The sequence below is a fragment of the Dorea sp. AGR2135 genome (assembly GCF_000420885.1).
Taxonomy (GTDB): domain Bacteria; phylum Bacillota; class Clostridia; order Lachnospirales; family Lachnospiraceae; genus Dorea; species Dorea formicigenerans.
Genome location: NZ_ATVU01000021.1, coordinates 1 through 57671, shown reverse-complemented (window position 1 = coordinate 57671; position 57671 = coordinate 1). Strand labels below are relative to the sequence as shown.

General features: G+C 40.7%; 48 protein-coding genes and 3 pseudogenes (1 of these 51 running past the window's edge). 7 read left to right on the top strand and 44 right to left on the bottom strand.

Translation table 11 applies throughout. The annotated features are described in order from the left end of the window. Positions 1-250, bottom strand: the start of a protein-coding gene (locus G593_RS0112860; RefSeq protein WP_029731934.1) for an InlB B-repeat-containing protein. The gene continues 2120 nt to the left of window position 1, outside the view; only the first 250 of its 2370 coding nucleotides appear in the window; its start codon is at positions 248-250; its stop codon lies off the left edge, out of view. 184 nt (positions 251-434) lie between these two features. Here G593_RS0112860 and G593_RS0112855 point away from each other — a divergent pair, with 184 nt between their 5' ends. Continuing rightward, positions 435-770, top strand: coding sequence for a helix-turn-helix domain-containing protein (locus G593_RS0112855; RefSeq protein ID WP_005338688.1), 336 nt, complete (start codon positions 435-437; stop codon positions 768-770). Between the two features lie 43 nt (positions 771-813). Here the strand turns inward: G593_RS0112855 and G593_RS0112850 are convergent, their stop codons facing one another. From G593_RS0112850 to cysK, 17 genes and pseudogenes are all read right to left on the bottom strand, one after another. Next, positions 814-4425: an ABC transporter ATP-binding protein/permease gene (locus tag G593_RS0112850; protein WP_029731933.1), complete on the bottom strand. Its 3612-nt coding sequence runs from the start codon at positions 4423-4425 to the stop codon at positions 814-816. A 159-nt stretch (positions 4426-4584) separates the two neighbouring features. Further along, complete coding sequence (locus tag G593_RS0112845; RefSeq protein WP_005334199.1) at positions 4585-4776, bottom strand: DUF6472 family protein; 192 nt, start codon at positions 4774-4776, stop codon at positions 4585-4587. A 240-nt stretch (positions 4777-5016) separates the two neighbouring features. Next, on the bottom strand, positions 5017-6312 hold the full coding sequence (gene eno / locus G593_RS0112840) for a phosphopyruvate hydratase (protein ID WP_005338684.1): 1296 nt from the start codon (positions 6310-6312) through the stop codon (positions 5017-5019). Positions 6313-6522: 210 nt separating this feature from the next. After that, positions 6523-7950, bottom strand: coding sequence for a PH domain-containing protein (locus G593_RS0112835; RefSeq protein ID WP_029731932.1), 1428 nt, complete (start codon positions 7948-7950; stop codon positions 6523-6525). Further along, positions 7947-8342, bottom strand: a complete 396-nt coding sequence (locus G593_RS0112830; protein ID WP_005338680.1) for a GntR family transcriptional regulator — start codon at positions 8340-8342, stop codon at positions 7947-7949. Before G593_RS0112830 ends, G593_RS0112835 begins: the two co-directional genes overlap by 4 nt. A gap of 303 nt (positions 8343-8645) precedes the next feature. Further along, a pseudogene (locus G593_RS0112825) lies at positions 8646-8879 on the bottom strand (molecular chaperone Hsp90); the annotation flags it as partial. Then, positions 8819-9886 (bottom strand): glycosyltransferase, encoded by a 1068-nt coding sequence (locus G593_RS0112820; RefSeq protein WP_044911926.1) that lies wholly within the window; start codon positions 9884-9886, stop codon positions 8819-8821. The pseudogene G593_RS0112825 and the gene G593_RS0112820, both read right to left, overlap by 61 nt. Positions 9887-9950: 64 nt before the next feature. Beyond that, entirely contained in the window at positions 9951-10550 is a 600-nt protein-coding gene (locus G593_RS0112815) for a TVP38/TMEM64 family protein (protein ID WP_005338675.1), read from the bottom strand. Continuing rightward, entirely contained in the window at positions 10540-11715 is a 1176-nt protein-coding gene (locus tag G593_RS0112810) for a glycosyltransferase family 4 protein (RefSeq protein WP_029731928.1), read from the bottom strand. The genes G593_RS0112815 and G593_RS0112810 overlap by 11 nt, the downstream gene beginning before the upstream one ends. A gap of 267 nt (positions 11716-11982) precedes the next feature. Continuing rightward, on the bottom strand, positions 11983-12240 hold the full coding sequence (locus G593_RS0112805) for a heavy-metal-associated domain-containing protein (RefSeq protein WP_022278458.1): 258 nt from the start codon (positions 12238-12240) through the stop codon (positions 11983-11985). 595 nt (positions 12241-12835) lie between these two features. Continuing rightward, a complete protein-coding gene (gene thrC / locus G593_RS0112800; protein WP_005338667.1) occupies positions 12836-14323 on the bottom strand; it encodes a threonine synthase in 1488 nt (495 codons plus the stop codon). A 47-nt stretch (positions 14324-14370) separates the two neighbouring features. Next, positions 14371-14865, bottom strand: a complete 495-nt coding sequence (leuD, locus tag G593_RS0112795; protein WP_005334218.1) for a 3-isopropylmalate dehydratase small subunit — start codon at positions 14863-14865, stop codon at positions 14371-14373. Then, positions 14865-16142: a 3-isopropylmalate dehydratase large subunit gene (gene leuC, locus G593_RS0112790; RefSeq protein WP_029731927.1), complete on the bottom strand. Its 1278-nt coding sequence runs from the start codon at positions 16140-16142 to the stop codon at positions 14865-14867. Before leuC ends, leuD begins: the two co-directional genes overlap by 1 nt. A gap of 24 nt (positions 16143-16166) precedes the next feature. Continuing rightward, on the bottom strand, positions 16167-17738 hold the full coding sequence (locus G593_RS0112785) for an isopeptide-forming domain-containing fimbrial protein (RefSeq protein ID WP_029731926.1): 1572 nt from the start codon (positions 17736-17738) through the stop codon (positions 16167-16169). A 208-nt stretch (positions 17739-17946) separates the two neighbouring features. Further along, positions 17947-18567: a peptidase C39 gene (locus G593_RS0112780; RefSeq protein WP_005338663.1), complete on the bottom strand. Its 621-nt coding sequence runs from the start codon at positions 18565-18567 to the stop codon at positions 17947-17949. A gap of 90 nt (positions 18568-18657) precedes the next feature. Further along, positions 18658-19104 carry an RrF2 family transcriptional regulator gene (locus G593_RS0112775; RefSeq protein WP_005338662.1) on the bottom strand — a complete coding sequence of 149 codons (447 nt, stop codon included), beginning with the start codon at positions 19102-19104 and terminating at the stop codon, positions 18658-18660. A gap of 85 nt (positions 19105-19189) precedes the next feature. Then, on the bottom strand, positions 19190-20122 hold the full coding sequence (gene cysK / locus G593_RS0112770; protein WP_005338661.1) for a cysteine synthase A: 933 nt from the start codon (positions 20120-20122) through the stop codon (positions 19190-19192). 346 nt (positions 20123-20468) lie between these two features. On the opposite strand from cysK, the gene G593_RS0112765 reads away from it, so the two are divergent. Next, the gene (locus G593_RS0112765; RefSeq protein WP_029731925.1) at positions 20469-21332 is read left to right on the top strand and encodes a hypothetical protein; all 864 of its coding nucleotides are present in this window, start codon (positions 20469-20471) and stop codon (positions 21330-21332) included. A 282-nt stretch (positions 21333-21614) separates the two neighbouring features. Here G593_RS0112765 and pdxT read toward each other — a convergent pair whose 3' ends face one another. The 4 genes from pdxT to G593_RS0112745 all read right to left on the bottom strand — a co-directional run bounded on the left by pdxT (position 21615) and on the right by G593_RS0112745 (position 24598). Next, positions 21615-22169, bottom strand: a complete 555-nt coding sequence (gene pdxT / locus G593_RS0112760; RefSeq protein WP_029731924.1) for a pyridoxal 5'-phosphate synthase glutaminase subunit PdxT — start codon at positions 22167-22169, stop codon at positions 21615-21617. Position 22170: 1 nt separating this feature from the next. Further along, positions 22171-23046, bottom strand: coding sequence for a pyridoxal 5'-phosphate synthase lyase subunit PdxS (gene pdxS, locus G593_RS0112755; RefSeq protein ID WP_029731923.1), 876 nt, complete (start codon positions 23044-23046; stop codon positions 22171-22173). Between the two features lie 290 nt (positions 23047-23336). Continuing rightward, positions 23337-23573 (bottom strand): RidA family protein, encoded by a 237-nt coding sequence (locus G593_RS0112750; RefSeq protein ID WP_255348533.1) that lies wholly within the window; start codon positions 23571-23573, stop codon positions 23337-23339. Continuing rightward, positions 23570-24598, bottom strand: coding sequence for a putative ABC transporter permease (locus tag G593_RS0112745; protein WP_029731920.1), 1029 nt, complete (start codon positions 24596-24598; stop codon positions 23570-23572). Before G593_RS0112745 ends, G593_RS0112750 begins: the two co-directional genes overlap by 4 nt. A gap of 125 nt (positions 24599-24723) precedes the next feature. Here G593_RS0112745 and G593_RS0112740 point away from each other — a divergent pair, with 125 nt between their 5' ends. Beyond that, positions 24724-24951, top strand: a complete 228-nt coding sequence (locus tag G593_RS0112740) for a FeoA family protein (protein WP_029731919.1) — start codon at positions 24724-24726, stop codon at positions 24949-24951. Continuing rightward, the gene (gene feoB, locus G593_RS0112735) at positions 24951-26996 is read left to right on the top strand and encodes a ferrous iron transport protein B (protein ID WP_029731918.1); all 2046 of its coding nucleotides are present in this window, start codon (positions 24951-24953) and stop codon (positions 26994-26996) included. The genes G593_RS0112740 and feoB overlap by 1 nt, the downstream gene beginning before the upstream one ends. An 81-nt stretch (positions 26997-27077) precedes the next feature. On the opposite strand, the gene G593_RS0112730 is transcribed toward feoB, so the two are convergent. From G593_RS0112730 to allE, 14 genes and pseudogenes are all read right to left on the bottom strand, one after another. Continuing rightward, entirely contained in the window at positions 27078-27893 is an 816-nt protein-coding gene (locus G593_RS0112730; RefSeq protein ID WP_029731917.1) for a PHP-associated domain-containing protein, read from the bottom strand. Positions 27894-27897: 4 nt separating this feature from the next. After that, the gene (locus G593_RS0112725) at positions 27898-28773 is read right to left on the bottom strand and encodes a hypothetical protein (protein ID WP_029731916.1); all 876 of its coding nucleotides are present in this window, start codon (positions 28771-28773) and stop codon (positions 27898-27900) included. A 139-nt stretch (positions 28774-28912) separates the two neighbouring features. Beyond that, on the bottom strand, positions 28913-29632 hold the full coding sequence (locus G593_RS18645; RefSeq protein WP_330360853.1) for a cytidylate kinase family protein: 720 nt from the start codon (positions 29630-29632) through the stop codon (positions 28913-28915). A 12-nt stretch (positions 29633-29644) separates the two neighbouring features. Further along, positions 29645-30308 (bottom strand): annotated as a pseudogene (locus G593_RS0112715) (sodium:proton antiporter); the annotation flags it as partial. A gap of 43 nt (positions 30309-30351) precedes the next feature. Beyond that, the gene (locus G593_RS0112710) at positions 30352-30936 is read right to left on the bottom strand and encodes a DUF6465 family protein (RefSeq protein WP_029731914.1); all 585 of its coding nucleotides are present in this window, start codon (positions 30934-30936) and stop codon (positions 30352-30354) included. Positions 30937-31078: 142 nt separating this feature from the next. Next, positions 31079-31930: a putative manganese transporter gene (locus G593_RS0112705; RefSeq protein WP_022278593.1), complete on the bottom strand. Its 852-nt coding sequence runs from the start codon at positions 31928-31930 to the stop codon at positions 31079-31081. A 273-nt stretch (positions 31931-32203) separates the two neighbouring features. Then, the gene (locus tag G593_RS0112700) at positions 32204-33202 is read right to left on the bottom strand and encodes a FadR/GntR family transcriptional regulator (RefSeq protein ID WP_005338646.1); all 999 of its coding nucleotides are present in this window, start codon (positions 33200-33202) and stop codon (positions 32204-32206) included. A gap of 91 nt (positions 33203-33293) precedes the next feature. Further along, positions 33294-34544 (bottom strand): M20 family metallo-hydrolase, encoded by a 1251-nt coding sequence (locus G593_RS0112695; RefSeq protein ID WP_029731912.1) that lies wholly within the window; start codon positions 34542-34544, stop codon positions 33294-33296. 29 nt (positions 34545-34573) lie between these two features. Continuing rightward, a complete protein-coding gene (locus G593_RS0112690) occupies positions 34574-34774 on the bottom strand; it encodes a hypothetical protein (protein ID WP_029731911.1) in 201 nt (66 codons plus the stop codon). A 34-nt stretch (positions 34775-34808) separates the two neighbouring features. Continuing rightward, positions 34809-36419, bottom strand: coding sequence for an L-lactate permease (locus tag G593_RS0112685; protein WP_005338628.1), 1611 nt, complete (start codon positions 36417-36419; stop codon positions 34809-34811). A gap of 69 nt (positions 36420-36488) precedes the next feature. Next, entirely contained in the window at positions 36489-37424 is a 936-nt protein-coding gene (arcC, locus tag G593_RS0112680) for a carbamate kinase (RefSeq protein ID WP_005338626.1), read from the bottom strand. A gap of 22 nt (positions 37425-37446) precedes the next feature. Then, the gene (fdrA, locus tag G593_RS19625; protein WP_081646550.1) at positions 37447-40458 is read right to left on the bottom strand and encodes a DUF1116 domain-containing protein; all 3012 of its coding nucleotides are present in this window, start codon (positions 40456-40458) and stop codon (positions 37447-37449) included. Between the two features lie 128 nt (positions 40459-40586). After that, the gene (gene allD, locus G593_RS0112665; protein ID WP_029731908.1) at positions 40587-41639 is read right to left on the bottom strand and encodes an ureidoglycolate dehydrogenase; all 1053 of its coding nucleotides are present in this window, start codon (positions 41637-41639) and stop codon (positions 40587-40589) included. A gap of 344 nt (positions 41640-41983) precedes the next feature. Next, positions 41984-42775: a (S)-ureidoglycine aminohydrolase gene (gene allE / locus G593_RS0112660; protein ID WP_005338621.1), complete on the bottom strand. Its 792-nt coding sequence runs from the start codon at positions 42773-42775 to the stop codon at positions 41984-41986. Between the two features lie 337 nt (positions 42776-43112). On the opposite strand from allE, the gene G593_RS0112655 reads away from it, so the two are divergent. Then, the gene (locus G593_RS0112655) at positions 43113-43985 is read left to right on the top strand and encodes an alpha/beta hydrolase (protein WP_005338619.1); all 873 of its coding nucleotides are present in this window, start codon (positions 43113-43115) and stop codon (positions 43983-43985) included. Positions 43986-44067: 82 nt separating this feature from the next. On the opposite strand, the gene G593_RS0112650 is transcribed toward G593_RS0112655, so the two are convergent. From G593_RS0112650 to allB (G593_RS0112635), 4 genes are all read right to left on the bottom strand, one after another. Beyond that, a complete protein-coding gene (locus G593_RS0112650) occupies positions 44068-45429 on the bottom strand; it encodes an NCS1 family transporter (RefSeq protein ID WP_029731907.1) in 1362 nt (453 codons plus the stop codon). A 90-nt stretch (positions 45430-45519) separates the two neighbouring features. Continuing rightward, on the bottom strand, positions 45520-46893 hold the full coding sequence (gene allB / locus G593_RS0112645; protein ID WP_005338614.1) for an allantoinase AllB: 1374 nt from the start codon (positions 46891-46893) through the stop codon (positions 45520-45522). 322 nt (positions 46894-47215) lie between these two features. After that, a complete protein-coding gene (locus G593_RS0112640; protein ID WP_005342807.1) occupies positions 47216-48580 on the bottom strand; it encodes an NCS1 family transporter in 1365 nt (454 codons plus the stop codon). A gap of 36 nt (positions 48581-48616) precedes the next feature. Further along, on the bottom strand, positions 48617-50020 hold the full coding sequence (gene allB, locus G593_RS0112635) for an allantoinase AllB (protein WP_005342809.1): 1404 nt from the start codon (positions 50018-50020) through the stop codon (positions 48617-48619). A 635-nt stretch (positions 50021-50655) separates the two neighbouring features. On the opposite strand from allB (G593_RS0112635), the gene G593_RS0112630 reads away from it, so the two are divergent. Then, positions 50656-51660, top strand: coding sequence for a DUF2877 domain-containing protein (locus G593_RS0112630; RefSeq protein WP_005342810.1), 1005 nt, complete (start codon positions 50656-50658; stop codon positions 51658-51660). A 117-nt stretch (positions 51661-51777) separates the two neighbouring features. Here G593_RS0112630 and G593_RS0112625 read toward each other — a convergent pair whose 3' ends face one another. The 4 genes and pseudogenes from G593_RS0112625 to G593_RS0112605 all read right to left on the bottom strand — a co-directional run. After that, positions 51778-52287 carry a transcription repressor NadR gene (locus G593_RS0112625; protein ID WP_029731906.1) on the bottom strand — a complete coding sequence of 170 codons (510 nt, stop codon included), beginning with the start codon at positions 52285-52287 and terminating at the stop codon, positions 51778-51780. A gap of 543 nt (positions 52288-52830) precedes the next feature. Continuing rightward, a complete protein-coding gene (locus G593_RS0112620; protein WP_029731905.1) occupies positions 52831-54441 on the bottom strand; it encodes an amidohydrolase in 1611 nt (536 codons plus the stop codon). A 3-nt stretch (positions 54442-54444) separates the two neighbouring features. Beyond that, positions 54445-55902 (bottom strand): alanine/glycine:cation symporter family protein, encoded by a 1458-nt coding sequence (locus G593_RS0112615; protein WP_029731904.1) that lies wholly within the window; start codon positions 55900-55902, stop codon positions 54445-54447. 349 nt (positions 55903-56251) lie between these two features. Beyond that, positions 56252-56620: pseudogene (locus tag G593_RS0112605) on the bottom strand (EutP/PduV family microcompartment system protein); the annotation flags it as partial. Between the two features lie 115 nt (positions 56621-56735). On the opposite strand from G593_RS0112605, the gene G593_RS0112600 reads away from it, so the two are divergent. Then, positions 56736-57587 carry a GNAT family N-acetyltransferase gene (locus G593_RS0112600; RefSeq protein WP_029731901.1) on the top strand — a complete coding sequence of 284 codons (852 nt, stop codon included), beginning with the start codon at positions 56736-56738 and terminating at the stop codon, positions 57585-57587. Positions 57588-57671: the final 84 nt, after the last annotated feature.

Below are 57671 nucleotides of genomic sequence, written 5' to 3'. Positions count from 1 at the left end.
TAGTATAATCCTGGTCTTGTAAACCTCCCTGTGTAGATATCTCTTGATCAGGAAAATCAGAAAAATATCCTTTCGTTTTGTCCACTTTAAAAGTTGCGGTTGCCTCAGTTGCATCTGTTGCTGCTTGCGTATTTGCACTTGACTCTGTTCCGTTAGTTGGCTCAGCAGCAAAAGTTGCTACTGAATTCCCCCCTACAAGAGCGACAGCCAGAGAAAACGCAAGCATTTGTTTAAGAACTTTGTTCTTCATACTTGTTTTTTCCTCACTTTCGTTTATTTAATTTCTGCCTTATCCCATTGCATGCCTATCCTAGCATTCCCATTATATGTCTTATATTCTAAGACGTCAACATTTTTGTCGTTATTTTTAAGACTTTTTGGTGTTTAAGAATTCCTTTACCTTAATATAATGATAAAAAGGAGTTTTTTGGCATATGAAGGATATTGGCGCTGTCTTAAAAAATGCACGAGAAAACAAAGAATTCACTCAGAAACAAGTGATGGAACTAACCGGTATCAATAAAAAATCCCTTTCCGGTTATGAAAATAATGTTGCTGAACCAGATCTTCAAACATTTGCAACACTGATTAATTTGTATGGACTTTCAGCAGATGAAGTCTTAGAAATTAGCACTTCTACTCCTTCTCTTTTACTTTCCAAAAAAGAAAGTTCTCTTCTTTCTACGTTTAACAAACTTGATTTTCAACATCAAGAAGAAATATTATTACTACTACGGACTTTAACAAGATACCTTACACAAAAAAGATAAAAAACAGCCCATACGCTCTTTTCAGATTGTATGGACTGTTTTTTTATTCCGTTCGAAGTGCGGTCACCGGATCACTCTTGGCAGCTTTCCTTGAAGGAATCAATCCGCCAAGTAAGGTAAGCACCACACTTAAAAGAATCAGTACGATCGCCGGTACGATTGGAAGGATTGCACTGACCCGGTCATTATCTGCAAGTGCATGTATCAGCATATTTCCCGGGATCAATATCAAAAGCGTCAGTCCGATACCGATAAGTCCGGCGCAAAGTCCGATGATAAATGTCTCTGCATTAAATACTTGTGATATATTTCCTTTGGATGCTCCAATGGCTCTTAAAATACCAATCTCTTTCTTTCGCTCCAGCACACTAATATAGGTAATAACTCCAATCATAATCGATGATACGATCAGGGAAATTGCCACAAATGCAATTAATACATAACTGATCGTATTGATAATAGTGGTCACGGATGACATCATTGTTCCTACTATATCTGTATAAGAAATCACCTGTTCTTCTTTTCCCTCGTCTTCCATTTGCTGATTATAATGATCCAGAACCTCTACCACTTTTTCTTTGTTATCAAAGTCTTTTGGATAAATGGAAATGGAACTCGGATGACTGAAATCTGCATATCCGAGCTGCTGCAGATTATTATCATAGGAAGCGCTCTGTGTTCCGGACATGGACATCATAAGTTCCGTCAGATCATCTTCTGTCATATTGAACTGGAATGCATTTGCAAATGCATCGGCATTAAAATTCATAGAGCCTCCCAGTGCTTTTTGCAGATTTTCTCCAATCCGGCTCATGGCAGATGTCATAACCGTTTCAAGTCCACCGGCAAGCTGCGTGGTCACCTGACTCATAGCGGATGTCATCTGTGTACTGATTGCCTGAGAAATGGCACCGGTATATGCACTCATGGCCTGACCCATGTAGCTACTCATGGCCGTGCTGATTTGCTTTTGGAGACTGTCCATATTGATTGCCTCAGAAAGTCCCTGATTCAGACGCCTCTTTCCATCATCCGTCTTTATATAATTCACAAAATTCTCTGCCATCTTTGTCGGATCTGCATAATTCTTTTCTTTTGCATATGCAGTATAACCCTCTGCCAGTTCCTTTGCCATAGCTTGCAATGTTTCACTGGAAATGTTGAAATCTATATTTCCAAATATTTCATTGGCCCATTTATTTACAATTGCATTGGCACGCCCGGTCTGTAGATACTGCTGGAAGTACGTTCCAAATTCCTCTGCGCCCGGATTAGCGTTCTGCTCTACAAGCCAGCTTTGAAAATCACTCATCACGCTGGTCAACAGTTTCTGAATCTGCTCTGGTGTAATCGTAACTTCCCCGTTATTTTTCAGAATGTCTTTCAAACATTTCTGAATAATGGCCTTTGCCTGATCGGAAGTCAGATATTCTGCAATCTGATTTCCAAGATTGGAATAATCTGCTTCCGGATGGCTCTTTACATATTCCTGATACCCTTCCGAAAGGCTAATTAACATTTTCTGCATGCCATCCGCATTGACCTGTACATCCAGATTCGTAAGAATATCTCCCAGATTCATCTGCGGCATATTGTCCATGTTGATTTCTATCTGCTCCAGATTCACCATACCGGACAAATCCATGGAATTTCCGTCCATCTGAAATGCCTTGGAAAGATCAAGCCCCGACAGATCCATGGAACTTCCAAGATTGTTCATGGCACTGCTGTCAAAACCAAATGCGTTTTTCATGGCATCCTCATCTATACTGAACAGAGAATTCATGTCAAATCCATTGTTCCCATCTGTATTGCCAAATTCTTCCCCGGTAAATACATTTACATTCGGATTCGCAAGCTGCTGTTTTACAATCTCGCTGTCTTTTGCCTGTTCTGCCACATGATTTACAAGATCTGCAGTATAGTTAATTCCCGGTGTCAGTGATGAAGCCTTCGCATCTTCGGCTGACTGTACGATTCCCACAATTTTTACATTCTCACCGTCTTCAACCAGTTTTTTCATGTAATCCGCATTGTCAGTTTTGTCTTTCCACACCCGATATTGATCGTCATATTCATAATAATCTGAAGCATTTACCAGTTTAAATGTCTTTCCCAAAATATCATCATAAGTATAAGTTCCAATATTTTCAGGCGTTTTTATCGTCTCTTCGTTGATGAACTGCTTAATCATATCATCGAGTTCAACCTGGTCTCTGAGTCCCAATGTATATAATAAGAAGTCGCTCATAGAACCATCCGGCGTCAGCACAAGAACGCATTCATTGTATTTTTTCGGCCATCTTCCGGCTTTTACATCATACTGTTCTTCATAGAGATCCGTATTTTCCGGCATCTCAAAGAACACATTAGTACTCATCATGGAGGACATCAGACTATTCGAGCCTTCTGATGCACCAAGTCCCAATGAGGAAAATGACTGATCCGGATTGACCTGACGAACATTGTCACCGTCCTGTCGGAACAACTGCGGCATCACATTGTAAGAATATTCTATTGCTTTTGTATAGTCATGAATCTTAGATTCACCACTGTCCAGATATCTTTTCAAAGCTCCAAGATCATTGGAATCCATCTTTGAAAACATATTGGTGACCACCTGCATGACCTTTACCTTGTCTTTATCTTTTCCACTTTTCTTATCATCACTGCTTCCGGAATCCCCATTCATACCCACCATCATGGAAGTGAGATCAAATCCGGTACTTTGTATCTGCAGTGGATATTCAGACAATGTCTCCTCCTCAATGGACCGGATATAAGCGTTGACGCCATTTGAAAGAGCCAGAATCAGTGCAATTCCGATAATTCCAATAGATCCTGCAAAAGAAGTCAGAAGAGTTCTTGCTTTCTTTGTCCTTAAGTTATTAAAACTCAGTGACAATGCCGTCAGAAGAGACATGGAAGATTTCCCCATATTCTTATGCTCCGGCGGTGCCAGATTTTCCTCTTCCACAATATATTCATCGGTGTCCGAACGGATCTTTCCATCTTTCAGATTGACGATCCTGGTCGCATACTGCTCTGCAAGTTCCGGGTTATGTGTGACCATAACGACCAGACGGTCTTTCGCCACCTCTCTAAGAAGATCCATGACCTGCACACTGGTGTCACTGTCCAGTGCTCCTGTCGGCTCATCTGCAAGCAGGATCTCCGGATCATTGACCAGCGCTCTTGCAATTGCAACTCTCTGCATCTGGCCTCCCGACATCTGGTTCGGCTTCTTATGAAGCTGCTGCCCAAGACCCACCTTCTCCAGTGCATCCACTGCACGCTTTCTTCTTTCTTCCTTCCCGACTCCCGAAATTGTCAGTGCCAGCTCAACATTTGCAAGCACCGTCTGATGCGGAATCAGATTGTAGCTTTGGAATACAAAACCAATCGTATGATTACGGTACGAATCCCAGTCTCTGTCCTTATATTTTTTCGTGGAAATGCCGTTGATGATAAGATCTCCGCTGTCATAGCGGTCCAGTCCTCCGATAATATTCAGAAGCGTGGTTTTACCGGAACCACTGGGACCTAAGATTGCTACGAATTCATTATCTCTCAGATTCAGACTCACATCGTCCAGAGCCTTCTGTACCAGACTTCCCGTCCGGTACTCTTTTTTGATGTGTTGTATTTGAAGCATTCAAATTCTCCTATAGTTATATTTTGACTGTAATTTTTAGTTCATCTAATTATAGCGTAAATTTGTATACTTTTTCACACTGAGAAATGTTTTTAATAAAAGTTTTAGATATGTACTTTAAATGTATATTCCATACAATTTTATAAGATTTTCAAATGATTACATCTGGTGTCTTACAATGCGATAGTCATCACCATTTCTATAATATGGACATTGATAGTGCTGGTCAGAGATCAGACGCATATATTCGTCCTCGTCCATATTGACATCACACATATAGCTTTCGTATTCTTCATCATATGTATAATACGTACAAGTCTCACAACTACCTCTCTGAGTGGTCTTTGCCATTTTTTCTTTTCCTTCCATGTAATTCTGTATTTTCTCTTTTTTCACAAACGTTCTTACTTATCATAGCACAAAAAGAGCATCACAGGAACTTTTTTATTGACAGCAAAAAACGCCTGAAACAAGTATGAATTTCTTCTACAAGTTCCAGACGTCTTTTTATAGGTTTCGCATTCTGTTATTTTAGGAAAAGAACATTTTTATGGAAAGTGCTCTTAACGTTCTTCATCTTCTTACATTTTCCTACTTTACGTTAAATGCTCCGATTCCAGGATATACAGCTGCATCTCCAAGCTGCTCTTCAATGCGAAGAAGCTGATTGTATTTTGCGACACGCTCAGATCTTGACGGTGCTCCTGTTTTAATCTGGCATGTGTTAAGCGCAACTGCCAGGTCAGCGATTGTAGTATCCGCAGTCTCGCCAGAACGATGTGAAGCAATTGCCGTGTATCCGGCTTTGTGTGCCATCTTAATAGCCTCCAGTGTCTCGGATACAGAACCAATCTGATTCAGCTTGATCAGAATGGAGTTTGCGCATCCCATCTTGATTCCTTTTTCCAGTCTCTCTGTATTTGTAACAAATAAATCGTCACCAACCAGCTGGACTTTATCTCCAAGTTCGGCTGTCAGTTTCTTCCATCCTTCCCAGTCTTCCTCGTCCAATGCATCTTCGATGGAAATGATTGGATATTTCTCAACCAGTTTCTTCCAGTGCTCAATTAACTGCTCTGACGTATAAACAGTTCCTGCTTTTGGGAGCTTGTACTCTCCGACTGTTCCTGTCTTCCACTCAGAAGAAGCTGCATCCATGGCAATTCTGAAATCACGTCCAGGCTCATAGCCGGCTTTCTTCACTGCTTCCAGAATCGTCTCAATCGCTTCCTCATCAGATTTCAATGCAGGAGCAAATCCTCCTTCATCACCGACAGATGTCGCAAGTCCTCTTTCTTTTAAGATTGATGCAAGTGCGTGGAACACTTCTGCACACCAGCGCAGACACTCTTTAAAACTCGGTGCCCCGACTGGCATAATCATGAACTCCTGTACGTCAAGTCCGGAAGACAATGCATGGCAGCCTCCGTTGATGATATTCATCATCGGTACCGGAAGACGGTTTCCTGAAATACCACCCAAAAATCTATAAAGCGGAATATCTAAGGAAATAGATGCTGCACGGCAGCAGGCAATGGATACAGCAAGAATTGCATTTGCACCAAGGTTTGTCTTTCCTTTTGTTCCATCTGCTTTGATCATAGCACCATCAATCGCATAGATATCAGATGCATCCATACCTGTAATTGTATCATTAATGACTGTATTTATATTTTCAACTGCTTTCTGAACACCCTTTCCGCCATAACGGTTCGGATCAGCGTCTCGAAGTTCCAATGCCTCAAATTCTCCTGTGGAAGCTCCACTCGGTGCTGTGCCTCTGGCAATCGTTCCATCTACCAGATGTACCTCAGCTTCTACTGTCGGATTTCCTCTGGAATCCAGTATTTCTCTTCCGATGACTTTTTCAATTTCCAAGTAGTCCATGTTCGTATCCCCTTTCATCGTTTCATTTTACAGAACTCCGCCGGAAGCTGGATCCACTTCCGGTATCTGGGAGTTCAAATGATTTATTCACACAATGATTAGAAGTATCTAACCACAATTAGCATATGCTAACTATGATTAAATTGCAAGAACTTTTTTTCTCATTTACATACTATTTTTCTCATTTATATACTATCTGAATTTCTATATTCACTTCAGCAATTCTTGATACCATGTATTCATCTCATCTTCATCTTTACTATTTATAAACACTGTATAATCTGTCGCCTTAATTTCAATCACATTTTCCTGGTCCAGCCACACATACATCCGGCATTTTCCAGTCTTCTTTCCTTCAAATTTTCCCAGCAGCTGTTTCTCGTCTGAAGATCCATTTGTCCGGTTGTAATAATCCTCCGGCAGTCCGTTCTCTAATAATTTTACACTCCGAATCTCTTTTTTCTTCATAGTTGTATTCGTATATCCGGAAGTAATTCTGACTTCCGTTCCATCTGCTATAAGACGAATCGGTGTAAAATCCATTCTTAAAAAGACAATACACATCCAGAACAAAAGTACTACAACTACAATACAAATGCCACCGAACATATACCTTCCTGCCGGCTTTCCAACGTTTGTTGTATAATTCATACTGTTGAATCTGTCCTGCACAAATAATCTTGGGTCACCCGGATTATCATACCAGCCATTTCTCCAATAGTAATCATCATCCATATACATTGGCGTTTCATCTTCACTTTGTAGTACATTTTTTTGTTTCTTAATCCACATAGAAGTTGCCATAGCAATTATTGCAGGTACACACATCACTGCGACATATATAATAATATCCAGATTATAAATCCATTCTTCTTTTGTCATTCTATACGCAAGATAGAGCCAGGCAATCGTATTACAAATATTTGCCACAAGAAAGCAGATACTCCAGCTCCTCTTTTCCAGATAATTAATTCTGAAATTCAGCTCCGAATTCTCACTGTAAATCCGGTTCGCTCCTCTTTTGAATATCCATGCAATCCACAGAAATACAACGCCGACAATTACAGAGGTTAAAAATAAAATCCAGCCCTGTGAATTCTCGGAAAACGTTCCAAGATAAATTCGAAAGCCTTTAAAAGCAAATGGAACTGCCAGTATTAGAATCAAGACAATATGATACCATAATGGCAGACTCATTCTCTCACTATGCATCATAGTCTTAGTATCGACCCCTGCCATTGTCGTGCTGTCTTCTGTATCTTCTCCCAACGTTCCCCATCTATATTGGATTTTCAAATCATAAAGTTTCCTGTGATTTCTGAACATGACACCGACTGCGCCCACAATATAACACAGAAACCATACACACCACACACACATAAATATCGATGTATACCAGAAACACAATCCACAAATAACAACTCCGGATATACCAAGTCCCAGATAAACCTTCCGCACATCTTTTTTATAATTTTTCATAAATTCTACAAGCACTGGATCTTCCTGCTTCTCACGTCGTATATGTACTCCAAGAACCATTCCATCACTGTAACCTGCTACTGCTGTTCTTCCATACACTGCATAGGCAATTCCCACCATAAAAAGATCTGTTATTAAGAATATGATTGCTAAAATCATGAAAATGCAACCTCCATTCCCTGAAATGCCTTACGGCATAATTCTATAAAATCATTTTGATCCATGCCTCGAATCGTTGCCTCTGCGCTCAGAAGTTCCAGTTCATCCTCGAGTTTCTCCTGAAATTCTCCATCTGAACTTCTTCTAGAATCCCGTAAATTACAGACAACAGTTCCCTTTCTCCGGTCAGTCTCGATAAAACCTTCTGCCTTTAATAACTGATATGCTTTACTGACGGTCATTGTATTTACCCCAAGTTCCATAGCCATCTGACGAACCGTTGGCAACGATTCTCCCCTCTCGAATTCACCTTTTCCGATTCCCTTCACAATCTCATTGCGCAGCTGCAGGTAAATCGATGTCTCTGATTTTGTATTGATCTTAATAATCATGATTGTCTCCTTCTGAATCCATTATCTTATCTTGCAACAAGGATTTTATATCTTCGCTTTTATTGTATTATAACACATAATACAAATAATACAATAATTTTGTATCATTTCTTGCAATACAATCATTCATCTCTTCATTTAACGCATATTCTTTTTAACGCTCATGCAAAATAAAAAAGATATAAACATTGCAAATTCGGTTTTCAAATCCACGACATCTATATCTTTCTTTTTAGCATATTCCCTTTTTGATGCATTCCTTATACTCGTAGTATGTGTTCGAGAATGCCCTCTATATTATTTCTATCCCAACAACTCCTCTTTCTTACTGAGGATTGCTTCTACTGCTGCGCATGCCGGGCAGTCACAATACTTTGCTCCTGCTGCTTTAATCTCTCTTCCGTGCTCTGCTACACCTTTGGCTTTTTCCGGTCCGCCAAATACTTTTGCTCCTGCATCGGACTCTGCAAATGCGATCAGTCCATCAATTGGAATAATATCTTCTTCCATCTCAGCGATGAATTTCTTGGTCTCTTCTCCTCATTCACCCCAGACAGTCGATAGACAACTTTTAATCTTTCACCAGCACTTCGAATGCTTCTTTGTTCTGCAAGTTCTCTTGCATTCCTCTTTAATTCTTCTTGCTCTTTCTTGAAAATATGCATCAAATTATGCTTATATTCTTCCAGATTATGTACTTTATATGCCTGCATTTGATCTTGAATCCATCCTTTATATACAGGGATATCCCGCAGGACTACCGGCACTTCACAGGCAAGTGCCTCCAGCACTACTATCCCTTCCGTCTCTTCATAGCTGAAGAATGCAAATGCGTCGGCTCCGCAGTAGGCGTTCCGAAGTTCTTCTGCTTCCACATATCCGGCAAAGATTACATTTTCACTTTTCTTTTTTACTGCTTCTTTTACTTCTTGTGTCACCAGGCTGTCATTTCCGCCTCCAAACCAGATAAAGGTTGTTTCCGGCATCATCTTTGCCAGCTTTAGGAAATCCAGAATACCTTTTCTCTGAATCAGATGCCCTGCTGATACAACCACTTTACGATTCATTGGAATTTTATATTTCTCATGAATCTCCTGCTTTTCTTTCTCTTTATTTCTGGATTGGAAAAATTCCGTATCTACTCCATTGGAAACAGCATAGATTTTCTTTTGGATTCCATAGCTTTTCAAAAGACCTTTGGAATACTCTGTCGGTGTAATGACAATATCTCCAAGACCGTAGCAGAAACAGATCCATTTCTTAAAAAGAGGTGCGAAACGGTTGGAACCGATAAAAGAGTTCCGGAAGTCCTCCATCGTTGAATGTCCATAATAGACGACTTTCTTACCTTGCATTTTTGCCAGACAGGCTGCCAGCACGGAATCCGGAAATACCGTATTAATGTGTACAATATCCGCCTCTTTCCAGCCTTTTGCTTCTTCAATATCTGCCTGCTTCAACATATTCTTCTGGTGTTTGATTGCACTGCCCACACCACTTTTTGCAACAATTCCAAAACCACCTTCGTATATATATGTCTTCATAATTTCATCCCCCATTCTTAATCTTTCTTCAAGGTGTAACATTTTACCTTCTACCGATAACACATTAGACTGAGAATATCATCCGAAATGCTGTCGTAAGTCCCAGACTGTAAAGTGCAATGGAACATGGTTTTCCAAGCAAAATGACAAGCGAGAACTGCTTCCATGTCATCTTCGTCGTTCCTGCCAGATAACATAAGAAGTCATCTGGTGCTACCGGAAAAAAGATTGCCAGTGTAAATAATTTTAAGAACCGGCTGTCTTTTTCTGTCCAGGAATCATATTTCTGAACCAATTTTTCCGAGAACATCTTATATAAAACCGGACGTCCCATCATTCTGGATATTCCAAATGCTGCCAGTGAACCAATACAGATTCCTATATAATTATATACGAATCCAAGCCATGGCCCGAAGAAAATCACTCCTCCCAGGCAGCTGATTCCTCCCGGAAGAATCGGAATGACTACCTGGACAATCTGAATCAGTACAAAAATTGCCATTCCTCCATATCCGAACTTAGCAATAAATGCCTGTAATGTATCCACAGAATCCAGAATGCCATTTTTATATGCCCAAAATGCAAGTGCTACACAGATCAATAACCCGGCAAGTGAGACCAGATTCCATATTTTTGCCATTTGATTTCTATCATTAAGCTGCATAGACATTCCGTCTTTTTCTTTCTTCCAGCGCTGCCAGGTAAACCCTCTCCACCCGCTTCGCAAAGCTCTCTTTTGAAAACTGATCTGCTGTCCGAACTGCTGTATTGCGCATTCTCCTCTTTTCATCTTCACTGAACTCCTTCCATTTCTGTATACACTCAAGGTACATAGACTTATTTTCATACTGCCAGCCATTCTTTCCTTCCGTAACTACCTCTTTCAGGCAGTCATCTTTTCTACATAAAAGCGGTACTCCACCAGCCAGTGCCTCATCATATGTCATACCCTGTGTTTCGCTTGTTGATGCGCTGACGAAAAGATCTCCAATCTGATAATATCTGGCGACTTCATCTGGCGACACCATTCCTGTAAAGATTACACTATCTGTTACTTGATATTCTTTTGCCTTTTCTTCCAGTGTAGTTCTATATGGCCCGTCTCCTACTAAGACAAGTTTTATATTGTTTTGTACACTTTTTTGATACCAAAGCAACTCTTCAATGTTTTTTTCTTTTGCCATTCTCCCAACATAAACGAAAACAATCTCTTCTTCCTTTATGCCATATCGTTCCCGAAGCGCCTCTCTGCTTCCATCATCAATTCGTCTTCTGTATTTTTCTGTATCAATTCCAGACGGTACAACACTGACCGGACAACTTACCCGGTAGCCTTCCAGAATCCGCTCTATCTTTCCACTTGGTGCAATCATGGCATCCACCTGATCTGATAATTTTCTTGTCATCATCTGTACCAGGCTCCTGCCCCATGCTTTCTGTGGTGAGAAATAATGTGTGTAATCCTCATATACAGTATGGTATGTGTGAATGATTGGAATATCTAGTTCTCCTGCAATTCTCTTTGCCAGAAAAAATGTAGAGAATTCGCACTGGGAATGAATCAGATCCGGCTTCCATGCAAGCAGCTCTTCCATATATTCTCCCGCCACAACCGGAATCTTCACCCTTGCCTGTGGATATATCTTTCCCATACCTACCGATCCTGCATAGATCACATTTTCCTCTTTATATGAATGACAGTTTCTGGAAAGCGTCAGAACCTTTACTTCATGACCACGTTTTTCCAATTGCTCTGTCAGATTTAACACGGAAGTCACAACTCCATTTATCACAGGTCTGTACCAGTCTGTTGTAATCAGTATTTTCATTGTTCATTACCTCCTCTTCCTTACAGTAACAAGCTTATCACCCGGTTCTTAAAATAAACGCAGTCAATTCTAAATATTTCTTAAAGATTCCCACAAGATTTTCTTACTACAAGTACGATTTCTGCATGACGACTTTTTTCATAATAGGAAATGTAATTTTCTATTATAAAAAAGCCCTGCGAAGTTATCCATTCAAACTTCACAGGGACATGTGTTCCCAACCTTTTATTCCGAGATACTCTATTCTCTTGTTTTTATTTCTTACGATTATTTCTTTCCAAAATGAAAGAATCCTTTTTTCTCATATGGCTCTGTATGGACGTCTACCAGTTCATAGCCAATCTCTTTGATTTCCTTTTTCAGGAACGGGATATCCAAGTTTTCCTCACTGATCACAACTGTCTCACCATCTTTTACTGAAGAAGTAACTTTTTTTACCTGAAAATTCTTACGCACCAGATCATTCATATGCGCTTCACACATGCCACACATCATACCATTTACTTTTAATACCGTCTTTATCATAATCTGCCTCCTGCTTCTATATCTGTCTTTGAATTAAATTAATATGGAACTCTTTCTTACACATTCACCTTATACCCCTATATGGTATAAGTCAAGTATGTGGTTTGCAATTTCTGACTGCTGAAACTTTTTATCAATAACGCAAATAACCTCTCCAAGCTTTCATGTCAGCTTCGGAGAGGTTTTATACTGAGTAACTATTTTTTTACTAAGAAGCTACTTGGCAGGCGTACCATTCTCCTGCGTCTCTCGGGTTTCCCCTGTCAAGCTCTCGGCGTGTGGACGGGTACGAATTCCTCCACCTCAAGTAACTTCTTATTTATTGTATTCTTATCATAGCATTTTTATTCTCTTTTGTAAAGAATTGTCTTATTTTTTAATAAACGTTTCCACTTTTTCTCGTTTATTTTCATAAATGTAATGATAGAATTTTTATATTGAGGATTGTCTGTAGATGTATTCTTTCATCTGTGATAATTGCTTCATCCATTACAATATCTTTCGTTATACAGCTATATATTTTTCTATCTATTTTACCTATAGTTCTAATATTTATCTTCCTTTAGCTCCATCCTCTTACAAAATTTATTTTCTTCTATACGTTCAGAATCCCTTTTACGGTCTCTTTCATCTTATCTGCATCACATTCCAGATCATGAAGTATTTTTGCATCCAGAATATCTTTAATTGCCTGTGGCATCGGAACACCGGATACTTCCTGCAGTTTTGGGAGAAGATCAAATTCATCTGCATTTGCATTCTCCGCATCGATAGCGCTCATCACACTCTTTACGAATTTGTATGGGCTTGCTGTAGATGCAATGACACATTTTGTCTGATCACCGCTCTTAGCGCGATACTGTCCGCATACATGAGCTGCAACTGCTGTATGTGTATCCATGACATATCCTGTCTTCTGATAGGTATCATGAATACTTTCTGCCGTCTCTTCTTCTGTAGAATATCCGGCAGCAAAATCAGCTAGTTTTTCTTTCATTTCCGGTGTAATTGTATACTTTCCGGTTGTCTTAAGCTCTTCCATCAGCTCTTTTGTCTTCTCTGAATCTTCACCACAGATGAGATAGATCAGACGCTCCAGGTTGCTGGAAATCAAGATATCCATGGAAGGTGATGTCGTTAATACAAACTCACGGTTCTTATCATACGTTCCTGTCTGGAAGAAATCATACAATACCTTATTATCATTAGAAGCGCAGATTAATTTTGCGATTGGTACACCTAGATTCTTTGCATAGTATGCTGCCAGAATATTTCCAAAGTTACCAGTCGGTACGACTACATTAATCTTCTCTCCGTCTTTAATCTCTCCATTTGCAAGCAGTTTTGTATATGCATATACATAATAAGCGACCTGTGGTACAAGACGTCCGATATTGATGGAGTTTGCTGATGAGAACTGGTATCCCTTATCAGCCAGTTCTTTTGCAAGTTCCTGATCTTCGAACATCTGCTTTACTCCACTCTGGGCATTATCAAAGTTTCCATGAATTGCAACTACATCTACATTTGCCCCTTTCTGGGTTCTCATCTGGAGTTCCTGTACTTTGCTGACACCATTCTTTGGATAAAATACGATAATCCTTGTTCCTTCTACATCCGCGAATCCTGCCATGGCAGCTTTTCCTGTATCTCCGGATGTGGCAGTCAGAATTACAATCTCATTCTTCACCTGATTCTTCTTTGCAGATGTTGTCATCAGATGTGGCAGGATAGAAAGTGCCATATCTTTAAATGCAATCGTTGCTCCATGGAACAGTTCCAGATAATAAGTATCTTCTACTTTTACAAGTGGAGCAATTGCCTCATCATCAAACTTGCTGTCATATGCTTTTTCAATACAATTCCTTAACTCTTCTTCTGTAAAATCTGTAAGGAAACACTTCATAACTTCATAAGCAGTATCCTGATAGTTCAGATCCTTCAGTTCTTCCATAGACTTTCCAAGTACCGGAAGCTTCTCCGGCACAAAAAGCCCTCCGTCCGGAGCAAGTCCTTTTAAAATTGCTTCCGATGCAGTCACTTTCAAATTAGAATTTCTTGTACTTTTATAATATAAATCCATCTGTTCCACCCTTCTATGATCCTGCAATTCTCTGCCTGGCATCACTTTTATTTTACTTTTTTACTATTTGTATATTTTACAAGTCCGCCTGCTGCAATCAGTTTCTGCATGAATTCCGGGAATGGCTGTCCCTTAAATTCCGTTCCTTTTGTACGATTATAGATCATACCATTATCAAAATCAACTTCCACTTCGTCTCCGGCTTCAATTCCTTTCGCAGCCTCTGGACATTCGATGATCGGAAGTCCGATATTAATTGCATTTCTATAGAAGATTCTGGCAAATGTCTCTGCTATAACACAGCTTACTCCTGCTGTTTTCAGACACAGTGGCGCATGCTCTCTGGAGGATCCACATCCAAAGTTCTTATTTGCCACGATCAGATCTCCCGGCTGTACCTTATTTACAAATTCCGGATCAATATCTGCCATTGCATGGCTTGCAAGTTCCTGTGCATCAAAAGAATTCAGGTATCTTGCCGGAATGATTACGTCTGTATCTACGTTGTCTCCATATTTAAATACATGTCCTTTTGCTTTCATTATTCAACGACCTCCACTTTCTCAGGATTTGCGATGCATCCTGCAATTGCACTTGCTGCTGCTACTTCCGGTGATGCAAGATAAATCAGGGAATCTACATGTCCCATTCTTCCTACAAAGTTACGGTTCGTTGTCGATACACACTTTTCTCCTGCTGCCATAACACCCATATGTCCACCCATACATGGTCCGCAGCTCGGTGTATTCACTGCACATCCTGCATCTACGAAAATATCCATCAGTCCTTCGTGGATACACTGTTTGTAAATCTTCTGAGTAGCCGGAATTACCATAACACGTACATCTTCGTGTACTTTATGACCTTTGAGAATTGTTGCTGCCTTTCTCATGTCTTCCATACGTCCATTCGTACAGGATCCAATAACAACCTGATCGATCTTGATCGGCTCCATAGCCTCGATCTCATCAATCGTTTTTGCGTTTCCAGGAAGATGCGGGAATGCAACGGTTGGACGGACTTCTGCAAGATCGATCTCAATGACCTGCTCATATTCAGCGTCCTCATCGGCTTCATAGACTGTATATTCTTTCTTTGTATGCTCATTCAGATACTGGATTGTCTTGTCGTCTACCGGGAAGATTCCGTTCTTTGCACCTGCCTCGATTGCCATGTTCGCCATTGTAAAACGATCGTCCATAGACAGATTCACAATTCCGTCTCCGGTAAATTCCATAGATTTGTAAAGGGCACCGTCTACGCCAATCTTTCCAATGATGTGAATGATAATATCTTTACCACTTACATACTTGCCCGGTTTTCCAGTTAATACGAATTTGATTGCAGCCGGCACTTTAAACCACAGCTCTCCCATAGCCATTCCTGTTGCGATATCTGTTGTACCCACACCTGTTGAAAATGCTCCAAGTGCTCCATATGTACAGGTATGTGAGTCTGCTCCGATAATCAGTTCACCGGCTGCAACAACTCCTGCCTCCGGAAGAATCGCATGCTCTACTCCGGATTTTCCCTGTTCAAAATACCAGTGCAGTCCCTGTGCTTTTGCAAACTCACGGATTGCTTTTGAATTCTCTGCGGATTTGATATCTTTGTTCGGTGTAAAATGATCTGGTACAAATACTACTTTATTCTTATCGAATACAGTGTCGGACATCTGCTTTAAAATCGGCAGTGCCATCGGTCCTGTAATATCATTTGCCATTACTACGTCTAATTTTGCTTCTATTAACTGTCCGGCTTCTACATGATCCATTCCAGCATGCGCAGCTAATATTTTCTGCGTCATTGTCATTCCCATCACGACAACCTCCTGTTCTTTCCATTAGTGCTTTTTATGATGTTTCTTAGCTTTTCGCCATGCGTTCATTGTACCACACAGCACAATCACGGTGCAAGAAAGAATCAGTATTAGGATAATTCCTGTTATATTTGCTACATCTCCCGTTTTCACAGTTGATGCTTTTAATGATTTCGCCGATGTAACTGCCGGTGTAACAGGTATCTGCGGTTCTTCTACTTTCGGTTCTTCCACTTTCGGCTCCTCCGGTGTCGGTTCTTTCACTTTCGGCTCTCCCGGCTCAGGTTTTGGTTCTTCTTCTACTTTCACAGTCTCTCTGTCTTTAACTTCTTCTGCATTTTCAGAACACACAACTACTTCATTTTCAATCTCTTTTCCTATTACGCTCTCGTCAGTAATTGCAACCTGATATTCTACCGTGTACTTCTGACCGCTTTCCGGTCCCTCCAGGAATTCCCCTGCATGGATTGTGTAAGAATTCCCCTGCACTGTAATCTTTGCGTCAGGAATTTTCTCACCGTTTTCATTTAACAATATCACTGAATTTTTCTGAAGTTTTACTCCTTCTGTAAGAATCGTATCCGTGATCACCACATTTTTTGCAATGGCTTTTTCAATCTGCTGAGTCACATCCAGCGTGTATGTAATAATATCCCCTAATTTATAAGTTTTACCGGACTTATCTGCATTTTTTTCTACCTGAAGCTCCGGCTTATCCAGCCATTTTACCTGCAATTCGATTGGTGATGATATAATCTGCTGCATAGAAGCTGTCCCAATATCCTGACTTCCATTTCCGGTCTTGACCAGAAGAATTTTCCATGATTTTGCAATTTCTCCCCTGATTTCACCACTGCTCCAAGTCGTTCCATTTCCATATGCAACATCTGCCCTTAAGTAAAATGTGTCTCCTCCCGATACTTTCACATTTCCACCTTCGCTCGTGCCCCTCGTCTCATTAACAAGCATGACTCCATCAGGAAGCGGAACGGTGATACTATTTGCCGTATCCCCTACAAGACGAATACTTTGGGTTCTCTGACATTTCTGTTCCCGGTCATAATAGGCCGTCAGCCCATTTTCAGAAAATGCCAGCTCTGCATCTGGTATATCCGGAAGATTTTTTACATAATCTGCATACATGACTACCGCACTGGCAATGTCTGCATTCAGGCCTTTAAACGCCGCACTGTTCTGATCGCAGCCGTCATAAATGTATGATAATACACAATGGGTCAGACAATAAGCATTGGCATCTTCACCCCAGCCTCCGGTCAGTGAACTTTTGATATATTGCTCATATCCCGGTCCACCGTACATGTAATACATTGCTTTACTAAGATGTGACTTCGGATCCAATTCTGATGCGCTATATGCACCATTCCCCGGTGATTTCATATCTGGCTCCAGACAAAATGCCAGATTACCATCCACGTAATAATAATGGGTCGAATATCCCATATACCTGATTGCATCCCCTTTTACAAGGGATACTTCCTTTGCTTCTGCATTCACTGCCGGCAAAATGAGTAACAAAAAGAACACCCCTACTGCCAAAATGAACTTACGGGCAAAATAAACTCCTTTTTTCTCCATATGCAATTCTCCTCTTAATGATCAATGAATCTGTTGTTTATGGGTTACAAAAAAGACCTCCCTTCACCTGTTTTCTCGTTTTGGAAATCTGGGAAGAAATAAATTCCCTTCGTTGGGGATACACCCCATGATGTGTTACTGAAAATTAGAATTTCTTAGACGAGTGCTATTATCATAGCCAGAATGCTATGATTTGTCAATAGCACTTTTAAATAAAATATTCGATGGTTTTCTCAGACGTAAGCTCTGTGTTCTTATTAAAAAGGATGATTGCCTCCCGCCCCTGATAAGGCCCCAGAGAATAGACATTTAACGCAATTTTATTAAAATATTTCCACGGCACAATACGATTATAGCGCGTCGGACAATTTTCGACAATCTGTATGTCATCAAGACCATATCCTTCCTGATCATAATACGGATCAAACATGTAGACATGTTCCCCCTCTTCGCCTGTAAGAAGAACATAGTGCCACTCATCAGAAAACAGACGTAGCACAACAGCGCCTCCTCTTCTGAGAGCGTCATTAACATAGCTTTCATTTCCAAGATACACTTCTTTTCCGGACAGATAACGGCTTTTTACAGGGAGAATCCCAAGATTCCCCATGCTGTTCAGCCAGTTCGACAGAAACATCATGGCAGCGCAGGACGTTCCACTTTTTCCTGGAACTCCTTCACTGCTATAGCAGTCCAGACAATATAGCATAATGTTGCGCAAGACTTCCGGTGGAATTTCCTCTCGTTCGAATAAAAAACTGATGGCATTCTGCATAGATGTCGGTCCGCAGTCATATTCTGAAAACTGATAATGTAATGGATTTTTCATGCCTGTCTCCTTTAGAAAAACTGACGGATACCTTTCGCATCCACCATGAATTAAGAACTAATCTGTTGCATAAAAAACAAATTTCAATCTTTAGATATAATACATATCCTGTCCATAGTCTACATATGTCTGGTACTCTTTTTCCAAATCATAAAGTGTAATGCCTGTCAATATCTTCTCCAGTTCGTAATTCACCTTGTCTATGACCAGTTTTTGTATTGCCTCCGGTGCTGCTTTATAGTCACAGTCTTCCGGCACATCTTCAGCCTCGATTCTATAATCACCTTCCAGGGCTTCGATCACCTCTGAAATTGTAATCTGTTCTGCAGGTTTATTTAAAAAATATCCGCCCTGAGATCCTTTTATACTCTTGACAATTCCTGCTTTTCTAAGGCTCGCAAATACCTGTTCCAGATACTGTGGAGAGATATTATTTCTCTCCGCGATGCCCCCCAATGCTACCTGCTCATTTTTAGAATTTACTGAAAGATCAATTAATGCCCGCAGGCCATATCTGCTCTTCATCGAAAGTTTCATAATCTTCTCCTCTAGTTTAACGTATCAGACAGCCGGCTTTTGCCCGCTGTCCTACGTCAATATCTATTCACTCTCTTTTTTAATCTTACTCAGCGAACAGAGGGGTTGAATAATATCTGTCTCCGTTATCCGGAAGTAATGCTACAATAGTTTTACCTTTATTTTCCGGACGTTTTGCATAATCAATTGCTGCCCAGAGAGCTGCTCCTGATGAAATACCTACCAGAACTCCTTCGTGTTTTGCAAGAAGTTTTCCTGTAGCAAATGCATCGTCATTCTCAACTGTAATTATCTCATCATATACTTTTGTATTCAGTACATCTGGAACGAATCCTGCTCCGATTCCCTGGATCTTGTGTGCTCCGCTCTTACCTTCTGAAAGTACTGGTGATGTTGCAGGCTCAAGTGCTACAATTTTAATATCTGGTTTCTTTTCTTTCAGATACTCTCCAACTCCAGTCAGTGTTCCACCTGTACCAACTCCTGCGATAAAGATATCCACATCTCCGTCTGTATCATTCCAGATCTCCGGTCCTGTTGTTGCTCTGTGTGCTGCCGGGTTTGCCGGGTTCACAAACTGTCCCGGAATAAAACTGTTCGGAATTTCTTTTGCAAGTTCATCTGCTTTTGCGATGGCACCTTTCATTCCTTTTGCCCCTTCTGTCAGCACAATCTCTGCTCCGTATGCTTTCAGGATATTTCTTCTCTCAACACTCATAGTCTCAGGCATTGTCAGGATAATTCTGTATCCCTTAGCTGCTGCGATTGCCGCAAGACCGATTCCGGTATTACCAGATGTAGGCTCGATGATCACAGATCCTTCCTTCAAAAGTCCTTTTTCCTCCGCGTCTTCAATCATGCCTTTTGCAATTCTGTCCTTCACACTTCCGGCCGGATTAAAATACTCAAGCTTTACGAGTACTCTTGCTTCCAGTCCTAATTCTTTTTCAATATTCTTAACCTCAACCAGTGGTGTATTTCCAATTAAGTCAATTGTTCCGTTGTAAATCTTTGCCATGATATCTTCCTACCTTTCCTATCAATGTAGTGTGTATTCGTCGTTGGTATTAATATAGCACCACATTTCAAACTTGTCAACTATGTTTTGTATGTTTTATATTTTTTCCACCTTTCCATCATCCATTTATATATAAAATTAATTGATTGTCCGCACATTTCGTGATAATCTATAACCACTTTAAGAGAAGCAATCTGCAACTCTTTCAAAGTTCTAAGTCGTAAGACATCTCATTTCGGTGTTTCATGTTCGAAACTGCTATCCGATATGAAGAGAAATGTAACTGTAGGCATAGATATTCTATTGCAAAGATGAATCGAAAACTTTATAATGAAAGGAGAAATGGATGGAGCAAAAGAGAAAGACGATAGAATGGCATCCGGCATTCACGGCTTCACTTCAGATTGAGTTCGAAGATGAAGCAGATAAAATAATATTTGAATCGGAACATTTGTTATCAAAGAAACCCATGCAGATTGATGAACTTGTAATAAAAGTTCATGACAATGAGAAAATCCAGAAAAATATAGGGAGAATATTTCGAAAGCATAATATTGTGGAATATAAAAGTCCGGAGGATTATCTGACAATTAATGATTTTTATAAAGTATATGGGTATTGTTGCTTTTATCAGTCGGATACTGAACATGTATGTGAGATTCCACCGGAAGAACTGACTATAACATTTATATGTAACCATTATCCGAGAAATCTGATACAGCATTTGGAAAAAGTTCGAAAGTTGCAAATAAAAAAAGAAGAGCCAGGGATATATTATTTTGTTGGTGATGCAATTCCAATTCAATTATTGATTACAAAAGAATTGAATCTGGAAGAGAACCGATGGCTTGGCAGCTTGAGAAGCAATATTAAGAATCAAAGTGAGATTGAAGCAATTCTAAAAGAGTATGAAGAAAAAAAGAATTCAAAGTTGTATCAGGCAGCAATGGAAGTAATAACAAGAGCTAACTGGGAGGCAATAAAGGAGGCGAAACCTAGTATGTGTGAGGCACTAAAAGAATTAATGGCAGAAGAATTTCAGGAACTGGAAGAGCAAGTGACGGAACGAGTAACAGAACAGGTAACGGAGCAAGTAACAGAACGGGTAACGGAACAGTTGGTAAAAAATTTATACGAAAATGTAGGCAATTCTGAAAAAGTTGCAGAAATGTTAAAATTGCCCATTGAAACCGTACGCAGAATACTCTAAATAATATGTGTTGCAGCGATTTTATCAAGCAAATATATGAGGCATGTATTTTTTTAAACGGCAATCAAATAAATCGCCGTTTAAAATTCAAGAATGCCTCGGCATTCTTGCTGCGAGGTGCGCGTCATGCAATTGCATGACATACTTCTACTGCGCACCTCTGCAAGTCTACACTCCGTTTCGGTCGGCGCAAAACCATTGTCCACCGGACAATGTGCGCCCTGCCGGATGCTATATCAGCTGGGGGATTGACTCCCACCACTGATATAGCATCACATTTTCTTACATATTCAAAAAATATTCATGTATTCTCGTATCCCCGTCCAGTTCCGGGTGAAATGCTGTCACGAGCTGTCGTCCCTGTCTGGCAGCCACAATTTTACCATCTACTTCAGCCAGAATCTCAACCCCTTCCCCTGCCTGGGCAATATATGGTGCCCGGATAAATGTCATCGGCACCTGGCCAAGTCCATCAAACTCTGCATCTGTATGAAAGCTTCCAAGCTGTCTTCCATATGCATTACGCTTTGCCGTAATATTCATAGTACCAAAACACGGAACTCCTGCTTCCACTTCATCTGCCAGAAGGATCAGTCCCGCACAGGTTCCAAAGACTGGCAGACCTGACAGGATTTTCTCTTTTAAAGCATCGTAAATGTCAAGTTCCAGTAAAAGCTTTCTCATCACCGTACTCTCACCGCCCGGAAGAATCAGTGCATCAAACGGTCTGTCCAGATCTTTTTTCTGACGGATTTCAAAATAATCTGCTCCAAGTTTCTTAAGCATCTGTTCATGTTCCAGAAATGCTCCCTGAAGTGCCAGTACTGCTACGGTCATCTTATTTTCCCCTCTCTGCCATCAGAAGTTCAATCTCCTGCTCATTGATTCCGACCATTGCCTCACCAAGATCTGTGGAAAGTTCTGCGATCAGTTTTGCATCTGCATAATTAGTTACTGCTTTTACAATTGCTGCGGCACGTTTTGCAGGATCACCAGATTTGAAAATTCCAGATCCTACGAACACTCCTTCTGCTCCAAGCTGCATCATCAGTGCTGCGTCTGCCGGAGTTGCAATTCCTCCTGCCGCAAAGTTTACAACCGGAAGTTTTCCGTTCTCATGAACATATTCTACCAGTTCAACCGGAACCTGAAGCTGCTTTGCCGCCTCAAAGAGCTCGTCCTCTCTTAAGCTCTGAATTCTGCGGATTTCAGCATTCATCACACGCATATGGCGGACAGCCTGTACAACGTCTCCTGTTCCCGGCTCACCCTTTGTACGGATCATAGAAGCTCCCTCAGCAATTCTTCGAAGTGCCTCTCCAAGGTCTCTTGCTCCACATACGAATGGCACTTTAAAGTCTCTCTTGTTGATGTGATATACATCATCTGCAGGTGAAAGAACTTCACTCTCATCGATATAGTCAATCTCAATTGCTTCCAGAATCTGTGCCTCCACAAAATGTCCGATCCTGCATTTTGCCATGACCGGAATTGATACGGCCTCCTGGATTCCGCGGATCATCTTCGGATCACTCATACGGGATACCCCGCCTGCTGCACGGATATCTGCAGGAATTCTCTCCAGCGCCATAACTGCACAAGCACCTGCTGCCTCTGCGATTTTTGCCTGCTCCGGTGTTGTTACGTCCATGATAACTCCGCCTTTTAACATCTGTGCTAACTGCTTGTTTAATTCATATCTATTCTCTGCCATAATTCTTCACCTTTCTCTTCATCCGATTTTTTTCTTATTTTCCTAATATTTTTTCTCTGTGTTACGTAACTATGATACATATCATACTGCAAACTGGTATTTATTAAATAGCCAATATTTACATTTTACAGCAAGCCAGTTTTAAACTTATCACAACACAATCATAAAAAGATCCAAAAGATACCTTCTGAGATTGCTTACAATTACCAAGGTCGGAAGACTACTCGGACTTTGACTCGCCACTAACGAAAAAAAGAACAGATCCATCGACCTGTTCTTCCTCAACCTGATTATTTCTTCGCTATCAACTCAATTTCTATCAATGCATCTCCGCAAAGTCCTGTCACACCAACTGTTGTCCTAGTTGGATATGGTGCTGAAAACTGTTGTTCATACACTACATTCATTGCATCAAAATTCTTCATATCTGTCAAATAAACATTTACCTTCTGTACATCTTCTTCTGACATCCCCATCTCATCAAGAATACTTAGAAGATTCTTAAAAAAGTCTCCTTGTACTACTATTTTTTTCTCTTCATCTTTTCTTTCAATCTCAGTTTCTCACGTAACTCGTTAAATGTCTCCTTATACTGTCTGGATTCCATACGTGGGAATGCCTTCATCAGACGTCCGGACACGGCTCCGCCCTGACCTGACAACTCTTCATACTTCTTACGAAGCTCTTCACTTCTTGCCTGAAGCTGCTGCCTTGCTTCATCTGCGGTTCCGCCAATCCTTGTACGCCCCTCACTAAGCTTACGGCGGCTGCCTTCCGTTGCAGCTTCCAGTTTCCTGCGGCCTTCCTCTGTCGCACTTTCCAGTTTACGACGGCTTTCTTCTGTAACATTTTCCAGTTTCCTGCGGCCTTCTTCTGTCGCAGCTTCTAGCTTCTTGCGGCTCTCTGCTGTTGCTGCTTCCAGTTTCTTGCGTCTTTCTTCTGTTGCCTCCATCGTATCCATCATACCTTCATGGATATTTTCACCAAGCTTATCCGAAATCTCATGCAGCTCTGCGGCAATCTTCGCCATAGCTTCCAACTGATGATTCAGTTTCAGGATTCCGGCCGCAGTCACATACAGATCAACAAAAATACAGATTTCCAGTACTGCGAGCATTACAAGCCCTAATGTATGTGGAATAAATGTCAATATTTTATGAATGACCGGATGAATCACACGGACGATCAGTACACATGCCACTCCCCACACAAGGGAAAATATCAGGCAAACATATCCACCGATATTCAGCGGCTGATTTGTATAATCCCACCATTTATGATGAAAAATCTTATCCATCAGATATCCGGTAAGCCCTTCCAGAACTGTCACCAACACTGTGGACAACGCATACAACAAAATCAAATTGTCCTTATACGGTGTCAGGAAATAGACGACTACCGTCACACCGACTCCATAAATCGGACAGATCGGACCATTCAGGAAACCTCTGTTCACGAACTTTCTCTGCTTTGTTGTCGCATATGCAACTTCTGTGCACCAGCCCAGAAAACCATACACAAAAAAGTATAACATCAAGTAATAAATCTGCATAAAATCCCCCTTTTATGTTTATGAAATCCAGTATACTTCACATTGAAGTTTTCGTCAATTGATGATATAGTTAGTGGAGTAACCGATAAATAATTCTCATTTACAATTTATAAAAAGGACAAAAGATGACTTTAAAGCAAGGCAAAAATAACAAAACTTATCAGGTTCTTTCTATCAACATTGAGCTTCTTCTTGAGAGACGTCTAGAAGCGCTTGGATTGACAGAAGGCGCCAAAATCACAATATTGAACAACAATAAAAAAGGTGCTCTTACCGCCAGATTTCGTGGCACACGATTTGCACTTGGCAAAAGAATCACAGACCACATCGAAGTGAAGGAGGTCACGGAATAATGGAAAAAATCATTAATGTAGGCTTCATCGGTAATCCAAATTGCGGCAAGACAACCCTCTTTAACGCTTACACCGGTGCAAATCTAAAGGTAGCTAACTGGCCCGGTGTCACAGTGGAAAAGAAAGAAGGCTTCACGACCTATGAAGATCAGAAGTTCCGTCTCATTGACCTTCCGGGAATCTACAGTCTGACTTCTTATACAATGGAAGAGACTGTATCTCGAGAATGTATCATGAGTGATGAAGTTGATGTCATTGTAGATGTCATTGACGCTTCCAGTCTGGAACGTAATCTCTATCTGGCCCTTCAACTGATCGAACTTGGGAAACCCGTTGTACTGGCTCTGAACATGATGGATATTGTAGAGAGCCGCGGCATGGAAATTGACTTGCACCGCCTCCCGGAAATGCTTGGAATTCCAGCAATCCCTGTATCAGCACGAAAAAAGACAGGACTTTCCATTCTGCTGCATGCCGTTTCCCATCACAGTGAATATGCCAGCCAGGGACCTTTTATTCATCATCACAAAGGAATGCATTCTGAACACCGGCATAATCATCACTCAGAATATGCCATGGTCTATTCCGACCTTATAGAAGATAAAATCGACGCACTGATTACTTTGATCACCGCAACTTATCCGGAAATGGATAATATGCGTTGGCACGCCATCAAATATCTGGAAATGGATAAAAATATTCTGGATCAATATCCACTTGCCGGAATGGAACAAATTGTAGACAGAAGCTATGAAAAGGATATTATCAATCAAAAATATGACTTTATTGAAGAAATTATTGATGAAGTACTTGTCAATAAAGCCCAAAAGGCAGCCTCTACAGAAAGAATTGATAAGTACCTGACCGGAAAATGGCTTGGTCTTCCAATTTTCCTTCTGATCATGGCATTTGTATTCTTCCTCACCTTTACTGTAGGAGACTGGCTGAAAGGATATTTTGAGATTGCTCTTGAAGTATTCTCAAATCTCGTATCAAATGGTCTTGCTGCTGTCCACACAAGTCCGATGTTGACTTCGTTGATCGTAGACGGCATCATTTCAGGAGTTGGCGGAATTCTGACATTTCTACCAAACATTTTCATTCTCTTCCTGGCTCTTGCGCTTTTGGAAGACAGTGGATACATGTCACGAGTCGCATTTGTCATGGACGATATTATGAGCAGTCTCGGATTATCCGGAAGAGCATTTCTTCCATTGTTGCTCGGATTTGGCTGTACCGTACCTGCAGTCATGGCTTCCCGGGCACTTGAAAATAAAAGAGACCGTTTTAAGACTATCCTGATCACACCATTTATGTCGTGCAGTGCAAGACTTCCGATCTATGTCTTATTTTCCTCTATGTTCTTTGGAAAATATGCCATGATCGTCTGCTATTCCATGTATCTGCTCGGCATCATTATCGCAATTACAACAGCATTTATCCTGTCCAAAATCGACGGAAGCAAAGCGACACATGCCCTGTTGATCGAATTGCCGGAATATAAAACTCCAAGTGCCCATACGATTGCGATTTATGTATGGCAGAAGATAAAAGATTATCTTACCAAAGCCGGAACTGTTATATTTATCGCATCCATCTTAATGTGGGCAATCTTAAACTTTGGTCCTCATGGATATGTAACAGATATTTCTGAAAGCTTTGGTTCTGTCATTGGACGCCTGATCGTACCGGTCTTTCAACCGGTCGGACTCGGATATTGGCAGATTATTGTAGCTTTGATCGCTGGTATTGCCGCAAAGGAAGTTGTTGTCTCCAGCTGCAGCGTACTCTTCGGAATTCAAAATATTACGACTGCCCACGGAATGACCGCAATGGCGGCTTCTCTTGGTGCCATTGGTTTTGGCCCGGCAAATGCTTATGCACTTATGACATTTTGTCTGTTATATGTACCATGCACAGCAACCATTGCAACGATTCATCGTGAGTTGCAAAGCTGGAAATCCACTGGTTTTATCCTGCTCTATCAGCTGTGTACTGCCTGGATCATAAGTTTTGTAGTTTATCATATCGCAAGTTTGTTCTAAGCTCTTATAAGGGCGCACTAAAAAAGAAGTATTCTGACTTTGAGTAAAATCTCATTTATCAGAATACTTCTTTTTTATTTATTACATATATTTCAACTCAATCGGATCGATCGGATCGACAGGATTCTCAATCTTTCCATTCAGCATACGTTTTCTCTTACGCATGATTGTACCAGCCTTATTATAAAACCAGAAAGAATATGTCAGAATCTTATCCGCCTTTCCCATCTTGTCTTTTGCCGTCTTTCCATACAGACTGCCACCTGTCTCAATCACTGCAGATTTTGACCTGATCAGTGCGATCAGCTCTGTCTCACATGTCACTCGCTCTGGCAGAATGGTATACCCCATACCTACACAATTAGGTCGGTGTGCGTCACTGCCACCGATTCCCGGTTTCTTATATTTCTTTGCAAGCTTAAGGGCTCTCGCATTAGACTCTGCTGATTCACATGCATTAAATGCTTCAATAAAGTCAAACCGCTTAAATAACTCTGGTGATTTGTAATAACGCTTTGTGTTCGTAAAGCTTAAATATTTGCCCCCGCATGGATGTGCCGGCCCCAGAATTCCTCCGTGCTTATGCACAAAATCAATCAATACTGCAACCGGAAGACCTCGGAGTTCCAAAAGTCTCATCTTCACGCCTTCTGGCATAATGCATAAAATATGTCCTCCGTCACAAGTATCATACTCAATTCCTTTTAAGACTACAAAATCATCATGTACTTTTCCCTTCATCTGGTATTTCCAGTGTCGGTATCCTTTATACGTATCATGATCTGTAATCAGCATTCCGTCAAATCCACGTTCTTTTAAAAGTGTAATGTACTCGTCCAGGCTCACCTTGCTGTCAATGGACCCTTCCTTTACATGACAATGCATGTCCAGTTTCATAAGCCTATTCCTCGCTCTCCTCGTCAGATGGAATATCGTCTAAATCCAAATCCCTGATCTCGATATCCTCTGACTCATCATCTGAAAAATCCTCATCTTCATCCAGATATCCTTCCGGCTCTTCTGCCTCTTCCTCATCCAGATATCCTTCCGGCTCTTCTGCTTCTTCTGGCTTCGCTTCGTCCTCATCCAGAATCATTCGGGCTTTCTCTACTTCATTCTCCATAGAGACCTGTTCCTTGATATGTTCAGATTTGATTCTCTCTTTCTTTCCAATCTTACTTGACTGCATCATGAACTGAATCATAAGTCCTACAAATGCAAGAACCGCACCTGCTGCATATTTTAACCATGACGGATCTGTAATTCCAGCAAGGTCGAGAATCGCCGGACCTGCAAGAAATCCACCTGCTATACCGGTAATTACAATGATCATCGGCTCTGCAAATATTGCAGCAAGAATCGCAAGCACAAGTGCCACTGCCAGTTCCACAATAGTAATGACTGAACTTTGTGCCGGTATCACTGCTGCCAGCACTCCCATAGAGCAGATGAATATCATCACAAATACACCCAGCCTGTATACAAGAAAAGACACTACTGCCAACAATATCGCGCAGACTAATATAACTGCTACGGATGCAATACCTTCAATTCCCGCTAATGCACAGATTCCAGCTCCCACTCCTGCTCCAATCAGAAATCCCAGGAATGCCGCAACCACTTTCACCAGCTTCAAGCCGAAAAATCCAATTAAAATACCGATTGCTATCACAGCCGCAAACACTCCCACGCCTAGCTTTCCGGAAAGGAACACTGAAGTCGGTCCATCCATGGAGCCTATCGCACTTATGCCTTTCACCAATGTTGTCTCATTCATTCTATTATCTCCTTTACGTATTAATTATTTTCTCCCGTCTCATTCGTCTTTATTATATCAGTATCTGAAACACACGTAAAGTCTCTTTCTTGTACCCCTTATGCTTTCTTCCTGTTGATGATCAGACGTTCAATGATTTCTATCGTCTCTTTGATTCCGTAGTTAGCACTATTAATGCACAGGTCATAATTCTCAGGAGTTCCCCCAGATCGCTCATATGAAAGAAGATGGCATCTTCGCTGTTAAGTCCATGATAACGATACATATTCCGCAGCTTTGATTTCAATGTTTCTCGTTTTTTTCCATATTTATCAAACTCTGTAAAGCACTCTTTCTCTTTAATATGAAATTTTTCTTCTTCCTGACGTTTTAGTACCTGCTCGAAAATCTCTGAATCATAATAATTAATATGCAGCTTATCTGCCAGCTCAAATCCAATATCATTTCCCGCACTTCCCTGTGTACGGCTGATACAGATAACGAGATGCGCATTTTCGTCCACTTCATCCCAGTGTGCAGCCGGATTCAGAGCCATTCTTTCTTCATTGACAATATCCGTTTCAGACATATCCGGAAGCTGCTCCATTGCTTTAAGAATCTCATTATATTCTGTCATCATACGGCTCTTATCTTCTTTATTCTTAATCGTACGAGCCATGTTACTGATCAGCGCCAGCTCACTTCGCAAGAGATGTCCGTCAGGCTTCGTATACATCAACATACTAAGTGCACGGATCGTATTCTCTCTGCTTCCTGTAAATGTTCTTCCAAGGGAAGATTCTACACATTTATATACTTCACCATCCAGATCATAGATCCGATTCGCAAGTTCTATATACATATCTTTATTATTTGCCATATCCGTAACCTCCTACAAAAAGAACACAAGCATATCCAGTATAAATACCGGAACTAAGAATGCAAGCGACCATAAATACTGCTCCACAGGAAATAGCCTCTAGAAGATTCACCGGAATCTGTCCAAGAGCCGTTGTAATACCTCCTGTTAATCCAAGTGTTCCCGCAGTTGTCAGGAATACAAGATAGGTCGGTGTATGGTCAAGGAAGCTGGACAGTGCTCCTGTTGCCCAGAACATCTGGTACGGCTCGCTAATTCCAAGGTTTGGTCCAACAGATTTTAACAGCATCAGTGCCGGCTGCATAGTAATAAAAATTCCGATAAACAAAACTGCAACCTCTTTGATCGCTCCCCACGTAAAATGGTTCTTTGTACGGATGGAACTGTCTGTTGTCTTAAATGACAGAAATGCTGCAAGTAAAATAATATTGTGCAGTCCTTCGATATAAAATTCGGTTCCCGGTCTGCTGATATCCGGTTTTCTTCCTTCCGCAATATCTTTACGGTATGCCTTTTTATCCAGATGATAAAATACAAATAACAGAATCACCAGATTAAAAGTCAATATTGGCAATAAATGCATGCTCCAGAAAAATGGTACTCCACGCATAAATCCCATTAGAAGCGGCGGATCTCCGATTGGCGTAAGACAGCCACCCATATTGGAAATCAGAAAAAAGGAACTATCTATTTCCCGACAGCCCCTTCTTTTTATCTTCCTACTCGAATTCTACAGCTCCTGTTTCTGTTCCATTGATCACATAGTAGACCGCATTCTCTTCCGGTTTTATGTAAAGATCCATCTCTTTAATGTCTCCGACTTTTTTACCAGATCTCGTCCATGCTTTTTTCACACGGGCAATGATGTCTTTCTCTTCTACCTGCTTACCATAATACTCAACAAATGCTTTTATTATAATGTCTTTCTTAGCAGCTTTCTTTACAGTCTTTGTCGCAGTCTTTGTTACAGCTTTTGCTACAGTCTTTGCCGCACCTGCACCTTTCACTGCTTTTTTCGTAATCTTTTCTACTGTATCTGCAGCAGCCTTCTCAACTTTAGCTTCTACTTTCTCTTTTGTCTGTGGCTTTATCTCGGTCTTAGCTTCTGCCTCTACTTTCTCTTTTGTCTGTGGCTTTATCTCGGTCTTAGCTTCTGCCTCTACTTTCTCTTTTGTCTGTGGCTTTATCTCGGTCTTAGCTTCTGCCTTTGCTTTCTCTTCTGTCTTTATCGAATCAGCCATAACATTTGCAGCTATTTTTACATCTTTTGTCTTTTTTACAGGTGTCCCTTTTTTTGTTACCATAATAAATCCTCCTCACAAAAAGGTATATCTCAAGTGTGAACATATTTATTATAGCACATCAAAATAGAAAATCAATTTCGAATATGTTAACTTTTTGTCAATTCGTGTCGCTTATCGACAGCATTTTTCACAATTTGACAACTTAAAATCCGAAGATCTGTAAAACCATTCCTGCAATCACTGAAAGTGCATATAAAGTGAGTACAATCTTTATGTTCTCACGTTTATCCCGATTGACCTTAAAAAGTACAACCAATCCAATTCCTGCTCCGGTACAGAGACCGGAAATGGCAGATGCGAATGAAATTGCACCGCTGATATAAAGCTGCGTGATCACAACAGAAGCCGCACAGTTAGGTATCAATCCAATAAGTGCTGCAATCACTGGCTGGAAAATACTATCTGCCAGAAGATATTCAGATAATGTCTGAATCCCAATTACTTCTATAATAAAATTCAAAATTGCTGTAAATACAAAAAGATAGAGAAATATCTTAATTGTATGGCGAAGTGCTGGTTTTAAAAGTCCGGCGTGGTGATCATGACATCCACAGTGATCACAGAGATTTCCACACTCTTTTGGAGTTGCAATTTGTTTCTGCAGGAAAAGATCAATGATGTATCCTGCTACGACCGCAATCACAACTTTTACCGCAAGGAGTGTCAGAACTGTCTTTCCCTGATCCGGATTGCCAAGCAAGATCAATACTGCTTCATCTGATGTTGCAAGAAATACAGAAAGTAATGTTCCTACCGATATAATCCCTCCTGCGTAGAGGTTAGAAGCCATGACTGAAAATCCGCATTGTGGTACACAGCCCACGAGTGCCCCCACAACCGGACCTGCTTTATCTACATCTTCCAGTGCCTTTCTTGTCAATTTTGTCGAATAATGCTCCAATCCTTCAATTAATAAAAATGCTGTAAAAAGAAATGGAAGCATCTTTAAACAATCTGCCAACGCATCTGCAAGTACATCTATTATCATTTCCATATTATCACCTCTAATTCTATTATCTAGTTACTTATTATGTTCTATTCTTAGTAACACAATCCGCAATATTATATCTTATTCTTTTCAAAATTACAAGAACTCCTCTGCAAATTTACAGGAAATTCGAGGCAATACTGTGAGGTACGGTACAAATCAAATACCACTTCATCATTCTGTAAATTTGCAGGGGAGTCCCTTTTCGATATTATATTCAAAACTTTTTTTATTTCTTTTTCAACATGTTAATGACTATATAAACAGTTTTATGTAATCTTATCTGTAATTATAACGGGCTTTTGATCTCTTCATGTGCTCTTCCATAGCTTCTGCAGCACCCTCTCCGTCTTTTGCGAGTATAAGACCATAAATTCTCTGATGCTCTTCATAAATTTCCTGAAGCTGCCGTCCGTCAATCATTCCCGTCTCACTGACATGACGCATCAGATTACTGATTGTCTGAAGCATACTGTAAATTACAGTATTCCCGGAACACTCTGCAATACTGCTGTGGAACTCCAAATCTGCATCCAGAAACTTCTTATAATTCTGTTCTACATATGCCTGATGGATTTTATGTGATACATCATACAGACGATTCAGAGCGCGATCATCTACGCAGTCAGCTGCCAGATAAGCGGCTTTCACTTCCAGAAGATCTCTCACTTCCAAAATAGACTCTGTCTGATTGCCATTCATAAATAAAGACCAGGAAAGTGGAATGACGAAAAAATTTGCTTCATTTCCACTAATATAAGTTCCCTGCCCCGGCCGGATATCAATCATGCCAAGCACATCCAGAACTTTCAATGCCTCACGTACTGCCGAACGTCCAACTCCAAGTTTTGCCGCAAGTACACGATCTGACTCTATCTTATCCCCTTTTTTCAGACTCTTATCAAACATCTGCTCTGCAAAATACATAGTCAGGCGATTCAAAAGTTGATTAATGCTGCCTTTTTTAGACTGAAGCTTTCCAAGCGCTTCCGGGCTTACATCATCCGGTAACAGAATATGTATCTTCTCGGCAAATTCTTCTGATGGCATAGAAAAATGCATAGAATCAATTCCAACCTGTTCTGAAACACTGATAATGACATCATTCATTCTGGGACCGTCTTTTGCCTCCAGGTTAGACAATGTCGCGATGCTCATAGTTGGCTTTCCTTCTTCATCCGACAGGAATCTGTCAATGAATTCTTTTTGAGTCAGCCTTAAAGCTCTTCTTAACAATCGTAAGTTTTCTCTTTTGTACATCGGATTTAATTCGCCCATATCTTTTTCCCCGTTTCTTTCTCGAAAGGCCGCAGGATATCTCTTCCTCCGGCCTTTCGAATCACCATTCATAAATAATTATTTTTTCGGATTACTCAGCAAGAAGCTTTTTAGCAAGACCTGTCATAACAACAGAAGCTTTTGCAAATTCACTATACTTTGTAAACTCTACCGGGCAGTGACTTCTTCCGTCTTTACTTGGAACGAAAATCATAACTGTCGGAAGTACCTGACCGATCTCAAGTGCATCATGTCCTGCTCCACTAGGAAGTCTCATATAAGAATATCCTCTTGCTTTGCAGTCTTCTTCCATGATGTCAAGCATACCTTCATCCAGCATAACTGGCTCGATCACAAGCTTTGTATCGATGTCATAGGATCCACCCATAGCCTTCACTTCACGGTCTAATGCTGCACGAATTCTGTTTGCGATATCATTAATATTGTCGTTGCTCTTAGAACGAATGTCAACTGTAAATTCACATTTTTCAGCTACAATGTTCATTCCACCAGGTATCGTGTTAATGTATCCGATTGTTGCAACTGTTCCGTCAGCTTTCTCTCTTGCCCAATCTGGGATTTTAGAAATAACCTTTGTTGCTGCATCAACAGCATCAAGACGCATGTCCATTGGAGTTGTTCCGGCATGGTCAGCTCTTCCGTTTACTGTTACCATATATCTCTGGATTCCAACGATACAATCTACAAGACCGATCTCAATATTCTTTGCATCCAGAACCGGTCCCTGCTCAATATGAAGCTCAAGGAATTTTCCGATAGAACCTTCCGGCCATTTTGCATCTTCAATCTTCTCTGGATCAAGTCCATATCCCTTCATGGCATCATAGATAGAAATTCCGTCTGTATCTTTGTAATGTTTGCAATACTCGACATCTCTGTGTCCAAGCATAGCTCCGGATCCAAAATATCCTGTTCCGAAACGCATACCCTCTTCATCGCAGAAACCAACGATTGCAAAGTTTCTCTTTGGTGTAAATCCTTCATCTTTTAACTGTCTTGCAGCTTCGATTGCACATACAACTCCGGCGATTCCATCAAAGTCTCCACCGTTTACTACTGAATCATAGTGAGATCCCATCATAACACATGGAAGATCTGGATTCTCTCCTTTTAAGATACCGATTATATTTCCGGCCTCATCCTCATGTACTTCAAGACCAGCCTCTGTCATAACCTCTCTCAGGTAATTTACGGCATCTCTAGCCTCTTTCGTAAATGGAAGTCTTGTACATCCATCTCCTGGTGTTGCTGTAAAACGTTTTAAACACTCTAAGTTTTCAGCAATTCTTCCTGTTACTTCTTCAATTGCTACTGTTCCCATAGTCTTTTTTTCCTTTCTGGTTACAATAATTACTTATGTTTTGGTGTTAAGATAAACACTTTCACCGGTGAATAGAACATAGCTGCCATCATGATTACAAATCCAACTGCACAGGCTGCGGTTGTCCCGTTATATAAACCGAAAAGCATAATAGCAAATGCAATCATAATTACGATAAATGCTAATGTCAGTCCACCTTCTTTAGTTTTAAAAAAGCTATTCTTCTCCATTGTCAGCACTCCTTTTTCCAGATTCAAGACTTTCTTATAAAGCTGTCATAACAAACAATACTGCTCCAATCAAAATCGTAGCCGGTATTGTAATCGCCATAAGCTTTTTCATAACTTCGCCTTCGCTTCCAAGGATACTTGCTGTTGTCGTACCAAGAATAATCTTGCTCGGGCTGATTGCAGCTCCGATGGCACCACCAGCTGACTGCGCTCCAAGGATTGCAGCGGTATTAGCCCCAAGAAGTTTTGCGGTTGTCATCTGGAAACTTCCAAATAAAATATTGGAACTCATGTTACTTCCTGTCATAAATGTTCCAAGAAGTCCTACAAATGGTGCAAAGATAATGTAAACTTTTCCCAGCACATTCGCGATTCCGTTTGCAAGCACGACTGTCTGTCCTGTACCATCCATAATCTTTGACATAATAACAAGTCCGATTACGGCAATACCAGACGGCATTGTCATAGATACAGATTTCACAAACACTCTCTTCGTACCACCCTCACCGATCCAGCCATGCTTTTTGTAATAAACAAGACCAATGATCGCTGATACAAACAAGAACATACTTGCATGAGTAAATGGAGCTAATGGTGAAAAGCAATCTACTGCTTTATTTACATAACCATAACCCGTAGATGTCTCTGGAAAAGCAAATCCAAATTTAAACTGTCCAAGCACTGTGTTCAGTGGTTTTACAAGTAATACCACCAGTGTGATAATAGATAACGCAAAATACGGTACAAATGCCTGAACAAGTGTCATATCCGGAATTTCTTCTTCTCCATCGGCTGCAGCAAAATCACGATTCATGATCGGGCTGTCCTCAATGCACCACTCGTCCTTATACATTTTTGTTCTTCCAAGAAGAAGAATGACTACCAATGAAATAACTGCAGGGATGAAACAAGCCAGTGTTGTGCTTACTTGTGTCAGCAGAAGTTCTCCGCCTCCCTGAATGACTGCCATAATTGCTACGGCTACAAATCCTTTTTTCAGTGCTTTTCCTTTACCGTAGAACCAGCATGTGGCAAAACCACCGATTGCTGTCCAGATAAATAAGAAAAATGCTGTCCACATAGCTGTTGTAAGATACTCACTGCTTCCTACAGCAAGTCCGGCTGACATAGCCAGAGAATCCCACGCAGCTCCAAGTGTACCGAATGTATTTCCCCACGCCTGACCGATAAGAGGGATAATAACTGCCCACAGCGGTTTCACACCAATACCGATCAAAAGAGGTGCTCCTACTGCAACAGGTACGCCGAATCCTGTGATTCCCTGAAGGAAACTCTCAAAAATCCAGCCCATTGCAAGTACAAGAAGCAATTCATTTGGCAAAAGTTTACGCATACCATTACGGATTACCAAAAATGCTTTTGCCTCATCTCCAACCTGATACATCAGAATTGCAGTCCATACAATGATCAATATGATCAGTGCATTCCACACACCTTTCGCACTTTCGGAAGCAAGAAGCGTAATGTCTGCTTTATAAAAAGCAACTCCAGTAACTACCGTTATCAGTAATCCTACCGGTGCCGCCTCGGTCGCTCCCCAGCCACACTTGATCATTAAGATCAGAAGTGCCGCAATTGGAAGGAACGCCATAATCCACATAAATAGATTTACTGGTATATTCATCTTGTTCCATCTCCTATTTTCTTCTCATTACTTACAGATGTGGGATAACTCCCACATCTGATATAACTATTATTGATGGATCACAGTTCCTGTCTTTCCGGCAATTCCTTCTGCCGCTTTGTCAAGAAGTGTAATCAATGTTCTTCTTCCTTCTCCTGACTCAGCAAAACGAATTGCTGCTTCAATCTTCGGAAGCATAGAACCTTTTGCAAACTGTTCCTCGGCGATATACTCTTTTGCCTGTTCTACAGTCAGATCTGAGAGCCATTCCTGATTCTCTTTGCCAAAGTTGATCGCAACTTTTTCTACGGCTGTCAAGATAACCAGATAGTCTGCTCCAAGCTGAGCTGCCAGAAGGCTGCTCGCATTATCTTTGTCAATAACTGCGTTGACTCCGACCAGTTTTCCGTTCTCACTGATTACCGGAATTCCACCGCCACCGCATGTAATCACGATGTGTCCTGCATTTACCAGTGTCTTGATCGTCTCAAGCTCACGGATTCTCTGTGGCATCGGAGAAGCTACAACTACACGGTAGCCTCTTCCTGCATCTTCCATACAACGCACGCCATTTGCTTCATTTTCTTCCGCCTCTTCCTTAGTAAGGAACCTTCCGATTGGTTTTGTCGGATTTTCGAATGCCGGATCATTCTTATCTACTTCTACTTGTGAAAGGATTGTAGATACTTTTCCTTCAATGTTACGGCTGTAAAGCTCGTACTTAATTGCATTCTGAAGATCGATTCCGATATATCCCTGACTCATTGCCACGCTTGTCGGAAGCGGAACCTGTTTATAATTCTCATGCATAACAACCAGATTGTCCATAGCATTCTGGATCATTCCGACCTGTGGACCATTTCCGTGTGTTACGATGATATCTAATCCCTGCTGTGCAAGGTCAACAATTACTTTTGCAGTCTTAGCCACTGCCTCTTTCTGCTCTTCTACATCTTTACCAAGCGCATTTCCGCCAAGAGCAATGACAACTTTTTTCTTTTCCATGGCTGCCTCCTATCTTCCGGACTTATGCCTCGAATCCAAGCTTCTTAGCGTATGCTACGATAGCTTTTTCGAAGCACTCGATTGGCGGGTGAACTGTACCTGCTCCAATCTGTCCTTTTCCTGCTACTTTGTTAGCAATACCTGTGTTGATTACTGGTGTGATACCTTTCTCAACTACAAGTCTTGCATCGATTCCAAGACAAATTCCCTGGAAATTCCATGTAGGAACTGTGAAGTTCGGGTTTCTGTCTGTAACGATTTCCATCATCTCGTTACTTGTACGAAGAGCATCCTCGTATCCGCCAGCACCTACGAATCTTGTTACAGCCGGTGCTGCGATCATTGCCATACCACCGACACCAAATGTCTCTGTAATAGCACTGTCTCCCATATCCGGGCAAGCATCATCTGCATCATATCCTGTAAAGTACAGTCCCTGTGGTGTATTAACCGGACCTGTGAACCACTCGTCACCCATACCAGCAATACGGATACCGAACTCATATCCGTTACGGCACATTGCTGTAACGATTGTTCCGTCTGTTCCTTTACGTGCATCATCCATAACAGCCTTACCTGTAGCCATCATAATGTTCAGGAAGAACTGATCTGTATCAGCAAGGAACTTGATAACATCATAGCGGTCTTTCTCGCTGATGTCTTTCATCTCTGTAATAAGCGGAGCCATCTCTTTTAAGAATACAAGAGAAGCTGCAATATTTCTCTGGTGGAACTCATCACCCATTGCGATTGCTTTTGCGATCAGTGGGTTAATTGCAAGTCCGTTCTCCATAGAACGAAGAGCTTTTCCAAGTATTGGACCAAGAACATCTCTCATCCAACGAAGTCTGTTAACAACTTCCTCATCATAAGCTCCGAAACGAAGAACCTTACCAATACCCTCGTTCATTGTACAGTAAGCTCTGTTAGCTCCTGTCTCGTTCTCAACTACAAATACTGCCATGTTAGGAGATGTGATTCCACCCATAGGTCCTACTGCGTTGCAGTGGTGGCAAGGAATGAATTTGATTTCTCCATTCTCAAGCATCTTTCTAGCTTCTTCTTCTGTCTCTGCCCACTCCTCGAACATTACAGCACCTACGCAAGATCCCTGCATCGGGTCTGGCATATTCTTGTAATCTACCGGAGGACCTGCATGAAGAATTACTTTTCCATTATTTTCAGCAAACTCTGGAATTACTTCTTTTGCACGAACATTGTCTTTTAATACTGGCTGGCTTGCTACAACCTTAGCAATCACTTCACGGTTCTTCTCTTCGATTCCTTCGTAATTTCTTAAGAAGTTCAGAGTCTTAATAAGTTTTACATTTCCGCCTGCCGGTGGAGCCCAGTCATACTGTACAACTTCGCATCCAAACTCTTCTACAACTTCTGCGAAGCTCTTCAGTCCGATGTTGATGATACGTGGTTTCTCAGAAAGAAGCTCTTTTAATGTCTCAGCTGGTGTATGTTTCTCACATGCAACAACCTCTTTTGCGCGAATCTCTTTCTCTGGCTCCTGGAAATCTCTTCCGATAGCGTGGATAGCTGTCTGACATGCAAGCTTGTTGTTCTCACATACGATAACTCCAGCCTCTTTTAATTTGTTAACTGCCTCATCATATCCCTGATAATCTCTTCTTGTTCCACATACTGTAGCGATGAAGAATACTTTTCTTCCTGCTGCATCTGCTTTTGCCTGAAGTTCTTTGATTGTCGGGATCAATGATCCTGCCATATCTGCGTGTGAACCATATCCAAGCATGATGTCAAGAAGAACAACTCCTGTAGACGGATCATCTACTGCTTCCTGCATACACTCAATACGTTTTGCAGGATCGATCATCGGATGTGGTTTACCCTGTGTATAAGCATCATCTCCAAGGTCAACTACTACGTTGCCATCTAACTGGAGCATATATCCTTCAACGTCCTCTGGTGGAACTTTGCAGTTCATTGCATCTTTGATCAGCATAGCTGCCTCATTTGCAAGTGTACCACCTGAGTAGTAAGCTTTGATTGTTTTTCCGTCTTCTGCTTTGTAGAATTCAGACTCATCTACATCAACAGTAGCTTCTGGAACCTTTGTTCCTCTTACAAGACCTACAGCAAGACGAGCTGCCTCATCCAGTGTGTATGCATGATAGAAGTTCTCCTCATGATACTCTGGCTTCTCTCCAACGAACAGAGTAACAACTGGTTTGCTGAAGTTAGAAAGTCTTGCAGAGATTTTATCTCTTACTTCTTTTGCAGGCGGTTTGGAAACGATTACAAGTACTTTCACTGTATCGTCGTCTTCCATTGCATCGATCATATCCATCATTGTGATTCCACCGACCTCAGCCTTCAGGTCACGTCCACCGATACCGATAGCATTTGTAACGCCCTCACCAAGTCTGTCGATAATTGTTGTCAGTTCCTGGATACCTGTTCCTGAAGCTCCGATGATTCCGATAGAACCTTTCGCTACATTATTTGTAAATGCGATCGGAACTCCCTGAATGATTCCTGTACCACAGTCAGGGCCCATAACTGCAAGTCCTTTTGAATGAGCTTTCTCTTTCAGAGCTTTCTCATCCTCAATTGTTACATTGTCACTGAACATGAATACGCTCAGTCCCTCATCCAGTGCACGGTCAGCCTCTAATGCTGCATAGGCTCCCGGAATAGAGATAACTGCCAGGTTTGCATTGGACATTTTCTTCAGTGCCCCGTCCCATGATTTTACACTTTCAGAACCTTTCTTTCCTTCTGCTGCTGTGGACTGTTTCTTTAAGAACTCCTCAACTTTGTCCATTACAGCATCAAGTACTGCTTCATCATTAACATCAGCTACAACTACCATATCATTTGCTGTAGCGTCAATTAACTCATCTGTTGTAAGTCCACTCTCCTTAAAAATGTCTTTGTTCGCCGGTGTAGCCATCATAACCTGAATCTTGTTGACTCCATCCAGTGAAGAAAGCTCATTTGTCAGAAGCATCAGAACTACTGAATCCTGGTAACTGCCTTTTTTTACGACTGTCTTTAACATGTCATTTCTCCCTTCTTATCTAGTTCATCGTTTTTATAGTTTGATATCATCTATTTTTGAGATGGGACCTGGGAAGCAGAGGAGTGCTCCACTTCCTGGTCCATTGGAAATTGCACGAAACAAATGAATTAGTCAGCGAATCTGTTTTTGTGATCGTATCTGTCAAAGTGAATTGCGTCACTCTTGAGATAATCAACAAGCTCATCTACGACTTCGATTCCACCTTCAGCATAAGCTTTGTCTCTTCTCATAAGAGCTCTCTGTCCTGGGTAGTATACTTTGTCAAATCCCGGAGCTGGTCTCATAGCATTTAACTCATCGCATGTCTGAGACATATTCTTCTTGAACTGCTCAGCACCGCAGAATCTCTCTGGATCGATAACGATAATTGTCTGTCCAAGCTCACGTCCTTTAGAGCAGTCATGATACATGGAGCTTACATGTTTACCAAACGGTACTCCAAGAAGTACTCCTGAGAAGACGTCTACCATCATCATAAGTCCATATCCCTTAGCACCGGCAATCGGTACAAGAGCATTTACTTTATGTGGATCTGTTACAGGAGCTCCGTCCTCATCTACAGCCCAGTCTGCAGGAATCTCAGCACCCTGTGATCTCTTGTCCAGGATTTTTCCCCAAGCCTGAACTGTTGTAGCCATATCAAATACAACATTACGATCGTCTGCTGTCGGGCAAGCAAATGAAATCGGGTTTGTTCCATAATAAGGCTCTGTTCCGCCGTATGGTACTGCCATCGGATCTGACTGGCAGAATGTAATAGCTGCAAGTCCTTCTTTTGCACACATCTCTGTATAATATCCGATTGCTCCTGTATGAGATACATTCGCCATACCTACAATAGCAACTCCGTTCTCTTTTGCCATCTCAATAGCTTTCTCAGTAGCTTTTGTTGCTACCCAGTAACCGATACCATTGTCTCCATCCATGATTCCTGAGCAAGGGCCCGTCTGATTCCATGTGATGTTTGGCTCATGTGTGATTCCGCCTTTGAAGATTCTCTCACAGTAATACTCAACACGAACAGCACCATGTGAAGCAAATCCTCTCTCATGTGCCCATGTCAGAATTTCTGCTGTCTGATCAGCGTGATCCTCACGAAGTCCCGCCTGGATCAACTTGTTTTTCATTAAGCCCTTAAGCTCTTCTCTTGAAAGTCTCATTCTTTCATACCATCCTTTTCTTTATTTTCTCTCTTTATATACCATATAGTTACCTATATAATTATCTACGTGTTTTCTTTACATGCAGTATTTTTCTAATTTATGCATCTTCTAATTCACACTTTTTCAATTCATCTTTTCTATTTTGTCACATTATTGACAAACTCTTATATAGCATATACGCCGGTACATACAGTTTCTTTATTGCTCCCAGCAATGCCGCTCGCTTTTTTTACTGTATATACCGGCATATGATGTCAATCGTATATAATTTATATTCGATTTTATTATGTGCTAAATATCATTTTCAGTGTAAGAACATCCTTCAGGCTATGTACTATATATTACAGAGCAACGTCTCTGTTGCAGTCTTTAGAGTAGATGTAAACTAGCTCTTCCTCACGTCCCTCATCACCTATAGCGTAGCAAGCTTGTGGAATATAAGCGTCCATGAAGCAGTAATCACCTTTCTGAAGCGGTACCCAGTCATCTCCAAGTCTGTACATAGATTTTCCAGACAGGAAATACATACCATGCTGCTGAACATGTGTCTCGATATATCCATGAGAAGCTCCGATGTGGAATTTCAGGATATGCATGTTCATGTCAAATCCGATGTCATGAGCTGATGGAAGGAAATCCTGTACATAGCAGTTCTCCATTCCTTCATAGGACATCCACTCAAGATCATTAGCATTTCCAACTACTGTGTGAGCACTGTGCCCTGCAACTGGCTCATAACGGCGTCTGTATACATATAATGTAGCCTCGCCTTTAGCTTCAAAAGTAATGTTGTTACTTGCTGGTGAGTAAATGTATCCACCTTTTGTAAGTTCTGCGGACTGATCATCATTCTTTACTGAAAGTTCACCATCAACTACATATAAGAAGGACTCGATTCCCTCTCCACCGATTCCTGTATTCTTTCCACCTTCGTGAACATGTACAAGATAGTCAGCAAATGTTGCACCCATAGCCGGTGAGCCAAGAATTGTAACATCACAGTTCTCATATCCCGGAACTACATTCTTTACAAGTCCATCTGGATCAAGAACGATGTAATCTCCTTTTTTAATAATGGAACGTGTGTCCAAAAGTGCATCACGATATCCTAATTGATTGTTTAAGTAACTCATTACCAAATACCTCTCTTTCTTAATGCGGAACACAAAATCAAATTCAGGTTTTGTTGTTACCATGTTTTATGGTCTTATTATGTCATTAAAGCTTAAAATTTGCAATCGGAATTTTAGATAAAAGGTTCAACCACTTTTTATCTACTTTATGGTAAGTTTTGTCTAATGACTTCTCTTGAAAATGACATTTTTTGTGATATACTGTTAATTATTGGATAAGAGACTATATATTTTAGCTATAATCGATTTAATAAATATAAAAATAAAATAGTCGGAATTTGACCGGATTTTAATTCATTTTCAAATTTTTTGACAATTTATACCAAGGAGGATTTTTATGTTAGAAAAGAAAGAATTTGAGATTCCAAGTGAAAAATTCAAAAAAGGAGCAACCGTGTATACTGATTCAGACACACCGGTAAAAGCGGCTATCATCTATTTTCACGGAGGCGGTCTTTTATATGGAAGAAGAAAAGATCTTCCACGCCCTCACTTGAACACTCTGACTCAGGCCGGATATGCAATCATTGCTTTTGACTATCCTCTGGCTCCTGCCGCAAAGTTAGAAATGATCATGAACGATGTGGAAAGTTCCATTCAATATTATATCGATCACAGTGACGAACTAATTAAAAACCCTAAATCTTCCGAAGGATCTCTTCCATATTTTTTGTGGGGACGTTCTGCCGGCGCTTACCTTTGCCTGATTGCAGCAGCAAAAGGAACTTACACACAGGCACCTGCCGGAATTCTTTCCTATTATGGATATGGATTTTTATGCGACAACTGGTTCAAGGAACCAAGCAGACATTACTGCACGCTTCCGAAAGTTCCAGAAAGTGCTCTTTGTGTTATTTCAGAAGGTATCCACGCAGATGGCGATCTTGACACACACTACAGTGTCTATGTCTATGCAAGACAGCAAGGAAACTGGATAGATCTTTTTTACGAGGGACGCGAAAAGTTTTTCTATCTGGATTATACACTTCGCGCCTGTGATAAACTTCCTTGCCCACTGTTCTGTGCCCACAGCACCGGAGACACCGACGTACCATTTAGTGAATTCACAGAACTAAGTAACAAATATCACGCAAAAAGATTCATCGTGTCCGGAACAGAACACGACTTTGACAGAGACACAGAAAATCCATTCACACAGAAAGTGCTGGACGAGACAGTGGCATTTATTGAGAAGTGTTCAAATAAGTAGTTTTTAGCTTTCTTTCAGGAAAAAAAATCCCCCGCAAATTGCTTTGATATACAATTTGCGGGGTTTTTATTTGTTCAATATGTTAGTCTTCAAAAATAGTTCCTTTTCGGAATCCTTTGCTTGACTTCATAGTCTTCATCAGGAAGTAGTATACAACTCCTGTCGGAATCAGGCTGACATACCATGATAACTGCATTACGAATACGGAGCAGACAGATCCTACGATAATTGCAATAACTGCTGCCCAGTTAACTCCTTTGAAGCAGCCTCCTTTGTCATACATATCATTCAACTCCAGTTTCTTCTTACGCAGTATGAAGAAGTCGACTGCCATTACTGCGAAGATAGGTCCTAAAAATGCTGAGTAGAACTGTGTAAATAATGACAATCCTGCTGCAGAGTCAGCTGTAACAAGTTTCCATGGCATTACGCATGCTGACAGCACACCAACAAGAATTGTTGCATGTGTCCATTTAACTTTGAAAGACTCCATCAGAACGTATGCAGGTGGAACAATATTGTTCAGTACGTTTGTTGTTACCTGAGCAAATGCGATAAAGAGCAATGTCAGGATTGTAAGGAATTTGCTTCCCATTGTAGTAGAGAATACTTCTACAGGATCACTATTTCCTGTTGCTGCTGTTACAAGAAGTCCGATAAGACCCATGAACAATGTTACAGGAAGAATAGCAACAGTGTAAATGCTTGCAGCTTTTACAGGTTTGATGTCATCTGTTGCATTTCTGGAATAGTCAGATGCATTGATGATCATTGTGGAATAAATTCCAAGGAATGATGTTGTAGCTGCCCAGAATGGCATACCCCATGTTCCTTTAATTCCAGAGAATACATTTCCAATCTCTGATGAGAATTTTGTGTTTACTACATATAACATGTAAATCAGAATACCAATGATAAAGATACAGGAAATATTCTCCATCCATTTGATTCCTTCAAATCCTTTGATTGCAAGTGCAACCTGAAGAATTGTGAACAGCGCATAGATAATTGGAAGATTATCAAATCCAAATAAAATCTTCAGACAGCTGTTGATAGCTCCTGCTCCGACCCAACTCTGATAACCAAACCATACGATAGCCGGAAGTCCACGGAGAACTCCTGGAATCTTTACACCTGTTGTACCAAAACTACTTCTTAACTGTACTGTAAATGGAATACCATACTCATGTCCACACTCGCCGATAATTGCAAGTGCTACTGCAATAACAAGGCATCCGATACACATCGCAATAATCGCCTGTGCTACAGTCAATGTTCCAATGAGGGCTGCTCCCATGGAAAATGTTCCGATAGATACACATCCTCCCATGAAGCTGGCTGCATAGGATACGCTTCCCATGATACGTTTCTTTGTTGGTTGGAGATCCGCGTCTACATTGGCAACGAGCTTTGGATCCAGTACTTTGTTGTCTACAATACTCATCTTCTCTCTCCTTTTTCTTAAGTCTAATTAAAATCAGGTGAGCCCGCCTTCATTAGGCAAGGCCACCTGATCCGTCACCTGAATTTGGCATTATTTGATTTTCTTAATAAATGTTCCAACGCCTTTTTCTGCAACAATCTTTCCGTCTTCTGCAACAACATTTCCACGAATCATTGTCATGATTGGAAGTCCTTTTCCTTTCATTCCGACAAATGCAGAAATCTTATTTACATATAATAAGGAATCACTTGTAATCTCCCATTCTTTTTCTGGATCTACAATCAGAAGGTCAGCATCAAATCCCGGTTTGATATCTCCTTTTCTTCCATAGATACCAAATGCTTTTGCAGGCTGTACAGACATTGCATTCGCAAGAACCGTCGGACATACATTACGTTTTACACATCCTTCGTTAAACGTTACCTGGAAACCGCTCTGAATTCCGCTGCATCCGCCCCATACATCAAATACATTTTCAATCTTGTTTCCAAGAATCTCATTAAATTTCTCATCATATGAACATGGTGAATGGTCACTTGCAATACCACTGAATGTTCCATCTTCCACATAAGACCACAGTCTGTCAACCTCTTCCTGTGAACGAAGCGGAGGTGCACATTTGAATAACGGTCCGTTCTCTAATACATCCTGATCTGTCAGACTTAAGTAGTGAGAACATGTCTCTGCTGTGATGTCATAGCCTTCCTGCTGAGCTTCTTTTATCTTCTGAGCTACATCCGGGCTGCTGACATGACAGATATGTGCTTTACATCCTGTTGCTTTTGCAATCTCGATAATATCAACAGTTGCTACCATCTCTGCTGCAACCGGTCTGGAATCCAGGAAACACTGCCATGAATTCGGATCTTTTGCTTTCTCGATCTTCTCAAGATTTTTGATCATTGAGAAATCTTCGCAATGGAATCCTGCACGTCCATCAAATTCCTTAATGATTTCCATTGCTTCATAAGCCTGTCCATAATTTAATGAACTGTAGTCTGGTGACACTGGTCCGATAAATGATTTGAATGCTACGCATCCTTTCTCATCCAGATCTTTGAGATCTCCAAAATTATCTGGAATCAGTCCGCCCCAAAAACAGTAATCACAGTATGCATTCGGATCAACTTTTTTCAGTTTAAAATCAAATGCTTCTGCATTGACCATTGCAGGCTCATTCTGAAGTGGCATATCAACAATTGTTGTATATCCACCAAGAGCTGCTGCTGCTGTACCATGCTCATAATCTTCACGCCATTCATATCCCGGATCGTTCAGATGTGCATGTGTATCGATTGCACCCGGAAATACATAATTTCCTTTTGCATCGATAACCTTTGCTGCTTCTGGCTCTTCTCCAGCATTCAGTACTGCTGCAATCTTTCCATCTCTGATTGCGATGTTTCCTTCTGAAACTCTGTCTGCAGTTACAATTCTGCCGTTTTTCACTAAAACATCATACATATTTATTTTCCTCCTAAAAAAAAAGATGTATTAAAATAAGCGATTGACCAATTTCAAAATCTTTTTTTAATTGTACGAGCTAATATTACTTAATTTTTTCTTAAATTACAACTACATTTTTACGGAAAAACATTTTTATTTTTATCCATTATGTATAAAATTCTATATTTTTGTTTTTTCTTTTTTATCTATTATTGACATAGTTGTGTAAAATGTTCGAAAAATATATATAATTTAATGTTAGGACAAATTTTTCACAAATCAATTTATCATAAAAAGAGACCAGGCATTTTCATGTCCAGTCTCCTTTGACTTTTTAGATCTATTTTTCTAATGTTGTTCCTTTTCTGAAATTCTCACAACTCTTCATATGTTTCATTCCGAAATAGTAAACAAGTCCTGTAGGAATTGTTGCTGTAAAGAATGAAATATTTACATTCAGAAGTCCGATTACAGCTCCGATTGCAATTGCAAGAATTGCTGCCCAGTTGATACCTGCATGATTTCCATTATCATCATAGAGATCATCCAGATACTCTGGTGTGATTTTTCTCTTATGAAGAATGAAGAAATCTGTAATCAATACTGCAAAGATCGGTCCGAAGAATGCAGTGTAAATCTTACTGAATAATGCAAGTCCTGCTGCTGAGCTGTCACTTGTCAGGATCCATGGGCAAGTACATACTGCCAGGATACCAATCAAGATTACGGCTGTCTTATGTTTCATCTTAAACGCATCCATAAATGCATATGCCGGTGGAATTACGTTACTTGCAAGGTTTGTTGTAAGCTGTGCAAAGATGATAAATCCAAGCGTTACGATCATTACGACTTTGTTGTCTACCATATCAGCAAAAGCATTGATCGGGTTTGCTTTTCCAGTTGCTGTAGATGCCATAGCACCGATTACTCCAAGAAGTACTGTAGCCGGTACCATAGATAAGAAGTAAGAACTTCCACGTTTCAGTGTAGAATATCCACCTTTCATCTCACGGGAATAGTCACCCGCATTCAGCATAACTGTAGTACTGTTACCAAAGAATGCAATGATTGCTGCGATAAATGGCATTCCCCATGTTCCAGACTTATTGATCAGTTTCTCACTTACAACATCGCCATACTGTGTAATGCAAAGGAATAAGAGGTAAATCATAGCCAGAGAAATAACAACTCCTCCGATATTTCCAACCCATTTTGCACCCTGGAATCCTTTGATTGATAACAGGATCTGGATAATCTGGAATAAAATGAAGAATAACCAGATATTATCATATCCAAATAATGCTTTTGAAATATTGTTGATTGCTGCTCCTCCAAGCCATGTCTGATAACCGTACCATACGATAGCCGGAAGTCCTCGAATCAAACTTGGAATTTTGTTACCTTTTGTTCCAAATGCACTTCTAAGCTGAACTGCATACGGTGCACCAGTCTTGTAACTAAACTGGTCATTCATTGCGATACCTACAACGAGGATCATAGAGCCAATTGCTACTGCGAGGAATAACTGCAACAGGTTCAGTCCTGCTTCCATCTGTGCAGATCCCATTGCCAATGTTCCGATAGAAATACATCCACCGAGCCAGAGCATTGTGTTGGATCCCCAGCCCATGATTCGCTCTTTCTCAGGAATTGGCGCAAGGGAGTTTATTTCTTCTTTTTTCACTTCTTTGTTTACATCACTCATGTTCTCTCTCCTATTCGTGTTCCTATGTGTATTCGTTTATTTTACCGGTGTTACATATTCGCCGTATCCGATTGCTTCATCTTTGTACATGCCATCCTGAGCAACTACTTTACCTCTGATCATTGTACATACTGGAGTTCCTTTTCCTTCCAGTCCATTGAAGCAGGAAACATGTCCTTTTGTAAGCAGTTTCTCCTGCTCACATTTCCATGCCTTTTCTGGATCAACGATTACGATATCACCGTCAAAACCTAATTCAAATGCTCCTTTACGTCCATAGAGTCCGAATACTTTCGCCGGATTATAATCCATAACCTTTGCAATCAGACTTGGGCTTAAACCTTTTTTATGAACAACCATATCGAACATCATTGGTAAGAAGAACTGGATTGCGTTAAGTCCTCCCCATGCATGCCAGATATCTTTTGTTGCATTATCTTTTTCTTCATCTGCTGCTGGAGAATGGTCGCTTCCCACGCAGGAAAGTGTTCCATCTAAAACGTAATCCCACAGCTTCTCCATATCTTCTTTCTTACGCATCGGAGGTGTACATTTTGCCGGTGCACCTTTTTCAAATACAAAATCTTCTGTAAATCCAAGGTAATGTGGACATGTCTCTGCAGTAATCGGAAGTCCCTCATGGATCGCATCCTTAACAACCTGAGCTACCATCGGGTGGCTGACATGGCAAATGTGTACGCGTCCGCCAGTTGCTCTAGCCATATCAATAACATTCTTTGTAGCAACATATTCTGTCCATACGTCATGAGAATCCAGGAAGTCACGAATCTTCTCTTCATTTGTTCTTCCTTCTTTTGCTTTTGCTTCTTTTTCTCTCTCAAGAACCTGTCCATATTCCTCACAATGGAATCCGCAAAGTGCTCCATACGGTTTTAAAATTTCAAGAGCTTTACGAACATTTCCCATGTTAACTGTCGGGAACAAATCACCGTTTGGACATGTAAATCCTTTAAACGCTGCAACTCCACAATTGTGAAGATCTACAAGATCATTCATATTATTCTTTACTGAGTCCGGTTTGTCATCATAATCTCCTACGATTCCTCCCCAAAGTGCATAATCAACTAATGAGTGTTTGCTAATTTTTCCAAGCTTCAGGTCAAAAATCTCTTTATTCATAAGAGATGGATCATTATTAAGCGGCATATCAATCAGTGTTGTACAACCTGCAACAACTGCTGCTCTTGAACCTGTCTCAAAATCCTCACGATACTCAAATCCTGGCTCATTCAGATGTGCATGACAGTCGATGATACCTGGAAATACATAATTTCCTTTTGCATCAATCACTTCTTTTGCATCTACCGGTGCTCCCTTTGCAAAAAATCCTGCATACTTTCCGTCCTGGATTGCAATGTCTGCCTCGTAGATACGATCTGGTGTTACAAGTTTTCCGTTCTTCACTAAAACATCATACATATTCATGTTCCTCCTTAAAAATTGAATCAAATCAGCCGTAACCAGCTCAATTTCTTTCTATAGTCGATATATTACTGGATTCCCCCCAAAAATACAATCACCATTTTCTTACATTTTTCTCCATCTTTTTATCTATTTTAGATAATTTTATCGTATTTCGTATTATTTTTTTATCCAATATGTATAAAAATACGCAAAGTAACGCCACCGTCTTGGCTAGGCTCCTTTGCGAAAATTTCAACCACTTTTTATTTTTTGTTGATTTATATCAAAAATGATTGGTCAACCGTTTTTCAGTCTCTTTTACATATATTTTATCCTAATTTGATAATTTTCACAATGACCTATCCTCCAAAATATGACACATTTTTTTGTATAATATGCACAGTCATGTATTTTATTTTTATATAAACAATACAGTTTTATTGGTTAATTTTAAAATTTTTCATGATTTTCGTTATATTATTAACATTTTCTTCGGTTTTTATCCATTTTTTCTCATTTAAAATTTGTGCAATTTTATTTAAAATTTCAAGAACCGCATTTTATATTGTGTACATTGTGATTTTTCGGCAAATCTGTTATGATAGTACCTGCCAGACAGGCAAAAGAAACATACACAGGAGTGCATAATTATGACATTATTTTCCATTACAGATACATCTGACTATTTAAATGAACTGCTTTCGGGAGAAACAAGCGGGACAGTCCACTCTGTATATAGAAAAACTATCAACTTATCTATTGGTGGAACACTGGCAGCCTTACAGGCAAAGGGTTCACCCATCTCGCCAATCAGTCTGATTACAACATTGACTTCCGAAAAAATGGAGAGTCTTGAAATATCTGCCGGAGATTTTGTTACTTTAAAAGAGAATATCATTACTATTTACAGAAGTAACCGCACTCTTCAGGCTTCCACAGATATGAACTCTCTTGATAATAAAAAGGAAATTGGATTTTCTTTTGAAGAAGCAACGATTCACAACTTACATTTGTTACATTCATTAAAATGTACAAACTCTCTGTCAGATACCTTGTTTCACCAGCTTCATAACAATATCAGAACATGTCTTTCTAATATATCCACCGGAGGCTTTGAAGTGATCTTCAACCAACGTGTAAATGATGATACTTCTATGATGCTTGTTGCTGCAAAGAAAAAAATCGAACAATGCACCAGACTATATAGAAATAAAGAATATACAGAGACCGGAATCGAACTTGCCCGACTGATCGGGCTTGGCATCGGGCTGACTCCAAGCGGTGATGATTTCCTGTGCGGTGTGCTTGCCGGATTAATTCTTACAGGGCAAACAGAATCCACATTTGCCAAGAGCCTTCGCAAAACAATTGCAGAACATCTGAATGATACCGTCGATGTAAGTGCTGCATTTCTCCACTGTGCATTAAAAGGACAATTTAGCCTGGCTGTGAATCATTTACTCGTAAATACAGGTTGTGAATCTCCACAAGATACTTCTTATGTTAAATGCAACCCTCAAATTACTCCTGGAATTGCAAATGTCCCGGCAATTACTGAAAATTTTCTGGCAATCGGGCATTCTTCCGGGACAGATACTTTGTGCGGAATTCTATACGCACTGGAATTATTTCTTTTTCAGAAATGTAACCTATAAAAAAAAATTTGTTCATAATAAAAAAAAACATTCTTTCCATGTACACCCGGCTCTGAAAAGTCGGATTATAAACCTTACTTTTTCAGAGCCAGCATGACATTCCGAATGTTTTAATAACTAATTTTCAACCAAAAATCCTAATTTTCTCAGTTCCTCTTCTATCATCCCAAGCGTTTCTTCACTGTCCGCTGTCACAGTATGATAGTGATAATCGGAGGTAATATTCTTAAGCGGTGTTGACTTGCCACTTTCGATATCTGCCAGAAATTCTTTTACTTTTCTTCTGGAAGTAATTCCAAGTTCCGCCTCAATATGCCCATAAACTTTATGGTTTACCATAACATTTTTCACTTGACCGCCAAAATCGACAATAGTACAAAGTTCCGTCTCAAGCTGCTCGTCTGTATGACGTACTTTAAAAACTCTCTCGGCGCAAGTCTGCCCTTCCAGCACATATCCCCGGTTTGTTGATATGATATCATATCCCGAAGCCCGTAACAGGGCAATATCCTGAACAATAACCTGACGGCTCACATCATAATCCTTCGCAAGTTTCGAACCCGAAACCGGTCTGTCACTTTCTTTTATATTCTTCAATATCTCCTGTCTTCTATCAGAACCTGTCATACTGCTTTCGTAATCTCCTTCATCATCAATCACAAAATCTATCATTTAAAAACTGTTTTTAGAAGCATTTCCACTTACTGTCTTAATCATTATAATGCACATTTATAGTATGTGCAAGAATGCTCTTGCTGATTTCAGATCATTTCGGGCTGTTTCCCGACGATATAACACCAGATCCCGCCTAGTACCGATTCCTGATTATGCTGCTCCATACAAAACTACCCCTTCTTTATGAATATTGGAATAAAATGGGCTGTTGTACATATGCCTTTAATTCCAGATCTGATATATCCACCAGGATCATAATGTCTACATCATCACCTCATTTTCTGCTGATAATACTATAAATTTCTTGATTTTATTACAACCAGTTTACCCTCGTTTCTCAATCAATATTTTCCATGTAACAATGTTACTGCTTTCTTCAACGAATTTTGTTCACCTTATGGTATACATCTTGTTCTATATTTTTACTGAAATCAAAAAAAGCAGAGCCTGCTCCACTCAGACTCTGCCTCTCACTTTTTTCTTTTTATACTGCCGCTACTCTTCTACTTCTCTCTCATAAACGATCTCACCGCCAAGAACTGTCATATCCACTTTCGTGGCCTTGATCTCATCCGGGTCGATCTCATAGATATTCTTCTCGAGAACTACGAAGTCCGCATTTTTTCCCACTTCGATGGTTCCGTTCTCGTCTTCTGTATAGGAAGCGTAAGCTGCGTTTTTTGTAAAAAGCTTCACCGCTTCGTCTACGGATATTTTTTCGGATGGGATCCAGCCTTCCTGTGGCTGACCGCTGATATTTTTGCGGGTAACTGCAAAATAAATATTCTCCATTGCATCAAAGCTTACCACAGGAGCATCCGAGCCGCCGGACGTATGGATTCCCATATCCAGCATACTCTTCCATGCATACACCTTATCCATACGTTGTGCGCCGATGGCAGGTTCCACTGTGTTCATATCCAGATCGATAAATACCGGCTGGATATATGCCAGCAGATCCTGGTCTTTCATCCCCTGCAAAATACGCGGATTGGTGATCTGGCAATGCACGATACCATGTCTGCCCTTTTTGTTATCCTTCCGGTAAGGAGATTTCGCAGCTGCCTCAATGACCATATCCATGGCACGATCGCCTATACAGTGTACCGCCGCCTGCATCTGATGCCGGTCAAAAAAAGCAAACAGATCGTCAAGCTCATCCTGACTGAATGTGATGATCCCGGTATTTTCCGGCGAATCCTCGTAAGGCTCATTCATGGCCGCTGTTCTTGCACCAAGGGAACCATCCTGGATCAGCTTCATCGGTCCAACAGTAAAGTGATCTCCCCTCTGCCCGGTACGATATCCTTCCTCGATAAAAGCCTTCGCATCCTCCGCCCGCTCAAAAAGGCACTGCTCATAATGGCGGATACTCAGCTCTCCTCTGGCATCCAGTGCCTTGTAGGAGGCCATGATCCGACGCCAGTTTTTTCCCGGAAGGGAGGCAAGATCATCGGACTGTACACCTGTAAATCCACATTCATTCAGCTTCTTCGCACTGTATCTGATGTAGCCTTCCACTTCTTCCTGGGATGGTGCTTCCAATACGGAGGAATAAAACTGTACTGCATTCTCCTTCAGAAGTCCCGTATCCAGATCAACCTCCTTCTCAATCTCCGGAAACTCCGGGATTTTTTTCAGAAGCTCCAGACCACAGCTGTTGCACACAGCCACATGCCCGCAGACACGCACCATAATGATGGGGATTTCCGTTGAGAGTGCATCCAGCTCATCCTTATGCGGATAGCGCGGCTTATCAAAATGCTCCTCATTCCAGCCTCTGCAGTAGAGCCAGGTCAGCTTCTGACCTTTACTCTCCTCCAGTCTTTTTTTTGCTGCAGCAAGCATTTCCTCAATACTTGTGCAGTCAAACAGTTTCACAGATCTTTCCACAAATGCATAATGCAGCATATGCATATGTGTATCCACAAAACCGGGCAGCATCAGCCTTCCCTTAAGGTCAATCCGTTTTTTGCAGGAAAAAGCTTCCGCTTCTTTATCAGTTCCCACAAAAACGATCCGGCCATTTTCGATTCCCACAGCCTCTGCCACTTTTTCACTGCTATCCAGTGTTCTTATACATCCGTTAAAAAAAATCGTATCCACTGTTTATTTTTCCTCTTTTTCTTTTTCTTTTTTATCCTCGTAGAAAAGTGCCATATCCTTGTCTACTTTTCCGATTCCCATGTAACGCGCCTTATAATCCTTCAGCAGCTTAAAGAAGGTACCACTTAAGATAAATAATGTGGCAACATTTACAAATGTAGGGAATACGGTTGTAAAGTCTGCAATTACCCACAGCTGTGCCGGTGTTCCGTTTCCATAAAGAGTAAGCACTGTGACCAGAAGACCCCATAATGGCGTTCCAAGGATAAAAACCTTCTCTGCGATCTTCAGAACCTTCTGATTGTTTTTCAGCCAGTGCTTCAGGATCACGCTGTAATAGGTGAACCATCCGGTTGATGTTGTCAGTCCGAAAAGGAAAATACTGATCGCGATCAGTGCTCTCGCAACAGAGCCCATTCCGGACTCAAATGCTGTCAGTGTCAGCTCTGATCCTTGAAGTCCTGAATTCCAGTAGCCTGTGGTGATAACAACAAGACCTGTCATGGAGCAGACTACGATGGTGTCTGCAAATACCTCAAATGCTCCCATCAGTCCCTGTTTTACAGGATGGTCTGTTTTTGCGGAAGCATGGATCATAGGTGAGGTTCCCCAGCCTGCCTCGTTGCTGTATACAGAACGGGCAAATCCAAGACGCATAGCTGTTGCAACACCGGCTCCCATAAATCCGCCGACTGCTGCCTGTGTTGTAAATGCACCCTTGAAGATCAGTCCAAAGGTTTCCGGCAGCTTGTCAAAATTCACTACCAGTATTGCAAGAGATCCTACAATGTAAATCATGCACATGATCGGTGTCATATAGGAAGAGATCACACCGACTTTCTTTACACCGCCAATGATGATCAGGTAGATCGCTGCCACATACAGAAGTGACGGCACGATGTACGGCAGGTGGAAGGTACTTCCGACAGCCTCTGATACTGTATAATTCTGTAAGGTGATGAACCATGTCATAAAAATACAGCCGCCGAACAGTACTGCAAAAAGTTTCCAGAAAGGAAGCTTTTTCTCTCCGCCAAGACCCTTCTGCATGTAGTAGGTCGGGCCTCCCTGGTACTCACCGTTTGGCTGTTTTTCTCTGTAGTACACAGCAAGTGTTACCTCTGCCATCTTGATGACCATAGCAAGAAGCGCCGCGATCCAGAGCCAGAATAATGCACCAGGTCCTCCTGTTGCAATGGCTGTTGCAACACCGGACATGTTGGATACTCCAACGGTACCGCCGATCGCAATGGAAATAGCCTGGAACGGTGTCAGGCTCTTTCCGTCGTCTCCGCCTTCCTGACGGCGTTCTTTACTGAACATGTTTTTCACAATGTAACCAAAATGGCGGAACTGGAAGAAACCGGAACGTACTGTCAGATATACGCCTGTAGCGAGAATCGTGATCAGCAGCGGCAGTCCCCAGAGCCAGTTGGTCAGATTTTCAAATAATTCAAACATCTTTTCCTCTCCTATCCTTTTTATTGTTTTTCTTTTGCATACATTCGGAAAATCCGCGTACAGAATATAAAAAATCCCCAGAACGTGAAGTCAGATACGGATACCTGGTGTTCTCGACATACAGCTCTTCTGCCATATATCTGCGAGCCCCGTTTCTGCCCTCTTTATACTTCATGCTCTGGGGATCTTACATTTCAGTCCACTAATCTTCCAAACGATCACAGTATATCACAGTTCCGGAGGAATTGCTACTTTTTCCGTTTGAACTTTGTATTTTTATTCATTTTTCGTGAATATTACTATTTTACCGTATCGACTCCGGATACTCCACCCCTTCCGGCATGGGATCTCATTCGTTAAGTCCAATGCTCTGCTTGAATTTCGCCTGTTCAAGCGTAAGCTTCGGGAGATCATTCTGCAGATAATCCATCAGCTCGCTGATACCTTCCCTTGTCTTGTTGTTTACCATAAAGATCCTCTCACAGCCCATGTTCTCCATCCACTGTCTGACCATTGGAATATTGGCATGTGGGGAATCTACCTTGGTGATGATCCCGATCAGCGGCCGCAGGAGAAAATTTCTGCTGCCGTCACTGAACAGGTTAAATGGCTCATTGGCTGCCTGTACGATAGCGATCACATCCGCCTCAAAGGAAAAGCAGACCAGTCCTACGCTGAAATGCTTGGATTCCGCATATTCTCCCGGTGAATCAATGGTACAGTGAAAATGTAATTCCACGATTTAAATTTTCATCATCTCGCCATTTAAATTTTCATACAAATGGCTCTTTTCCTATTACATCAAAAAACCTGTGGATTTTTATTTTGTACTCATGACAAAAAAACCTTACGAAATCTCTCCTACTGATAAAAAACGTCCGCATAAAAGCCACCGATATGACGAATCATTTTTTTCCTCTTTAATCAGATTATCGGATTTTTCTATTCCAAGTAAACCATTTAGCGATTACACTATCGTTTTTTTAGTCAGAGAAGGAAATTTCAAGCAAGAATTTAATAAGTATTCTGATGATTTGTGGACTTGCCCCAATTATTCCCTGATTACTTTTCGTAACATAGAAACTATTATCAAAACGTTAAAAAAACTAGAAAACAACTTAAAAAAAATTACATCCGAAAATAAAGATTCTGCAAATGAGTATAATAAGGAATATAATGTCGTGAACGAAATAAGAAGGAATATAACAGCCGTAAACGATAACCTTCCATTTTTATCAAACCTTCCCTTAGAAACAAGAAATGATATGGCTGAATACAATTTAAAGAAAAAGAAAGCCCTTCGTTTAATCATAAATGATCAAAATAAGATTTTGGAAGAAAAAGAGATAACAATTCGATTTGCAACTTCTTATGATCTTAAATTTTATATAGAAAATTACGAAAAATTATCTAAATCCAACGAAGTTTTTTACCCATCAATCACTAACAATGATGACGAACCCAAACAATTTAAACCTCTGTCAAATAAGTATTGGAAAAATCTGATTAATAAGATAAACGGATTTATTTTAATTGGTTTATATTATCAGAAAAAAAGAGGATTTATTGTTATCAAAGGAATCAGTAAACATGAATGTCGTTTAATTTATTTATATGTAGACGAATATTACCGGCAAAAGGGCATCGGAAAACACCTATTATCCGAAGCTAAAAAGACGGTGTGAAATTTTTTCTGTAAATTTAAATCTTCTATGATAATTGATGCGGATTAACAGCAGATTTCTGTGGTTAAGCCGTTGTTTATTTAA

What these genes read in the sequence shown, in the direction of transcription:
- G593_RS0112630 (WP_005342810.1), top strand. Translation starts at nt 50,656, where the DNA reads ATGACATTATTTTCCATTACAGATACATCTGACTATTTAAATGAACTG.
- G593_RS0112830 (WP_005338680.1), bottom strand. Translation starts at nt 8,342, where the DNA reads ATGATTATTAAGATCAATACAAAATCAGAGACATCGATTTACCTGCAG.
- G593_RS0112685 (WP_005338628.1), bottom strand. Translation starts at nt 36,419, where the DNA reads ATGAATATACCAGTAAATCTATTTATGTGGATTATGGCGTTCCTTCCA.
- cysK (WP_005338661.1), bottom strand. Translation starts at nt 20,122, where the DNA reads ATGGCAAAGATTTACAACGGAACAATTGACTTAATTGGAAATACACCA.
- leuC (WP_029731927.1), bottom strand. Translation starts at nt 16,142, where the DNA reads ATGGGAATGACAATGACGCAGAAAATATTAGCTGCGCATGCTGGAATG.
- pdxT (WP_029731924.1), bottom strand. Translation starts at nt 22,169, where the DNA reads ATGACCGTAGCAGTACTGGCACTTCAGGGAGCATTTCTGGAACATGAA.
- G593_RS0112810 (WP_029731928.1), bottom strand. Translation starts at nt 11,715, where the DNA reads ATGAAAATACTGATTACAACAGACTGGTACAGACCTGTGATAAATGGA.
- G593_RS0112805 (WP_022278458.1), bottom strand. Translation starts at nt 12,240, where the DNA reads ATGATAAAGACGGTATTAAAAGTAAATGGTATGATGTGTGGCATGTGT.
- G593_RS0112725 (WP_029731916.1), bottom strand. Translation starts at nt 28,773, where the DNA reads ATGAATGAGACAACATTGGTGAAAGGCATAAGTGCGATAGGCTCCATG.
- arcC (WP_005338626.1), bottom strand. Translation starts at nt 37,424, where the DNA reads ATGGAAAAGAAAAAAGTTGTCATTGCTCTTGGCGGAAATGCGCTTGGT.
- G593_RS0112600 (WP_029731901.1), top strand. Translation starts at nt 56,736, where the DNA reads ATGACAAAAAAACCTTACGAAATCTCTCCTACTGATAAAAAACGTCCG.
- G593_RS0112855 (WP_005338688.1), top strand. Translation starts at nt 435, where the DNA reads ATGAAGGATATTGGCGCTGTCTTAAAAAATGCACGAGAAAACAAAGAA.
- G593_RS0112850 (WP_029731933.1), bottom strand. Translation starts at nt 4,425, where the DNA reads ATGCTTCAAATACAACACATCAAAAAAGAGTACCGGACGGGAAGTCTG.
- pdxS (WP_029731923.1), bottom strand. Translation starts at nt 23,046, where the DNA reads ATGGCAGAGAATAGATATGAATTAAACAAGCAGTTAGCACAGATGTTA.
- G593_RS0112780 (WP_005338663.1), bottom strand. Translation starts at nt 18,567, where the DNA reads ATGAAAAATCCATTACATTATCAGTTTTCAGAATATGACTGCGGACCG.
- G593_RS0112730 (WP_029731917.1), bottom strand. Translation starts at nt 27,893, where the DNA reads ATGAAACTGGACATGCATTGTCATGTAAAGGAAGGGTCCATTGACAGC.
- G593_RS0112845 (WP_005334199.1), bottom strand. Translation starts at nt 4,776, where the DNA reads ATGGCAAAGACCACTCAGAGAGGTAGTTGTGAGACTTGTACGTATTAT.
- G593_RS0112695 (WP_029731912.1), bottom strand. Translation starts at nt 34,544, where the DNA reads ATGGGAACAGTAGCAATTGAAGAAGTAACAGGAAGAATTGCTGAAAAC.
- G593_RS0112655 (WP_005338619.1), top strand. Translation starts at nt 43,113, where the DNA reads ATGTTAGAAAAGAAAGAATTTGAGATTCCAAGTGAAAAATTCAAAAAA.
- thrC (WP_005338667.1), bottom strand. Translation starts at nt 14,323, where the DNA reads ATGGATTTATATTATAAAAGTACAAGAAATTCTAATTTGAAAGTGACT.
- allE (WP_005338621.1), bottom strand. Translation starts at nt 42,775, where the DNA reads ATGAGTTACTTAAACAATCAATTAGGATATCGTGATGCACTTTTGGAC.
- fdrA (WP_081646550.1), bottom strand. Translation starts at nt 40,458, where the DNA reads ATGTTAAAGACAGTCGTAAAAAAAGGCAGTTACCAGGATTCAGTAGTT.
- G593_RS0112690 (WP_029731911.1), bottom strand. Translation starts at nt 34,774, where the DNA reads ATGGAGAAGAATAGCTTTTTTAAAACTAAAGAAGGTGGACTGACATTA.
- G593_RS0112640 (WP_005342807.1), bottom strand. Translation starts at nt 48,580, where the DNA reads ATGAGTGATGTAAACAAAGAAGTGAAAAAAGAAGAAATAAACTCCCTT.
- G593_RS0112820 (WP_044911926.1), bottom strand. Translation starts at nt 9,886, where the DNA reads ATGAAGACATATATATACGAAGGTGGTTTTGGAATTGTTGCAAAAAGT.
- G593_RS0112650 (WP_029731907.1), bottom strand. Translation starts at nt 45,429, where the DNA reads ATGAGTATTGTAGACAACAAAGTACTGGATCCAAAGCTCGTTGCCAAT.
- G593_RS0112835 (WP_029731932.1), bottom strand. Translation starts at nt 7,950, where the DNA reads ATGATTTTAGCAATCATATTCTTAATAACAGATCTTTTTATGGTGGGA.
- G593_RS0112615 (WP_029731904.1), bottom strand. Translation starts at nt 55,902, where the DNA reads ATGTTTGAATTATTTGAAAATCTGACCAACTGGCTCTGGGGACTGCCG.
- allB (WP_005338614.1), bottom strand. Translation starts at nt 46,893, where the DNA reads ATGTATGATGTTTTAGTGAAAAACGGCAGAATTGTAACTGCAGACAGA.
- G593_RS0112740 (WP_029731919.1), top strand. Translation starts at nt 24,724, where the DNA reads ATGACTTTAAAGCAAGGCAAAAATAACAAAACTTATCAGGTTCTTTCT.
- leuD (WP_005334218.1), bottom strand. Translation starts at nt 14,865, where the DNA reads ATGAAAGCAAAAGGACATGTATTTAAATATGGAGACAACGTAGATACA.
- G593_RS0112765 (WP_029731925.1), top strand. Translation starts at nt 20,469, where the DNA reads ATGGAGCAAAAGAGAAAGACGATAGAATGGCATCCGGCATTCACGGCT.
- eno (WP_005338684.1), bottom strand. Translation starts at nt 6,312, where the DNA reads ATGGACTACTTGGAAATTGAAAAAGTCATCGGAAGAGAAATACTGGAT.
- G593_RS0112710 (WP_029731914.1), bottom strand. Translation starts at nt 30,936, where the DNA reads ATGGTAACAAAAAAAGGGACACCTGTAAAAAAGACAAAAGATGTAAAA.
- G593_RS0112785 (WP_029731926.1), bottom strand. Translation starts at nt 17,738, where the DNA reads ATGGAGAAAAAAGGAGTTTATTTTGCCCGTAAGTTCATTTTGGCAGTA.
- G593_RS0112625 (WP_029731906.1), bottom strand. Translation starts at nt 52,287, where the DNA reads ATGACAGGTTCTGATAGAAGACAGGAGATATTGAAGAATATAAAAGAA.
- G593_RS0112705 (WP_022278593.1), bottom strand. Translation starts at nt 31,930, where the DNA reads ATGGAAATGATAATAGATGTACTTGCAGATGCGTTGGCAGATTGTTTA.
- G593_RS0112745 (WP_029731920.1), bottom strand. Translation starts at nt 24,598, where the DNA reads ATGCAGATTTATTACTTGATGTTATACTTTTTTGTGTATGGTTTTCTG.
- G593_RS0112700 (WP_005338646.1), bottom strand. Translation starts at nt 33,202, where the DNA reads ATGGGCGAATTAAATCCGATGTACAAAAGAGAAAACTTACGATTGTTA.
- feoB (WP_029731918.1), top strand. Translation starts at nt 24,951, where the DNA reads ATGGAAAAAATCATTAATGTAGGCTTCATCGGTAATCCAAATTGCGGC.
- allB (WP_005342809.1), bottom strand. Translation starts at nt 50,020, where the DNA reads ATGTATGATGTTTTAGTGAAGAACGGAAAACTTGTAACACCAGATCGT.
- allD (WP_029731908.1), bottom strand. Translation starts at nt 41,639, where the DNA reads ATGAGACTTTCAAGAGAAGAGCTTAAGGGCTTAATGAAAAACAAGTTG.
- G593_RS0112775 (WP_005338662.1), bottom strand. Translation starts at nt 19,104, where the DNA reads ATGAAACTTTCGATGAAGAGCAGATATGGCCTGCGGGCATTAATTGAT.
- G593_RS18645 (WP_330360853.1), bottom strand. Translation starts at nt 29,632, where the DNA reads ATGGCAAATAATAAAGATATGTATATAGAACTTGCGAATCGGATCTAT.
- G593_RS0112815 (WP_005338675.1), bottom strand. Translation starts at nt 10,550, where the DNA reads ATGCAGCTTAATGATAGAAATCAAATGGCAAAAATATGGAATCTGGTC.